This window comes from Ochrovirga pacifica (assembly GCF_000220525.1).
Classification (GTDB): Bacteria; Bacteroidota; Bacteroidia; order Flavobacteriales; family Flavobacteriaceae; genus Ochrovirga; species Ochrovirga pacifica.
Genome location: NZ_AFPK01000016.1, coordinates 1 through 42,046 on the forward strand (window position 1 = coordinate 1; position 42,046 = coordinate 42,046).

A 42,046-nucleotide genomic window follows, 5' to 3' on the forward strand; every position below is an offset into this window, starting at 1 on the left:
AGGTACATATTTATCAAAAATTCGTAACGATGCTAAAATTTTATCTGTGTTTTCTGCATAGATTTGAGACTGAATGTTAGATAACGTAGTAGCAGTTTCAAAAGTTCCTGTTTTAACAGATAAAATTGGTACTACATCCGACAATCCATCAATTAACCTAAGAATAGCTTTTTCAGGTTTAAGCCCCCCAGTAAGAACAATCCCTGCAATTTTAGGATAATTTTTAGAGATATTGGCCTGTAAAGCTCCAAGAATAATATCTGCTCTGTCACCAGGGGTTACCACCAAATAATTATCTACATAGGTTTCTAAATGGTTTCTTAGCTGCATAGCCCCCACACCATACGCACCAATAGGATTGTTTAATGCTGATTCTCCAAACAAAACTTCGGCATCTACTTCTCTTAAAATCTCGGCTACCGTGGGGTTTGATAATTTGTTAGAAAATGGTACAACAGCTTTTACGGTAGATGGAGAAACAATTCTTTCTAAGTGATTCTCTATAAGCTCCACATGGTTTTTATTGGCTTTGTTGATAATAACAGACAATACATTTACATCATTATTGATGAATTTATCGTACATCAACTTTGTATTTTCTACAACATCATTTACCGAAGCTCCTTTTCTTGCTTTGCTAATTAACAGTGCTGGAATTCCTAAATTTTTTGCGATTCTAACATTTAAATCCGATTCGTACGAAGTTGCATCTCCCTCAAAGTCGGTTCCTTCTACCAAAACGAAATCATATTTAGACTCCATCTGTTTGTATCGTTTAATGATGGTATCAATAACTTCTCCTTGTTTTCCTTGATTCATTTTAGCAATCACCTCTTTTCCTGTAAAAATGTAGGCATCATCGTAATGAATGTCTAAATCAAAATGAGAAAGTAGTGTTTCTATATGAAAATCTTTGTGCTTTTTGTCTTTGGTGATAATAGGTTTTAAATACCCAACTTTTGTTGTTTTTCCCAACAAGATTCTCATTAAACCTAGGGTTACAATAGATTTCCCACTATTGGAGTGCGATGCTGCAATGTAGATAGCTTTACTCATATGTTCGTTTAGATTTTAAAAACAAAAATAATTTTTTTATACCGCTAATTAGCTAATATAAATCATAGTTTTGGAGTTTATTTTTCTTGAATACAAATAACCATACAGTATACAAAAAAAAGACTGCCTTAACAAGACAGTCTTTTTTTTGTTTTAGCTGAAAATAGCTTATAATTTCTTTTTAACCTCTACAATTTCGTAAGATTCAATTACATCACCAATAGCAATGTCATTGTAATTTTTAATCTGAACCCCACAATCATATCCTTTTGTTACTTCTTTTACATCGTCTTTAAAACGTTTCAAGGCAGCCAGTTCTCCATCGTGGATTACAATACCATCTCTAATGATACGTACTTTAGAGTTTCTGGTAATTTTTCCTTGTACAACCATACAACCAGCAACATTACCAACTTTAGAAATTTTATAAACCTCTCTAATTTCAACGTTACCTAACAACTCTTCTTTAGTGTCTGGAGATAACATACCTTCCATTGCATCTTTTAAGTCGTTGATGGCATCGTAAATAATAGAGTATGTTCTAATATCAACTTCTTCTGTATCTGCTACTGTTCTTGCGTTTCCGGCTGGTCTTACATTAAATCCAACAATAATTGCATCGGATGCAGAAGCTAATAACACATCGGACTCGGTAATAGCTCCAACCCCTTTGTGTAGAATATTCACTTGAATTTCTTCTGTTGATAATTTTTGGAAAGAATCTGTTAATGCTTCTACAGAACCATCTACATCTCCTTTTAAGATAATATTCAACTCCTTGAAATCTCCTAAAGCAATACGACGACCTATTTCGTCTAATGTTAATGTTTTTTGTGTTCTTACAGATTGTTCACGTTGTAATTGAGAACGTTTAGAAGCAATTTGTTTGGCTTCTCTTTCATCTTCAAACACATTAAATTTATCTCCTGCTTGCGGTGCTCCGTCCAATCCTAAAATAGAAACTGGAGTTGATGGTGGTGCTATATCTACATTTTTACCACGCTCATCAAACATCGCTCTTACTTTACCTGAGTGTTTACCTGCTAAAATATAGTCTCCAATTTTTAACGTTCCTGCTTGTACCATAATGGTAGAAACATATCCACGTCCTTTGTCTAACTGAGCTTCTACAACAGTACCTATGGCCGGTTTGTTAGGATTTGCTTTTAATTCTAAAATTTCAGATTCTAAAATTACTTTTTCTAACAACTCTTCTACTCCCTGACCTGATTTTGCTGAGATTTCTTGACACTGGTATTTTCCTCCCCAATCTTCAACCAGCATGTCCATACTTGCCAACTGTTGTTTTACATTATCTGGATTGGCTGTTGGCTTGTCTATTTTGTTCAACGCAAAAACTATAGGAACTCCTGCTGCTTGTGCGTGACTGATTGCTTCTTTTGTTTGAGGCATTACATCATCATCTGCAGCAATTACAATAATTACCAAATCCGTTACTTGCGCTCCACGAGCACGCATAGCTGTAAAGGCTTCGTGACCTGGTGTATCTAAGAATGCTATTTTTTGACCTGATTCTAAGGTTACACCATATGCTCCAATATGCTGTGTAATTCCTCCTGATTCTCCTGCAATTACATTTGCATTACGAATATAATCCAGTAAAGAAGTTTTACCATGGTCTACGTGCCCCATAATGGTAATGATTGGAGCTCTTTCTTCTAAATCTTCTTCTTTATCTTCCTCTTCAGCAACTGCTTCTTCTACTTCAGCACCTACAAACTCTACTTCATAATTAAATTCTTCTGCTACTATCTTTAAAGTCTCTGCATCCAAACGTTGATTCATCGTTACCATCATTCCTAACATCATACAAGTAGAAATAATATCAGTAACAGCCACCCCCATCATAGTAGCAACCTCACTAACAGTTACAAACTCAGTAACTTTTAGCACTTTGTTTTCTAGCTCTTCTTGTGCTTGTGCATCTTCTGTTTGCTGACGGTGTAAATCTCTCTTTTCTCTACGATATTTAGCACCTTTATTCTTTTTAGATTTTCCTTGTAACCTTTCTAAAGTCTCACGTACTTGTCTTTGTACTTCTTCTTCTGATGGTTCTTCTTTGGTAATAGGTTGTGAATTAAATCTACCTCTTTGCCCTGGTCTTTGGTTTCTATTACCTTGTCCTGGCCTTTGTTGATTTCCCCCTGGTCTATTCTGACCTCCTGGACCTCTATTGTTACCTCCTTGACCTTGGTTTCTGCTATTTCCTTGGTTTTGGTTGTTATTTCCTGTACCAGGTTTAACAATTCTCTTACGTTTCTTTTTAGGATCGTTTGTATTGTTATTGGTTTTAGGATCTGGTTTCTTTTTCTTAGGTCTTTCAAATTGCTTTAAGTCAATTTTAGTTCCTGTAAGTTTTGGTCCTGATAACTTTTTATACTGCGTTTTAATTGCTTCTGGTTCTCCTCCCTCTTCAGGGTTGTTTGCATTTGGTGTTGCAGCTTTAGAAGCCGTTTCTTGTGCAGTATTGGTTTTGGCTGCAGGTTTTGGGTCTATTGGGTGTGGTTTGGCTGTTTCAGCTTTTGGCTGTACTGGCTTTACCTCCTTTTTCTCCTCTTGCTTAGGACTCTCTTTTACTGGTTCTTCCTTTTTTACTGGTTCGGCTTGTTTTACAATTTTTAGCCCTCCCAATTTAGGTGCACTCGCTTTAATGATTCCTGATTCTTCCTTTTTTGGAGCTTCCTCAGTTTTTTCTGTGGTTACTTTTGGCTCTTCTACTTTAGGAGTTTCGGTCTGGGTTGTTTCAGACTTAGATGAAGCAGGTTTTTCTTCTTCTTGTTTGTCAGCAGTAGATGTATTGGTATTTAAATCTATCTTTCCTACTGTTTTTACCTCTAGTCTTTCAGCTTTAGCTTTTAACACTCGATTTCTTTCCTCTTCCTCTTTACGTCTCTTTTCTTCTAATGCCAAGCGTAGCTCTTCTTTCTCTTTTCTTTTTTCCTCTCCTACCTCTTTAGAAACTGCTTTTTTTTGTGCATCGGTTTGGAATCCATCTAAAAGAATTTGATACTCTTCATTAGAGATTTTTGTGGTCGGACGTGCTTCTATCTCAATTCCTTTTGAGGAAAGATGTTCTACCGCTCTATCCAACGATATGTTTAACTCGCGTAAAACTTTGTTAAGCCTTAATATTTTGCTTACAGACATATATAATTTTTACTTTTTTTTGTTTTAAGAAGATATTTTGATTGGTTTGGGTTTATCTATCAAATTCTTCTTTTAAAATTCGTTGAACCTCAATGATGGTTTCTTCTTCCAAATCGGTTCTGCTCACTAATTCAGCAACATTCTTTTCAATCACACTTTTAGCGGTATCCAATCCTATGCTTCTGAACTCGTCAATAATCCAAGATTCTATTTCATCAGAAAACTCTGTCAACTCTACGTCTTCATCATCTTCTGCTCCTTCTCTTAACACATCAATTTCGTAACCTGTTAACTGAGTGGCCAAACGGATGTTTACTCCGTTTCTACCAATTGCTTTTGATACTTCTTCTGGTTTTAGATATACCTCTGCTTTTGGTTTGTTTTCCCCTTCGGCTTCAAAGATATCTATTTTTACCACTTTAGCAGGGCTTAAAGCTCTAGAAATATACAATTGAGGGTTTTTTGTGTAGTTTACTACATCAATATTCTCATTTCCTAACTCACGAACTATTCCGTGAATTCTAGAACCTTTGATTCCTACACATGCTCCAACAGGATCAATTCTATCATCATAAGAGTCTACGGCTATTTTTGCTTTCTCTCCAGGAATTCTTGCTACTCCTTCAATTGTAATCAATCCATCGTAGACTTCTGGAATTTCTTGTTCAAACAATTTAGACAAGAACTCCGGTGCTGTTCTAGACAAGATAATCGCAGGTTTGTTCCCTCTTAACTCTACTGTTTTTATTATTCCTCTTACTGCATCTCCTTTTCTAAAAAAGTCTGAGCGAATTTGTTCGCTTTTTGGCAATACCAATTCGTTTCCATCTTCATCTAACAGAATCACAGCATTGTGTTTAATGTGGTGAACTTCTGCAGAGTACAAATCTCCTTCTAATTGCTTGAACTTTTTATATAAGTTGGTGCTATCGTGCTCATATATCTTGGAAATTAGATTTTGACGTAAGGCTAAAATTGCTCTTCTTCCTAGTTGGTGCAATTTAATCTCTTCTGAAACCTCTTCTCCTACCTCAAAGTCAGGTTCAATTTTTCTAGCTTCAGCCAATTCGATTTCTTCATTATCGTCTTCAGACATTCCATCTTCAACTACCACACGGTTTCTCCATATTTCTAAATCTCCCTTGTCTGGGTTTACAATAATATCAAAGTTATCATCTGATCCGTATTTTCTCTTTAAGGCAGCTCTAAAAACCTCCTCTAAGATAGACATCAACATCACACGATCTATATTCTTATCTTCTTTAAATTCAGAAAACGAATTGATTAAATCTATATTTTCCATTTAACTAAATACTATTTTTACTTTTGCTTCCTTTATATCTTCATAAGGTAGGGTTGCTGTATGACTTACAGTTACTTTTCCTTTTCCAACGGTTTTTTGTTCTCTTGTTTGCCAAGCCAATTCAATTTCATTTTCAGTGGCTTTGATCAGTTCTCCTTCGTACTTTTTTTCTTCAGTACGCACTTTTAATGTTCTCCCTATATTTTTTAAATATTGCCTTTTCATTAACAAGGGTTTGGCAATGTCTGGAGTAGCGACTTCTATGCTATAATCCTCTTCTTCTCTGTCCAAACTGTTTTCTACAAAACGACTGATACGTATGCATTCGTTTAGTGGCACTCCTTGGTCTCCATCAACTGTAACCGAAATTTTATTATCTGAATTGATTTGCAAGTCCACTAAAAACAAAGACGTATTTTCTTCTATAGCTAAATTGACAAGATTTTCGACTTTATTTTTGTCCATATATGTGTATAAAAAGTGGGGCTAAAAGCCCCACTAATTCTCTTTTCAAATATTCCACTGCAAATATACGAGTTTTTTCTTGATATACAAGAATTAACATCTTCTGTATTTTGGTATATTTTTTATCTTTTTTACTTTAACTCTAATTGTTGAATTTTAGAATAGTTTTTTCCTCTTACTTCTTCAAAATCCGCTAACAATTCTTTTACCAATGCTGGCTTATCTTCTGCTACATTTTTAGTCTGGCTTAGATCCTCTTTTAGGTTGTAAAGTTGAATTTCTTTTGCGTTCCCTAATTCAATATTTACTTTTTCATTTACTGCAGGTCCTTTGTATGCTGGAATCATAATCCAGTCTCCTTTTCTTAAAGCAGTTCTACTAGTTGCTTCAATAATTAAAGATTCACGTCCTTCGTTAGATTTTCCTAACAACACATCTAATACGTCTTTACTGTCTGTTCCTTCTACAGTTCCTCCTACTAAATTAGCCATAGAACTCAACAAATCCATTTGACACACCAAAGCATCGGATACTTTTGGTTGAATATGTCCTTTCCAATAAGTAATAAATGGCACTCTTGTTCCTGCTTCAAACAAACTGTACTTTCCTCCTCTTAAGGCTCCTGCTGGTTTGTGGTTCCCTAATTTCTCTACAGCATCGTCGTTATATCCATCGTTTAAAACAGGTCCATTATCACTAGAAAATACAATTAGTGTGTTTTCTAACAATCCTTCTTCTTCTAACGTTTTTACAAATTCTCCTACAACCCAATCTGCTTCTAGAATTACATCTCCTCTAGGTCCTAATCCTGATTTGCCTACAAAACGTGGATGCGGTGTTCTTGGCACGTGCGGTTGTTGCATAGCATAGTATAAAAAGAACGGATTTTGTTTGTGTTCCTTTACATAAGCTTTAGCTTTTGCTAAAAAGTGATCAGCCATGTCTTCATCTTTCCATTTTGCTTTTTCTCCTCCTTTCATGTAACCAATCCTTGGAATACCATTAACAATTGTATTGTTGTGACCGTGATGCCATTTCATTCTCGTTAACTCTGGGTTGTCTTTTCCGGTTGGTTGTCCATCAAAGTTATTTTTATAATCTACTTCAATCGGATCATTAGGATCTAATCCTACAACCGTTCCGTTTTCTATATATACCGTAGGTACTCTATCTTGTGTTGCTGCCATAATATATGCAGAATCAAAACCTACTTCGTTTGGTCCTGGAGAAATATGTTCGTTCCAGTTTACATGTCCTGTTCCCAATCCTAAGTGCCATTTCCCTACTATTCCTGTATCGTAGCCTTGAGCTTTAAACATTTTTGGCAATGTTTGTTGCTCAGTAGTAATTAACAAAGGTGCCGTTCCTGGTAATATTTTCGCATTTTCGTTTCTCCAAGGATATACTCCTGTTAGCAAAGCATATCTACTAGGAGTACAAGTTGCCGATGATGCATAAGCATTGGTAAATTTTACTCCGCCATTGGCCAATTTATCAATATTAGGAGTTTGCAAAGCTGTAGCTCCATAAGAACTTAAATCTCCATAACCTAAGTCATCTAAATAAATAATAACTACATTGGGCTTCGTTGCTTTATGTGTTTCTTGTGGCTTTTCTTTTTGTTTTTCATTTTTACAAGACACCGTTCCCAGCAGAGTAAAAACTGCCAATCCCGACAACATGATTTTTTTTAAGTTCATTTTATAAGTGTTTAATGTTTTATTGTTCACGAATTTATAAAATATCGTTAAGGAGAACTGTTGTTCTTAAGGTTTTTTATAAATTATTTGTTTTATTTTTATCTAAATCTCAACCTAGGTAACAAAGCATCTTTTTCTAAAACTTTTTGAGCCTTTCCTTGGTATTTGTTGTTTTTGAAAAGAACATTCTTAGATGCTTGTACTCTAATCGCTGGGTTTTGCGGGTAAAGCATTGGAAAAGTTCCTGAATTCAAAATAGTATTTCCTGAAAAAATCAATCCATCGGTATTGGTTAATTGTAGTATCAGGTTATCGAATTGGTTAAACGTGTTGTTTTGAATTACTATATTTTTAAATGCGATGTTTTCATTATCATCATCAGTTGCAAAACGAATTACACCTCGGTCAAATCCACTATGTTGACAATCCTGAAACACATTGTTTTCTATTGTAATGTTTGCTCCATTTCCTGATTCATACCAATGACCACTTTCTACAGGAATTAAAATTGCCTCCATTTCGGTGCTAAAAAAATTGTTCCTAACCGTGGTTTTTATAGGGGTAGAAATCAATAGTCCCCTTGCTCTATTGTTGCTAATTATGCAATTTTCTACCAATACTTCTGGATACGCATCCAAATTCTCTATCAAATCTCCTGTTTGCACCTGTTTTGGCAATGGTTCATTAAACTCAATAATTTGATAACGACTGTTGATGTATTGAATTTTTTTAATACTTAATTTGTGATACGGAAAAAATGACGTTGACAATCGAACCAAACCTATGGCATCATTTTCTTTTCCAATAGGAAATCCTTGTTGTTGCGAATGTCCCATTCTTACTCCAATACGATGTGCGTCTAAAACATCTACTATTTTTTGATAAGTACCATGCACATTCATAGCATCGTCTAGCTGATTGCTAAAGGTAGAGTTTCTTAACACAACTTTTCCTCTACACCCTACAAAATGTGTTGCATCTGCTGTGGTAGAAACCATTCTGCCATGTGATGGAATGATATTAAAGTTATCCAGAATAAGTTCCGAAGAGTTTTCTGCAATCAAGCCCATTCCTCCCGCATGATGAATGTTGACATTGGTCCCCTTGAATCCATCCGTAAAAGTAAGCCTAAAAGCAGGAGCCATTCTGTTTGCACTTTGATTACCTTTGCTTGTTAATACAGATCCTACAGGTGGTAATTTTTTTTTGTGATGAAACACACGCACCAAACCTGGCTTTAACTCTTCTACATACAAGTTGTTCTCTCTACCTAAAACTCCAAAAAATTTAGAACGATGATCGTATTCGTACTTGTATTTTATGTGTTCTAAATTTCTTGATATTTTTGTTTTTTTAGACATGCTTAGCCCTGTATAATTTTCAGTATCAAACAAAATTGCTTTTCTTTTAGGATCATATAAAATGGTTTGTCCTAAAGTGTGCTCGTAATATTCTTTAATAAAGTACAACTGTCCATTTCTAATTTCATACGGATAGTCGTTGGTAATAGACATATCAAAAGTTTTGTTTTTTTCATCAATAGCTACAATGGTAGATTCGCTATGGAAAGGAACTTCCCAATCAATGGTTAAATTTTTTACCTCAACATTTTGTGACTGATCTATTAAAAAAGGCACCATTTTTCCATGAAAAATAAACGTAGCTCCCTGTCCATCAATTGTTATGTTCTTAAAATTAAAAATAGGGAAAGCTGTTTTTACCATTACATCATCGTGATTAGAGATATAACAGAATTTTTCTAGCCCTTTTTCCGAATAGAAATGATACGTGCCTTTGTCAAATTTTAATTCACTAGAAACATTTTTATCTAATATCATTATTTGTTTTAGTACTGCCGGAGTTGCATCTTCTGCAATGTTTGTATGAAATTGAATGGTTTGTTTTTGTAAGTTGTTTGCCCATCCATTTATTGAAAACATCCAGCTAAAGCAAATCATTATTTTTACAAGTACCACGTAAAAGTTATTTCTAAAAGTCATTCTTAAAATGTATAATATTGATTAAGTACAAAGATTGTGCATTGATGCTCTTTTTCTATTCTTGATGGTAAATTAAGTGTCTTTGCAAGTAAAAAGGTTCATCTTTTTTGATGAACCTTTGAATAACAATAATTATAAACCAACATTACAGCGAAATACTGTATTTTTTAGAAAACTGAGAAGACTGAACATGAATCTTAATTTTCTTCTTTTTTTCTCCAATTTTTAAAACTCCCGTAGCAATTCCTGCCTCTGCTTTTACAGTCCCTACATTCATCAACTTAGCATCTCCTTCTATCTTAAAAGACACTTTTTCTGAATAATCAGGAACAATGGTTCCATTTTTATCAACAGCTGCTACGTATAAAAACAACACATCGTTTACGCCTGCTTCTGCTTTTCTTCCAGACTCGTCCAACCAAACTTTCAAAGCAACAGGTGCTTGCGGAGTCATCACTTTGGTAGTGGCTGCTTTTTTTCCTTGTTGATATGCTACTGCCTTTAAAGTTCCTGGTGTAAATGATTTCATTTGAAAGGTAAACGGAGGATGCTGTAATCGTGTTGCATTTTTGTCTCTATCTGGTTTTTGTTTTGCAATTAGTTCTCCGTTTAAATACAGAGCTACCTCATCGTAATTTGAATATACTTTTACAGCTAAAGGAGATTTTTCATTCCAATAAGAAGCAATTTTTAAGACTCTACCGTCTTTTACATCTCGCTGACTTTGGTAAAAATCGTATGCAAATTTTGGCAAACGGAACACATCCATCAATCCAGATTTTTCAATGTCTGGATGGTATCCTCTGTTGTAATCGTACATTACCCAATAACTATCAGAATACGCTTTGGTGCCTAAATTATCATGATGTGCTTCTTGTACATTGTACGCTTGTCTTAACATACGTTCTTCTCCGTTGGCTCTAGACTGTCGGCTACTGTATTCATCACGCATTTCGTTAGGCAAATTATCTTGATTTAGTCCTGCGTTTTTAGAATAATATTCCCAGTCTCCGTACTCCGAAACGGAATAAGGCTGTCCTTCTTTTAACGCATGCGGATGTAAAATTCTATGTTGACGAGCTTGCAAGTAAATATCGTATACATCATCCATCCAACCACAAGAGTAAACGTTTTCTCCTGGATATTCTTCGTGCACAATTTTATTTAACTCTTCCATAAAAAAGATAGGCATTTTAGTTTCGTTTAACGACACTTCCCAAGCCAAAACAGAAGGACGATTGCGGTCTCTTCTAATCAATTGTTTTGCTGATGTATAACAATAATTTCTAAAATCATCTGCATCTTTGTAAAATTGCCAACCTAAAATAGCATCTATCACCACAATCCCCAACTCGTCACACGCATCCATAAAGGAAGGAGCATGTGGATAGTGAGACAAACGAATGTAATTAAACCCACCTTCTTTAATTTTTTTTGCATCACGGTACTGTGCGTTATCAGACATTGCATACCCCACAAAAGGATATTCTTGATGTCTATTTACCCCTCTTAGAAATGTCTTTTTTCCATTGATGTACAGTTGCTCGCCTTTAAAAGTAAAAACTCTAATTCCAATACGTTGCTCTTGCATTTCTACCAAAGTTCCATTTTTGTACACCTGAGTTTGTAAAGTATATAAGTTTGGTGTTTCTGGAGACCAAAGTTTTGCATTTTTTACTACTATCTGAGTCGTTTGCTCAGTATCCTTATTTGCTTCTAGGTTGATTTTTTTGCTTTCAGAACCTATTTCTTTTCCTTTAAAAAACAAGGTGTTTTTCACCTCAACAATAGCTTTGTTTTTGCTACTGTTTACCACATGTGTTTTTACCTTTACCAAAGACGCTTCCTCTTTCACTTTTGGATAACTAACAAAAATACCTCCTCCTGCAACTTTGTTTGCAATGGCTGCATGAGAAATATGTACTTCATCTTTTATATACATCCATGCATTCCTATACAAACCTCCAAACATGTTAAAATCCAAACGTTTTAAGGGTTTAGGTCCTGTGGTTAGATTGTCTGTATTGTCTAAGCGTACTGCAATTACATTAGACCTTCCTTTTTCCACAAAATCGGTTACATCTACAACCACAGGCAAATACCCTCCCTGGTGTTTGTTTACTAACATTCCGTTGATCCAGATTTTTGATGCATTCATAGCTGCCTCAAACTCTAACAACACTTTTTTTCCAGCCCCAAGAGCTGGGACTTCTAGTTTTTTTCGATACCAACAGATTCCTTGCCACTGATTGTTTACCACCAAAGGTTCTATATTAGCAGTATGTGGCAATGAAACTTGCTGCCAATGAAGATCATTAAAAGTTGTTTTCTCAAAACCAGCCTCTGACTGGTTCTTTTCCAGTTTGCTAAACTTCCAATCGTTATTAATTTTTATTTTAGAAAACTCCGATTTCTGAGCTAAAACCACTTGTGTGATTGCTAGTAAAAGTATGCTAATACTAGTTCTTAAAAATTTTACCATTTGTTTTTGTTTCTTCTTTTTTTAAATAAGCCTTATGTAACTTTTTAATTCTCCCTATCCCTATTTCTTCTCCTGCTTGCATCCTTGCATATTCTTTTGGTAACTCTTTCTTAATCCACTCTATCAGCTTGTAGCCTGGCACTGCTACAGGATGATATACATTGCTAACAGGAGTCATTTTTTTATCAAACTTTAAGGTTTCTTTTCTCAATTCCTCTATGATTTCTTGATACCTAGGGTCTCCTGCCAAATTGTGTAACTGATAAGGATCTTCTTTTAAATTATACAATTCTTCTACAGGTTTTCTTGGAGCAAAAAAGGGCTGTTGTGCTGCATTTAACTTTCCTTCTGCATACAGTTTACGCATGATATGAACAGCAGGTCTAAAAAACTCTAAATACCCTTGGTGTGCATCGTACGGAATTTCAGGTTTATCATTTCTAATATAAGACCAATCTCCAGACGTAATTGCTCTGGATTTTTCTTCTATTTCATCCCATAAATCACGTGCACCATACGTGTATTTTCTGTTAAACTTCTTACTGAAAATTGGCTGACCAGTCATAAAATTGGGTGTTGTAATTCCTGCATAATCCAATACTGTTGCTGTAATATCGGTAGCAGCAACTACTTGATTGTTTACTCTGCCTTTATTTTTACTTCTTGGATCTTTAATTAACAATGGGATTCTAAGTCCTGGATCTTGCAAATATCCTTTTCCTCTTATGTTGCAACGTCCATTGTCTCCTATAAAAATCACAATGGTGTTGTCTGCCATTCCTTTTTCTTCCAATTCTTTAAAAATCATTCCTACTTCATTATCCATATATTCTATCTGATCTAAATACTTTGCCCAATCTAATCGAATAGCTGGATGATCTGCCATATAAGGAGGCAATGTTAAGGTTGATGGATTTACAGGATGTGTAGATTTTTCTCTAATTTCTGTCCACCAATCTCCTCTATGCGTAACTTTTAATTGAATTTGTGCAAAAAAAGGTTGATCTTCTTTTTCAAATCGATCGTATTTGTCAAACAACCCAAATTTTGTATTTCCATCCCAAGGGCCAATAGCGTTGTGTTTAAAGTTTACATCTATTTTTCTCCCCAAAGTATACACTCCATGATGCCCTAAAATAGTAGTATATCCTGCATCTCTTAACAATTTTGTAAAAGGCGTAAACTGTTTATTTAAAGGCACATCTCTATTGCTTCTATGGTGATGTGTATTGGTTTTTACCTGATGGGTACCCAACATCATTGCAGATCGGCTAGGCGAACAAATAGGATTGGTTACAAATGCATTGTTAAAACGCACTCCTTCTGATGCCATTTTATTTAGGTTGGGGGTTTTTACATCGGGCATTCCGTAACACTCCAAATCAGTACTCATATCTTCTGCCATCAACCAAATTATATTAGGTTTTTCTTGAGCAGACAGCTGCAGAACCATTACAGCCGCAAAAATTGTCATCAGCTTTTTCATCACTTTATTCTTTAAACACACCTCCTGAAAACGGGAAATGTTTATTTTTTTCACTTTCTCTTTTTAAAATCCCTTCGGCTTGTGCTACAATTTCTGGATGTAGTGCTGATACGTCTTTGGTTTCTTGCATATCCGTTTCTAAATTATACAGTTCGGTATGGTAGTTATTTCCATAGCGAACTGCTTTCCATTTTCCTATTCTTGTAGCTTGCCTAAATCCTTTTACAGTAGGGCCTTCTTGTATTTCCCAATACAAAAACTCATGCCCTTTTTGTTTTTTTCCTAACAGTTCTGGCAAAATAGAAATTCCATCTATTTCTTTAGGTGCTGCAACTCCTGCAACCTCAGCAAATGTTGGTAAAATATCGTAAAAAGTAGCTGGAAATTGAGTGGTAGCTCCTGACCTAATTTTCCCTTCCCAATATGCAATCATAGGCACTCTAATTCCTCCTTCATACAAATCTCTTTTGTATCCTTTTAAACCTCCAGAACTATCAAAAAATCGATAACTATGGTGGTTTTCATTCGTAGGTCCATTGTCACTAGAAATCACAATCAAAGTATTTTCCAACTCACCGCTTTGTTTCAACTTATCAAACAATCTTTTTATTTGTGCATCCAACATGGTAATTCTAGCAGCATGTCTTCTTTCAATTTCTGGCCATTCTTCTATTTTATCTACATACAAATCTGTTTTGCTTAAAAAGAATTCGTGTGCGTGTGGAATTCTATAAGACATGTACAAAAAGAAAGGTTTATCGTCCGATTTTTTGTCTAAATATTCCAACGCAAAATTGGTTCTAAACTCATCCAAACATTTGTATTTGTTATAATTGTAAAAAATAGAATCTTGGTCGTTATTAACCCAATGCACACGTTCATCAATTTCATTTCCGTTTTTGTCTTCTCCCCATTGTTCTTGTACTGCATAATCAAAACCTCTTCCGTGAGCCCAAGTAGAAACATCTTCTGGTACACCTAAATGCCATTTCCCAATCATAGCAGTTTGATATCCTGCTGTTTGCAATACTTCAGCTACGGTTGTTTCTGATTTTTTTAACGCAACTCTATCCCATTTTTTTCCTTCCCATTTTCCTTTATTTCCGCGAATACTTAAATGTCCTGTGTGTTTTCCTGTCATCAATACTGCTCTAGAAGGAGAACAAACGGAAGTTCCGGCATAAAAATCAGTGAATTTCAATCCTTTTTTAGCAACCTCGTCCAGAAAAGGAGTTCTGATTGTTTTCTGTCCATAAGACCCTAACTCTCCATACCCTAAATCATCAGCCAAAAGAAAAATAATATTGGGCTTGTCTAACTTTTTCTTAGACTGTACCACTTTTGTTTCTTGCTTTTTGCCGCATGCTATTGCTAAAACAGCAAAGACTCCTAACCAAAACTTATTCATACAATTCATTGATTTCTTTTAATTGATGGGGTCCATAAGCTGGAACCGCTTTCTTTTCCCATTTGTTTAATTTGTTCTTTAACTTTTTTTCCATTCTAAGTCCTTGACCGGTTAAATCATGACTTTCTGTTGGGTCGTGGGCTATATTATACATCTGATATTTACCTGAGTGATACTTTATCATTTTCCAATCTCCTAACATAACCGATGCATATTGGTCTTCATAACTTCTAAATCCGTACAAAGCTCTTTTCTTTAAGGATTTTCCTTTTAACAAAGGCAGTAAACTTACTCCCTGAATCTGTTTGTCTTTACATTCTTTTCCAGAGGCAATTTCTATCAATGTTGGGTATACATCTATGGATTGTACAGGCACATCTGTTTCGGTATAGGCTTTGGTTACTCCTGGATAATGAATCATAAAAGGAACTCTTGCTCCTCCTTCGGCCAAAGTATCTCCTCCAGTTTTTCCTCCTCGCAATGGTGCGTTGGAGTACAATCCTCCTTGATCGGATAGAAGAATCACAACTGTATTGTCTGCAATTCCTTTGTCTTTAAGAGCTTTTCTTACTCTTCCAACCGACTCGTCCATCGCTTCTACCATTGCATGGTGCTCTGCATATTTTCCTGTAAACCCTGCATCTAAATATTTTTGCAGCAAATCTTTTCTTGCAACAGATGGACCGTGAACAGAATAGTACCAAAAGGTTAACATAAACGGATTTTCTCTGTCATAATTACTAATAAAATCTACCGCTCCGTCTGTTAATACATCGGTTAAATAATCTCCTTCCTTATAGTTTTTTAACACTTTATTTGGGTCTTCTTTAACTTTAAAAAACGGATAATAATAACTTTTGGGATGCCCTGCATCTGTGGTTCCAAACTCTGCATCAAACCCTTGATTGGTTGGGTAATGTCCTTTGTGACCTAAATGCCATTTTCCTATAAAATAATTGTAATATCCAAACTCTTTAAGTCTTTCTGCATAGGTAATTTCATCCAAAGGCAAATAATTAATTGAGGGCATTTGAACAGGATCTTTAGGCCATGTTCCATACTTTCCTTTAGGTCTGTCCTCATCTTCTTTTATATGTCTAACCATTTGCCCTCTTACCGCTTCTTTTCCTGTTAATAAAGAATACCTACTTGGACTACAGGTGGGGGTTGGAATGTAAGCTCTTTGAAAGTCTAAACTTTCTTTTTTTAGCTGATCTAAATTAGGAGTCTTAAACTCCTTATTTCTGTATCCCATATCCATCCAACCATAATCGTCTACAAACAACAAAACAATATTGGGTTTTTCTTGTGCGTTTACTGCTAAAGTTAGCATCAACAACAAAGCAAACAATACATTTTTTCTCATTTAATTCTAAGTGTTTTTACATTAATCCACAAACAAATGTAACCAAAACAGCACGCTAGAATGTCTTTTTGAGTTTAGCAATTATACGCAGGAGTACATATTTTTAAAATGCAAGTAAAATCCATCCTTATCTAAACACATCTCAAAACTTTATTGACTTTTATTGATTTCTTAATCTGCCTAAATTTTAGATTTCTTGTTTTTTAATACTTTTAAGCACATCAAAAAACTTAGAAAAAACAAGCAACTATGAAAGAGCAATTACTAGCACAAGTCTACCAACATCCACAATTATCTGCCTCTGATTTGAATAAGATCATAGCTGCTCATCAAAAGCTTTATTTTACTAAAGGAGATTTTATTTTAAAAGAGGGACAAGTTGCTAATAATTATATTATAATTCAACAAGGGTTGATGCGTTCTTTTGTATACGATTACAACGGAGACGATACTACTACCAACTTCTTCTGTGAGCATGAAATTGTAATAGAAGTTGCGTCTCTGTTTCAACGAACTCCGTCCAAAGAATACATACAGGCTCTAACGGATGGGGTGGGGTACCTAATTGATTTTGCTACCTTCCAAGATCTGTTTCATTCTATTGATAATTTTAGAGAATGGGGACGAGGATGGCTTTCTAATAGTTTGTTTGAGTTTAAACAGCGTTCTGTTTCTTTTATTAAAGACAGCGCTACAGACCGGTATCTAACCTTGCTAAAACAAAAGCCTAAAATCATTCAACAAGCTCCTTTAAAGCACATTGCCTCTTTTCTAGGGGTTACAGATACCTCATTAAGCCGCATTAGAAAATCTATCCATTCCTAAGTTTTTTTTATTTCTTGCCCTGTGACAAGTTTTTAACAATTTACCCGTGCTAATTTTGAACGTGTTCATCATTAAAACTTTTAAACTATGGCAGAATTGCAAGAATTTATGTTTCTTTTTAGGTATTCTCCTAACCTAGAACATACTCCTACGAAAGAAGAACTAGCTCAGCAAGAAAAAGACTGGGGAGCTTTTATAGGTAAAATGGCCGCACAGGCCAAATTGGTAAATGTATACCAACTAGATGTCCAAGGGGTAGTTCAACACTCAGACCTTTCAGAACCTGCTCAAATGTACGTTGCAGAAAACATGGCTGTAGGGGGGACTATGGTCGTAAAAGCCACCGACATTGCAGAGGCAGTAACACTTTCTAAGCTTTGCCCTATTTTTAAAATTGGCGGCTCTGTAGAAATTCATCCCATAATACCTATGTAAAACCTAATCTAACACAAAAAAAATGATAGCATACAGCATACTTTTTTTAGGGATTGGTTTTCTTATAGTGGCTTTTTTCAATACACACAAACTACAGTCCATTTGCATTGTTAAAAGTGTAGCCATTCACGGAAATCAAGAAGAAGTTTTTAAAATGGTAAAATACCTAAACAACTTCCCTAAGTGGTCACCTTTTTTAGCACAAGACCCCAAACAACAAATAAAAATTACAGGAACCGACGGAAACATTGGAGCCAAATACCATTGGGTAGGCAATCAAGGCAAAGATGTTGGTTTTCAAGTAATCAAACAAATCAATGAACCCAACACTATTGTTATGGAGTGTAACATTCAAAAACCTTTTAAGGCGAAACCTGTTTTTACCTACACTTTTACACCATTAGAACAAAATGTACAGGTGCAGCAAATGTTTCACTTAAAATCGGGAATGGTTGATGCCTTTTTTATGTGGATATTTGGGGTTAAAAAACAAATGGAAAACACTAACGAACAGGGATTGTCTTTATTAAAAAAAGCTATTGAAGAATAACAACTACTTGCTTTCTTTTCTTAACAAAAAAGCAGCTCTAAAAGCTGCTTTTTGTTCCTGTTTCGTAACTATCCCTATAATGTTTTACTACATAGTCAAAAGTGGTTTCTAAAACTTCTCCCATGCACTGACAGTTTTCAAACATGGGGTTTTTAGTATAAGCATACAAGTCTTTTTTTAATTGTTCTATTTTCTCTGGTGTAGAAATCTGATCTTTAAGCATGCAATTCACCAATTCTCGAATTCTTTTTTTTCCCAATAAAATTCTTTTTGCAATGGTAGATCGTTCTTCTTGTTTGTATTGCTCTATAGATTCTGTTCGTAAATTGTTGTGCACCATTTCTACATAATCTTTGTTTTCTTTTAAAAACTGAGGCATGTAAACTTTTAGCTTTCCTTCATAACATTGCTGATCAAAATCTATGGCTCTTATTCGATATCGTACTTGATCAAAATCGTGAGTAGGAACTACTACATAATTGTAAGATCTCATATCCCCTAACAAACGAACAATACATCGTTCGTTGAATTTTACATATTCTTTGGCTATTTGTTTTTGGGTTCTGATAGAATACGATTCCAAACCGTCTTGTATAAAGGTATCTCCGGGTATTCCCGAAATATGATCTTCTATCAACGTATCTTTGTAGACTAAAAAATTAATCCTGTTGGGCGATAACAAATGCTCTAACTCCAATCCATACACCCTAGAAGCATCTGCTTTTTTTATGTACATGTAGGTATAATTATCATTTAAGATATTCCTAACCTTAATACGAAAGGGTTTAGAGTTCCCAAAGGTACAATAGTCTACGGCATCAATATTTAAAAACGGAACCGAGGTATCCGATCCATCACCATGCAATATAGAATACACCTTTTTTAAATCTTTGTCTATACCTATACGTTCGTGTTCTGGATAATACACTCGCACCCACAAAGTATCGTCTCCGTTTTCATCATACACCTCTATGGCTCCAGAAAAGCGTAACAAATCTTCGTAAAATACAGGAATCAATACATTTCTATTGTAATTAGAAAGGTATTTGCTAAAAAAAGGCTGTATAGGATACGTAGGTTTTTTTTTAGAGATGTTTTCGTAAGGCTGTGTTCCCATATTCCTTATACATTTCTGTTTTTATCGTAGGGAATTCTAGAAAGCAAATATTTAATAGCGTTTACCCTAGCAAATGTTTTCTTATTTGCCTTTATAATTTTCCATGGCGCGTAGTCTGTGTGGGTTTTTTCAAACATTACTGTTTTGTACTTGGTATATTCATCCCACAATTCTTGTGCTTTTTCGTCTACAGGTGTTATTTTCCATTGTTTCAAAGGGTTCGATTTTATCTCTTCAAAGCGTTTGGCTTGTTCTTCTTTGCTAATAGACATATAAATTTTCACCAATTTTATTCCAGAATCGGTAATCATTCGTTCAAAGTCATTTACGTTAGACATAAAGCGGTTGTATTCTGCTTCGGTACAAAACCCATTAACAGGTTCTACCACTGCTCGGTTATACCAGCTTCTGTCAAAAAAAACAATTTCTCCTGCTTGTGGAAATTTATTTATATAACGCTGAAAATACCATTGTGTTCTTTCTTCTTCGGTAGGTTTGGGTAGGGCTACAATTCTAAAATGTCTTGGGTTGATTCGTTCTGTCATCCTTCTTATAGCTCCTCCTTTTCCTGCTGCATCTCTTCCTTCAAAAATTACAATCACTTGTTGATTTTTCTCAATCACTTCTTCGTGCATTTTAATCAACTCTTTTTGCAAACGCTTCAAGTTTTTTATATACGAAACGCTTTTAATCGCTTTTTGTATGCTTACGGATTCATCCGACAAAAGGGCTTGCAATCCTTTTTTACTATTTAGAATCTTAACATCTCTTGGGTTCAATTTTTCCATGGCATTAATCAATTTGGTAAGACGATCTAAAATAATGAGTTACTACGTTCGGGTCTGGAAACAATGCTGTTTTGGCTTCTAGTTTTCCATCATATGCAAATTTAGATAGTACATAACGGATGCTTTCTAGTCTTGCTTCTTGTTTGTCGTTTGTTTTTACAATTACCCATGGACTGTAAGTAGTATGGGTTTTGCTAAACATATTTTCTTTGTAAAAAGTATAGCGATCCCAAAGTTCTTGTCCTTTTTTATCTACTGGACTAAACTTCCATCTTTTTAAAGGATTTTGTTGTCTGGAGTTAAATCTTGCCAACTGTTCTTCTTTAGAGATAGACAACCAAAACTTTATAATAATCAAACCATCTTCATACAACATATGCTCAAATTCAGGTACTTGAGCCATAAATTCACTATACTGGGTTTCGGTACAAAAACCCATTACAGGTTCTACTACCGCACGGTTATACCAACTTCTATCAAAAAAAACAATTTCTCCTGGATTGGGCAATTCTTTAATGTACCTCATAAAGTACCATTGTCCTCTTTCTATATCGGTAGGTTTGTTAAGGGCTACCAAACGGGTAGATCTAGGATTTAAATGTTCCATAAACCTACGGATAGATCCTCCTTTTCCTGCTGCATCTCTTCCTTCAAATATAATAGCAACTCTTTTGTTATTGGCTTTTACCCATTGTTGCAGTTTCACCAATTCAATTTGCAATAATTTTAATTCTTTTTCGTACTTAATTTTATTCAAAATATCGGTTACATCAATTCCTTTTTCTGATAGCTTAGTCATCAATTCATTTCGGTTGCTAATAGAAAGTAAATCTTCTTCAGTCAGAATTTCTTTTTCAATCATGGATCCGTGTTTATCTTAATGGTCAGTAAATATACATATTCCATAATTTACAACATAGTTTCAATACTAGAATATATTGTACTTTTATAGCTTGTAAAATCCATTTTATGAAATTTTCAAGATTCAGCTTTGCTTGTTTCCTTTCTCTATACTGCCTTCAGTTGCAGGCACAAAAAACGGCCTACGAATTTGGTTTTATCTCCGATAACGATTTGTATGTTTCTTTCTTTTTAGACAAATATTACACCAATGGTTTAGAGCTTTTTTTCAACGTTGCTAGTACTTCTAAGCTTCGTAATTTCCCCAAAAGGGTTCGCACGCTAAGGGCGGGTCAAAAAATGTACAATCCGTATTTTTATGATGTCCCCGAAATCTACAAGCAAGATCGTCCTTATGCAGGATACGTGTATGCCAGTTACTTAGAAACTTTTGCCAATCCAAAACAATTAATTTCTTTTGGCTTAGAGGCAGGGTACACAGGTGCAAACACCAAGGCTAGAGAGGCTCAAAAGTTTGTACATCAATTTTACAACATACAAGAGTCTAACGGTTGGGATCATCAAGTAGATCAAACAATTGCCTTGGGAATTAAAGCCAACTTTACCCAAAACTTATACTACCATCCCGAAAAAAACATACAATTAGCGTTTGTCAACAAAGCACTGGTACACAGTATTCTTAGCAATGTTTCTTCGGGGGTGGGACTGAAAATTAATTTAGATGCACAGGCTAGTCTTAGCGGAATAGACAAGTCTTTGTTTTACAATACAGCAACCCATCATGGACAGGAAAGATGGAGCAGAGAGTGCTTTTTAGGAATCAAGTCACTAGCTACATATCAGTTTAAAGACAAAACTGTAACGGGAGATTTGGTGGGAGATTTTACCAACCCTAACTTTCATCTTACTCCATGGGTTTGGCATAACGACATTGGGTTCTATTGGTCTTTAAAGCACTGGAACATTAGTTACCACCAAATTTTCCACACAGCTAACGTCCAAAACTTAAAATCAGACTGGGTGCGTTACGGTAGTATTTACCTGTCTTACAAATTTTAACTCTTGTTTTTTTCTTCTATCCACTTAGACAGGTATTTGTAGCTTTTTAAGGTGTGATGTTGCAGCATACTTCCTACAAAGTTTTGCTGCCTGTAAGTTGATAGTTCCTTCTGCAAAACAGCAAATTGCTCTCGGAACAAAGGGGCTATTTTTTCTTTGCAAAAATTAGCTTGTAACACTTCAAGTCCTTTTTGTTGATACGTTTCCCATAAAGATTTGTTAGCATACAACGCCACCGCTTTTTCCACAAACTCTTCAGGAGCATCTGCAATCACTTGGTTGTAATCAAAAGTACCAAACATCCCTTCTGCTCCTATTGTTGTGGTTACAAAGGGAGTTTGTGCTTGCATTGCATCAATCAACTTTCCTTTTAGGCCTGCTCCAAACCTCAGTGGAGCCAAATTTACTCTTGCTTGTTGCATTACCGTAACTACTGCATCGGCTCGTCCATGCACTAAAAACCGCTCTGCTTCAGAGTGCAATTGAAATACTTTAGACGACGGATATGCTCCGTAAATATGCATACAGGTATCAGGCAATGCTTTTTTTAACAATGGCCACAATTCCTTCTTCAAATACAAAACCGCATCCCAGTTTGGGGCATGAATAAAGTTCCCTACAAACACAAAATCTTTTCTTTCTTCATACAGGGGTTTTATAGCTGTTTCTATAGTTACCATAAAAGGTACGTACCACAGCAAATACAAAGGCACTCCATATACTTCTTGCAAATACGTCATTTCATAAGTAGATATCGTCAACGTGGCATCACATCGGTAAATGCTTGCCAGTTCTCTTTTGGCTTCTTCGGTAAAAAGTACCCCTTTGGGCAATGCTTCTCCTTTTTTTACTGCTTTGGCTCTGGCTTTGCGTAAAAAGTGTAAGTCTTCAGAATCTAACAACCTTATAGCATCTGGACACTGCTCTGCAACTCGCCATCCAAATTGTTCTTCCATCAAAAACCGATCAAACAAAACTACAGAAGGGTTCAATGTTGTTATAAACGTATCAAAACTGGCATCGTTGGGCTGTATGGTTTTTGTTTCTACACCTAACTTTGTTAAGTCTTCTGCACTGGTTATAAAACTGGCAGCACAAGCAAACACAATCTTGTAGTTTTCTTGCAAAAACAAGTCTATCAACTGCAACATTCTACTCCCTGCAGCCGTTGCTGTAGGTTCTGGCCAAACATATCCTATAATTAAAAGTGATTGCATATCGCAAAAATATACAATCAACACTAGCTTTTTAGCTTTCCATATCTTAATTTTATGCAAGTTATGGAACCACTTAAAAACGCATACAATTCTTCTTTTTTCAATGCTTTTTTACAAGCTTTTAAAGAAATACAACCCCAAATAGATACTCCTGCTTTTTTACAGGCCATATTTACAGAGGCTTGGGAACAGATGGAATTAAAACAACGCATGCACCATATTACAGTGGTGCTACATTCGTTTTTATCGCAAGATTTTAGAGAGGCCATCCAACAAATCAAACAATTAATCCCTATTCTTAAAAAACACAAAATTGTAGGAGGGTTTGAATACCTTTTTCTACCAGATTACATTGCCACATACGGTACTCAATTTTTAGTAGAAAGTATGGCTAGCTTCGAAACAATTACTCCTTTTGTTAGTTGCGAGTTTGCCATCAGACCCTTTATCATGCAGCATCCTAAATATGTAATGGCAAAAATCAACGAGTGGACGTTTCATCCAAATCTACACATCCGAAGATTGGCTAGCGAAGGGTGTAGACCCAGACTGCCTTGGGCAATGGCTTTGCCAGAGTTTAAAAAAGACCCTGCTGTACTTTTGCCTATTTTAGAAAAACTACTCAACGACGACAGTCCTTACGTTCGCAAAAGTGTAGCCAACAACTTAAACGATATTTCTAAAGACCACCCTCTTATACTTATAGAATTTACCGAAAAACATTATGGCGAAACCGAAAAAACCGACTGGATTCTAAAACATGCCAACCGCAACTTACTAAAACAAGCAGAACCTAGAATTCTAAAAGTTTTTGGCTTTGGAAATACCACCCAAATCGATGTTCAAAATTTTAAACTCAGCACCCAAAAGGTAGCCTTAGGAGAGCATCTTTATTTTTCTTTTGATTTGGTCAACAACGCCAAAAAAACGCTTTTAGTCCGTTTGGAATATGCAGTATATTACCTTAAAAACAACGGAACATTGTCTAAAAAAATATTTCAAATAGGGCAAAAAGAGTTCCCACCATACAGCATAAATAAAATCAGAAAAAAACAACATTTCAAACCTATTTCTACCAGAAAATACCATTTCGGAACGCATCAAATTTCTGTCATTGCCAACGGTAAAGAGTTTGATATAATCCCTTTTCAATTGCATGAAACCTCTTAATTTAGATAGCATTTTAGACAAACGGCTAGACAAAGATTTTTTAATTCAACTTTTTCAAGAACAAACAGAAGTTCATAGTGCAGCCATACAACTTTCCCTAAGCAACCAACAACCGCAAGCTTGGAGGGCTACGTGGATTTTGGGGCATTGTACCACTAAAAACGATCAAAGAATCAGGCCTTTTATCAACAATTACCTTCAAATACTTAACAAACAAAAGGACGGTCACCAAAGGGAACTACTAAAAATTCTAGACAAAATGGATCTGGACGATGAGCAAGAAGGAAAACTTTTTGATGCCTGTATGTCTATTTGGGAAAACACCAACAAAGCTCCAGCAGTAAGGTATGTGGCTTATAAATTTATTCACAAAACCTGCGAAAAGTATCCTGAGCTACAAGAAGAGCTTTCTTTTATTTCACAACCTCATTATCTAGAAAATTTATCTCCAGGTATTAAAAAAATCATACAAAAACTTATCGGATAAAATCCCAACACCATCATGTCTACCACTATTTTTTATATAGGTACTTACACCCAAATGTTATCTCCCAACCTAGGGGGCAACGGACCAGGAATTTACACCATAGCACTAAACAACTACACAGGTGCCTTAACCATTTTACACACCACCTCTATAACCAATGCAGGATATTTGGTTAGAAACCAACAATACCTATACAGTGTGGTAGAAGTGCTCCCTGAACAAAATCCCAAAGTAGTCGCTTTTCAAATTCATCCCAAAGGGCGTTTACAAAAAATCAATCAACAGTCTATTAACGGTAGTTTGCCTTGTCATATCAACTATGCTCATCAAAGTATATTGGTAGCTTGTTATGGTTCAGGATCGGTACATCGGTTTCCTGTAAACTCTAGTGGGTGTATTTTGCCCCAAAGCCAACAATTCAATCACCAAGGTAGCAGTAGCAATAAAGAAAGACAAGAAGCTCCGCATGCACATCAAATAGCAATACACCCTAACCAACAAGATGTCTTAGTGCCCGATTTAGGAATAGATACGCTAAAGTCTTATCATATCCAAAAAGACCAATTGCTCTCCAACCCTACCAAAGATATCGCCATCCCTAACGGATACGGTCCAAGACATCTTGTGTTTCATCCTAACGGAACCAAAGCCTATCTAATCAACGAGCTAACAGCACAGGTTACCACACTTAGCCAAGAAAAGCATCAGTTTGTGGCCAAGCACCACCAACCCAGTTTACCCAAAACATTCAAACAAACTCCTAGTGCTTCTGCCATTCGTCACCACCCAACGCTTCCTTTTTTGTACGTGGCCAACAGAACACTAGAGGCCATTACTATTTACTACACTCAGCAAGACCAATTGGTCTTTGTAGACCATCTACTACTCAACGGAAAAACAGTCAGAGAGTTCAACATCACTCCCAACGGCAGCTGGCTCATAGCTTGTTTGCACGATTCTAATGATGTTTATGTATTTAGAATTTTAGCCAACGGTATGTTACAGCAAACATATCACACCAACCAAATACTAGCTCCTGTATGTGTTTGCTTCTAAACGCTACAGCAAAAGCTAAAAAAGCTGTATCAAAAAGTCATAATAGTAATTCAACAGACTAATACCTACCAAAATTGCAACAGAAATTAACAAAGGACTCCACACTGCTTTAGCTTCATACATCTGTTCCTTGCCTATGTGTTTGTTCCAGAAATAAGAAATCAACACCATACTCCCCAAAACATTCCAAATCAAATCAAACCAAACAGACAGGTTCAACAAATTATCAACTACAATACAAATAAGCACATACAAAAACCCAAACAACAACACTCTTTTGGCCATTTTGGGTTGATGAAGTTTCCTAAAGTTAGAAGCCATTAAAAAAGAACCATGAATAGAACTAAAAAAGAAAGAAAAACCTACAATAGCACTTACAGAATACAAGGTAGGAGCATCCAATTCTTCAAACACAGACACCTCATCTTCTGAGTCCTGTAAACCTACACTATTTGCAACAAGCACTGGGTTTTGTTTTGCTGCTTTTTGTTGATGAGCTAACAACTCCTCGGCAGCTTGCTTTCGTTCTTCTAACAGCGCAACAGCCACCTGCCTTGCTTTTTCTACATAGGTTTTAGAATCGGCAACAATAAGCTCCAATTCCTCCGTTGTTTTCTCTCTATATGTTTTCTCTAACTTAGCATTCATAAGCAATGTTTTGCAACACCTAAATCTACCTAATTTACCTTACACCCCCAATCTTCTATTGCATTTTTAGTATATTCGTTTTACGGATTCATTACAAAACATACCATGATCAAATTCAAATTCGTTTTTTTTCTTTTTTGTTTAGCCTTTGGCTTTAGCAAAGCACAAAACAAACTCAACCCCTACCCTGCTGTACTTATTCCAGAACGTTTTTCTTTTCAAGACGAACCTAATGAGTACAACATCAATCAAATCCTAAAATCTAGCTTAAGCAAATACGGATTTCAAGCGTTTATCAACGGAGAAGACATTCCAGATGACTTAGATCCTTGTGAAATCCTCCGTTTAGAAATGGAAAAAAAGGGACTGCTAACCAATAAAATCAAACTTATTTTTAGCAACTGCTACGGGCAAACCGTTTACACCAGTATTGTAGGACAAAGCAGAATCAAAGAGTTTCAGCCTAGCTACTACGAAGCCATTGGCCTAGCACTTAAAGATCCCAACATTACCCAACACAAATACGTGGCCGGAAGTGTGCCTACAAAACCTAAAAAACCAACCGCAACCCAACCTAAAAAACCGGAGCCTGTAGCTTTACCTACACCCAATACCGATGCTATTGTGCTAGAGCTCAGAGGGCAAAAATACAAGCTGTCTGCAACGTCTGCTACCTCATACAACATCTATAAAGACAACCAACACATAGGAACTCTAAAAAAACAACAAGGCACCAACTACAAAGTAAATGCAGGAGCTTTAACAGGGGCTGGCCATTTCGACGATTTTGGAAATTTTGTCCTAACCAGAGTCAATCCTGCCAACCAAGCCATCATCAAAGACACCTTGGTCAGAGTCTATTAATCCCAATACCAAAACATCAATTCTTTTCACAGCTCAACCTTTGGTTGGGCTGTTTGTTTTTAGTTAATACATCAACACAATAAGCGTTTTATTGTATATAAAAACAAAAACACGTATACTTCACAAACAATTCAGACCAATTCAATAAAACCATGATAAACAACAACGCTATTCAACCTAAAAACAAGCAACAAAACCCCAAAAAACCCAACATCAAACACCTACAAAACACAAAAACTAACATTTAATAATAAAATCGTATATTTATTGCTATTAATTCAAAAAAAATAGCATATGAGCCATCAGTATGAAACAGGAAACGCAAAAAATGTAGCAAATTTTCAAAAACTCATCAAACAAATTACCTTGTTCACAGACTACAACCCCTCTATTTCTAGCTTAACACTCGAAAACTTAAACACACTCTACACAACCGGACACACAAGCATTACAGAGTTGTTAACAGCAAGAAATGCCAACAAAGTAGCCAAACACAAAAGACAGCAAGACTACGAAAACCTAAAACCGCTTTGCACAAAAGTCATCAACCTACTAGAAATTCTAGGGCTTAACAAAGGAGATTTAGACCAAGCCAAGTCTTTAAACAACAGCATTCAAGGCTACAGAAAAAAGAAAACCACCACCGACAGCAATCAAGAAGAAGAACACAAATCCATTTCTACTTCTAGACAGTCTTACACTCAAAAAGCAGAAAATTTTACCAAACTCATACAACTGCTTACCACCATTCCTAGCTACAACCCAAATCCCGAAGATTTAAAACTAGCCAGTCTAACAGCATACAGAGATATTTTGGTAAGCAACACCCTAACGGTAGACCAAACAGAAGCTGCACAAAACGTAAAGCTTATAAACAGAAACAACATTCTTTATACCGAAGGTACCGGACTATACACCATTGCCCAAAACGTAAAAAAATACATCAAAAGTATTTACGGAGCAAACTCTGCCGAATACAGCAAAATAGCCAAAATCAAATTCACAACCCCATAAGTTCTTCACGTACTTATCAAAAAACAAACACCAAAAACAGGAGTCCAAAACGGACTCCTGTTTTAATAATATACCATCCCGTTACAACATATAACTATACTGTTTTAATATAATCCCGTCCTGCTACAACATATTGCTGTCCTGTTCTAGCATAATGCCATCCCGCTACAACATACTGCTATCCTGTTCTAACACAATCCCATCCCGCTATAACATATTGCTATCCTGTTATAACATAATGCCATCCCGCTACAACATATTGCTGTCCTGTTCTAACATAATACCATCCCGCTACAACATATTGATATCCTGTTCTAACACAATCCCATCCTATAACAATAACACTGTCCCAACCAACAAACAAAAAGGATTCAACCCTAAAGTCAAATCCTTTTGCATATACATTATAAAGTCCTACAGTATTATTTCTATTTCTCTGCAGTCTATCCTTATTGGATAAATAAAAATTCTTGTATTAAAATTCTCTCACCACACCTTCTTTTATTCAACTGCTACCTCCGAAAAGAAAATTTGTCTTCCTTTTTCTAAAACCAAAGCATCTCCCTTAAAAGTTACAGTACCTTGTTCTTTAAGATCTGTGCTAGAAGCCCCAATTTTAAAAGTATAGTCTCCTGGTGCAACCACCCATTGTTGCTGTTTGTACTGCACCAATTGTGTTGGCGATACCCTAAAAACAATTTGCTTCTTCTCTCCTTTCTTTAAAAACACTCTTTTAAAACCTTTTAATTGTATGGGTTTAATTTCCAAATTTTGGCTAGCAGGAGACACGTACAACTGTACAATTTCAGTTCCATCTCTCTTCCCTGTGTTTTCTACAGTAACTGCCACCTCAAAACGTTCTTCTGTAAGGGCTATCTTGCTAGGCAATTTTAAATCTTTATACGCAAAAGACGTGTAAGACAATCCATACCCAAAAGGATACAAGGGCAAATCCTCTTCCGCATAGCCATTTTGATAATTCACTTCTTTACGTTCCTCAGAATTTGGATAGGTAACGCATAGTTTCCCAGACGGATTCTTGTTTCCTAACAAAATATCGGCCAATGCATTCCCTCCTTCTTCTCCAAGAAACCAAGCATTTACAATTGCAGCACACCTTCCTTCTAGCTTAGCAATCACTTGCTGACGTCCACCAAACAATACCAAAATTACAGGTTTTCCTGTAGCCAATAGTTTTTCTACAAAAGCTTCCTGATCTCCTGGCAAACCTATTCCTTTTCTGCTTCTTCCTTCTCCGTTCAGCGATATGTTTTCTCCCATAGCAGCAATCACAACGTCACTTTCTTGGGCAATGGCAAGGGCTCTTTTTAGGTTGGGTTGTGGCAAACCTGTTACGGTCAATAGTTTCAACTTTTCCAAACGGCTGTCTCCAAACCCACTTTTATCAATCTTAGCTTCCAAATCGGCACTCCAATCGCATCCTCTTTCGTGCAACAGGGTTACTTTTTTAGGCAAACGGTTTTCCAAACCTTGCTTTAAGGTAATCAGTTTAGGGTTATTTGGGTCATAAGCTTCATTTTTCCAAAAAGCTCGCATCGCTTGGTAGGTATAATCTCCCAATAGTCCTTGCGTAGTGGCTGCATTGGGGCCTACCAATGCAATTTTTTTCACTTTTTTGGTCAAAGGCAATACTCCATTATTCTTAAGCAAAACAATAGACTGCACTGCCGATTCATAAGCCAACTTTCTTCCTTCTTTTCCATCAAAGTCTAAGTCTCCATCTACACCAATGGCAGGAGCTTTATCCAACAAGCCCAAACGTGCTTTCATTAACAAAGACCTTCTTACCGATTTGTTGATAACTGCTTCGGTTACCAACCCTTTTTCCAACGCTTTTTTTAGCAAAGGGTATGTTTTTGGTGAGGATAGTTCCAAATCTACTCCTGCATGAATAGCCATCGCTCCTGCTGTCATAAAATCGGGAGCTTGTTTGTATTTTTTATACACCATATTGATAGCTCCATAATCACTAACCACCAAACCGTCAAAACCAATTTCTCTTCGCAACATCCTTTTCAACATGGTTGGGTTTACAGAAATCGGTAACGATTGATAAACTCCATAAGAAGGCATTACACTTTTTGCTCCTGCTACCTTAATACATGCTTCATGCGGCATTAAGTATTCTTCGTACAAAACTTTTTCATCATCGTTTTTAGTTCCGTAACCTGCAAAGTGCTTTACCGTAGCAGCCACACCTGTTTTTAGGTCATCGCCTTGCAAACCTTGCACAAAAGCTACTCCTAATCTAGAGGTCAAATATGCATCTTCTCCATAACTTTCCTGATGCCTATTCCAGTGTGCCGTTCTGCTTAAATCTAACATAGGCGACAATGCAAAGGTTGCTCCAACAGCCCTCATGTTTTTTGCGGTGTTCTGTGTATTCTTTTCAATCAACTCTGGGTTCCAAGTACATCCCATTCCTATTTGTTGCGGAAACGTAGTGGCTCCTTGCGTAGCAAAACCTGTAATAGCTTCTTCATGAAAAATAGCTGGAATTTTCAATCGAGTCTTTGTCATCAAATAGTGCTGTACCTCTCGTACCAAATCTCGTAAAGCTTCGGGCTCTAGGGCTTGCCCAGTAGAAAACTGACAAAAATGTCCTATTCCATAAGGGATATGTTCTTCAAATTTAGAGGGAGAAAATTTTCCATCTTCCATAATTTCTCGCAACCTTGTTCCCGTAATTTGTGCCAACTTCTCATCCAAAGTCATTTCAGACAGCAAAGCCTCTACTTTTGCTATAGCTTGGGGGGTAGCCAATGGCAAAACTTCTTTCTTTTGTGCAAAAAAAGCACTGTTGATAAACAGTGCTCCTAAAATGATTATTTTTTTCATCTTACTTTTTTATGTTTGAATAATGAGTTCCTCTAATAGCTTCAAACTTTTTCAACAATTTTTTAACCGTACGTGGGTTTGCTTTGGCAACGTTATTTTGTTCTCCAGTATCTTTTGTTACATTATACAATTGCATTTCTTCTAAAATACCCGTTTCTACCAAAGAGTGCCAACTTAAACTTGCTCCTTTATAAGGAGGAATCAAAGCCCAATTTCCTGTTCTATACCAAGTTTTTCCTCCTGCTTCTAATACCAATTCTTTACGTGCTTTGTTAGATTTTCCTAGCAAAGCAGGCAAAACGTTTTCACTATCTGTAGCAGCAGCTTTTTCACCCACCAATGCAGCCATAGAAGCCAACAAATCCATTTGACAAACCAAAGCATCCGATACCTTTGGGGCAATAGTTCCTTTCCAATACACCATAAAAGGAACTCGGGTTCCCCCATCAAACAAACTATACTTACCTCCTCTTAGCTTTCCTGCTGGTGTGTGGTCTCCTAGTTTCTGAATGGCATCATCGTAATAACCATCTTGTAATACAGGACCATTATCACTAGAAAAAACAATCAATGTGTTTTCTAAAACACCTTCTTCTTCTAAGGTTTTCATAAATTGACCAATCACCCAGTCTGCTTCTAAAATTACATCTCCTCTAGGTCCCATCCCAGACTTTCCTACAAATCTTGGATGCGGAGTTCTTGGTACATGGGGTTGTTGCAAAGCATAATACAAAAAGAAAGGTTCTTTTTTGTTGTTCTTTACGTATGCCTGTGCTTTTTTCAAGAAATGATCGGCCATGTCTGTGTCTGTCCACTTTGCTGCTGCTCCACCTTTCATGTAACCAATTCTAGGAATTCCATTCACAATGCTGTTGTTGTGCCCATGATGCCACTTCATGGTAGTCAATTCAGGATTGTCTTCTCCTGTAGGCTCTCCTTCAAAATTTTTACGGTAGCTTACCTCAATAGGATCTTTAGGATCCAACCCATCTACCTTGTCATTATCTATATATACCGTAGGCACACGATCCTGAGTTGCTGCTAAAATGTAAGAATAGTCAAACCCAACTTGCCTTGGGCCTGGAGTAATGTCTGCATTCCAATCCAAATTACCATCTCCCAAACCTAAATGCCATTTACCTACAATCCCTGTAGTATATCCCGCTCTTTTCAACATCTTAGGCAAAGTCTCTTGACTTGTAGAAATAATCAAGGGTGCCGATCCTGGTAATATTTTTGCTTTTTTGTTTCTCCAAGGATAAACTCCCGTTAGCAATCCGTAACGACTAGGGGTACAAGTTGCAGAAGTTGCATACCCATTGGTAAACTTTATTCCCTCATTGGCCAACACGTCCATGTTTGGGGTGTTTAGCTCAGTTGCTCCATAAGCACTTAAATCTCCATAACCCAAATCATCTAAATAAATAACCACTATATTGGGCTTTACAGGATTTTTTCCTACTGCTGCAGCATTCATCACCACAAGGATGGCTGCCATTAAAAATGAAATACTATTTTTTAATTTCATCTACTTAATTTTAAAATTACAAATACACATTTTACGTTCCTTTTTATACAGACAAGCCACTGTAAAGTTTGAACACCCTAAAACTAAGTTTAATCTCGAAACTTAGTTACATGTTATGTTCTTTTTTTGATTACAAATGTTTTCACAGGTAGCATTTTGCAACAAATCAGTAGCAAATCGAGTTTTTTTCTATGATTTGTAAGGTTATTAATCATATGTGCTTCAAAAAAAACTAGTACAACTTGTTATCTTGCGTCCGCATCTTAATTTTGAGTTTGTATTGTAGCGTTCTGTTCTAAACAAACTCGATGCAAGTAAAAATCAAATTATATAGAAAACGCAATTATGAAAAAAATTCAGCTATTTCTCGTTGTGGCAGCAGCCATTTTTAGTGCATGTACACCCGCTAAAGAAGAAAAAATTGAACACCCAAATATTGTTTGGATTACTTCGGAAGACAACTCCAAACATTATTTAAAACTATTTAACGACAATGGTATCGAAACTCCCAACATAGAGGCTTTGGCTTCTCAAGGGGTTATTTTCGACAACGCTTTTTCTAACGCAGCCGTTTGTAGTGCTGCGCGTTCTACTCTTATTTCGGGGGTATATGGACCTAAAGCGGCTTCGCATTATCACAGACGATTGCAAAAAGTACCTATGCCCAACGGTGTAGAAATGTACCCTGCCTACTTAAAACAAGCGGGATATTATACCACCAACTGTTTTAAAGAGGATTACAACATTATCAAATCAGACACCGTATGGGACGATTCTTCCAAAAAAGCAACGTGGAGAAATCGCCAACCCGGACAGCCATTTTTTCATGTGTTCAATATCAATACAACTCACGAAAGCAGAATTCATTTTACCGAAGAGGACTATAAGACTAAAAAAACCAAAGCCAACCCAGACGATTACCGTGTGCAACCCAATCATCCGCAAACCAATTTATTTAAGTTCACCAATGCTTGGTATCGCGACAAAATAACCCAAATGGATAGTGAATTAGGTGCTGTAGTAGAAGAACTTAAAAAAGATGGATTGATGGAAGATACATTTATCTTCTACTTTTCTGATCATGGAGGGGTGTTGCCAGGTAGTAAAGGGTACATTAACGAAACTGGATTAGAAATTCCACTAGTGGTTTACATTCCCGAAAAATACAAACATTTGGTCAACCTAGAAGCAGGAACCCGCAACGATGGTTTTGTAAGCTTTGTTGATTTTGGTGCCACCTTGATGAGCTTAGCTGGTATTGAAATTCCTAAAGGAATAGACGGAAAACCTTTTTTAGGGAAACAAGTAAAAGCTGAAGAATTGTCTAGCAGAAACGAAGTCTTTAGCTACACAGATCGTATGGACGAAAAATACGACATGGTGCGTGGATACAGAATTGGAAAATACAAGTACCTTAGAAACTTTATGCCTATGAATTTTGATGGCTTAATGAACAATTATCGTTACAAACAACTAGCTTATCAAGAGTGGAGCGACTTAAATGCCAGCAACGAATTGACTTCTGTACAGTCTCAGTTCTTTAAACCAAAAGCAGTTGAAGCCTTGTACGATATTGAAAAAGATCCTTTTGAAACCAACAACTTAGCCAAAGACCCAGCATATCATAACAAACTGGTAGAAATGCGCAAAGCATTAGAAAATAAAATGAATGCTATCAACGATCTAGCTTTGTATCCTGAGTTTCACCTAATTCAAAAAGCGTTTGACAACCCTGTAGCCTACGGAAAAAAACACAGCAAAGACATCAAACATTATTTAGAAGTTGCCAACCTAGCGTTATACAACTTTAAAGATGTAAAAAACAAAATTGCCACTTATTTAGACTCTCAAGACCCTTGGGATCGTTATTGGGCAATTAACACCTGTTCTAGTTTTGGATTGACTGCCAAAGAGTTTCAAAATAAGTTAACTACTCTTGCACAAGAAGATCCACAAGCCATAAACAGAGCCAAAGCTGCAGAATTTCTAGGAATTACCGGATTAAAAAATCCTGTTAACTATATATCTCAAGCTCTATACGACACCCAAGACCCTAACGAAGCTTTGTTAATCTTAAATTCTATTGTAGTATTGCAAGATGGTGCACATCATTACAAATTTAATTTAGACAAAAACAAACTAGTTACGGCATCAAAAGAACCTCAAGTAGTAAGAAGATTAGAGTATTTAGGAGTTATAAAATAACATATCAACTTTTTGTTGCCAAAACATCTCATCACTGCCAGTGGTGAGATGTTTTTTTTTAAGACTACATCAAAGGATATACAAGAATATTTACCTAAATTTCATCATCAAAAATAAACAATAGTATGCCCTTACTTTTTTCTTACGGAACCTTACAATTAAAAAAAGTTCAACTTGCTTCTTTTGGAAGAATACTAACTGGCACTAAAGATTCTTTAAAAGGTTATGTATTAAATCAACTTCAAATTACTGATGCTGATGTACTTGCAAAAAGCGAACAAGTTTTTCATCCCATAGCTGAAATTTCTGACAATAAAAACGACCAAATTGATGGAATGCTTTTTGAGGTTACAGATAAAGAATTGGCTCAGGCCGATGCTTACGAAGTAGCAGATTACAAAAGGATAGAAACCCTTTTTGTTTCAGGCAAAAAAGGTTGGATATATATCAAATCATAAATTAAAAATTGAAAAAAATGAGCACATTAAGATTAGGTGACACTGCACCAGACTTTACAGCACAAACTACCGAAGGAGAAATCAACTTTCATGAATGGCTAGGAAATAGTTGGGGAATTTTATTCTCTCATCCATCTGATTACACCCCTGTTTGTACAACAGAATTAGGAACCGTAGCCAAATATACAGAAGAATTTACCAAAAGAAATGTAAAAGTAGCTGCATTGAGTGTTGATGGGGTAGAATCTCATCATGGATGGATTAAAGACATTAACGAAACCCAAAACACCACCGTTAATTTTCCTATTATTGCCGATGAAGACAAAAAAGTTTCGGATTTATACGATATGATTCATCCAAACGCAGACAGTACTTTAACTGTACGTTCGGTTTTTATTATAGACCCAAACAAAAAAGTAAAACTAATAATTGTATACCCAGCATCTACAGGAAGAAATTTTGATGAATTGATTCGTGTAATTGACTCTTTACAATTAACTGCTTATCACAAAGTAGCAACACCTGCTAACTGGAAACACGGAGAAGATGTAGTTATTACTCCTGCAGTAAGCAACGAAGAAATTCCTGACTTATTTCCAAAAGGACACAAAGAGGTAAAACCTTATTTAAGAATAACACCTCAACCTAATATTTAAAATAAGTTTTAGATGATAAAATCTCCATACTTTATAGGTATGGAGATTTTTTATTGTAGTTACACCCCATGAAGGAATCAGAAAACATAGTAATTGTAGGAGCAGGATTGGCTGGACTTACTTTAGGATATTATTTAAGCCAACATAACGTTCCCTACACAATAATTGAAAGCAATAACCGTATAGGTGGTAGAATTTACACAGATGAATCTTATGGTGAAGCCCCTGTTGAACTTGGTGCTACATGGTTTGGGAAACAACACACAGAGCTTCAAAAACTACTTAAAGAACTCCATTTGCCTTGGTTTGAACAAATTTTAGGAGACAAAGCCATCTACGAACCTATATCTACTAGCCCACCTATGATGGTTGACTTGCCCAAAAACAACGATCCAAGTTTTAGAATTCAGGGAGGAACGCAACAACTTATTAAAGCATTGCTAAATTTTATTCCCAAAAACGCACTTGTAACAAACTGCCAAGTAACAGCTATAAGCTTTGAGCAAGACAATGTTCAAATAAAAACTAACAAAGGCCATATTTCTGCAAAAAAAGTAGTGAGTACCTTACCTCCAAATTTAATGGCAAATACTATTACAATCACCCCTCCTCTTAATAAAAACTTACTTGAAAAAGCAAGAAATACACAAACCTGGATGGGAGAATCTATTAAAATTGCATTGACTTACAATCAACCCTTTTGGAGAAAAGAAAACTTAAGCGGTACGCTGTTTAGCAATGTTGGCCCCATCTCTGAGCTTTATGATCATGCAAACGCTAAAGACAATTTATACGCTCTAAAAGGTTTTTTAAACGGTGTTTATTATAACAAGACCAAAGCAGAAAGACAAATCATTGTATTGAATCAACTAGAACGTTATTACGGCCTGCAAATACACAACTATGTAAACTATAAAGAAAAAGTCTGGAGAAACGATACACATACCTTTGTACCACACAAAGAATTGGTTTGGCCACATCAGCATCATGGAGATGAGAGTTATCAAAAAAGTTATTATCAACAAAAATTCTGGATGATTGGCACAGAAACCTCTCCACAATTCGGAGGTTATATGGAAGGAGCTGTTCGTAGTGCACAACGTTGTTTTGGTGAAATTAGCCTTTAATTATCACCAACTAGCTTATTAAATTTACAATCTTGTACTTTTATTTAATCTGTTATATGTTGCCATAATAGGTAACAGGTTGATTAAAAACACACTACTGAATACACGACAAATGATAACCTTTTTTTAACACATCACAAAAAACAACATACAACTCATAATCAAACAGTTAAGTCTAAATGTTTTTTTAATTAGTTATCCATACTACTAAAGTATTACTATTACTTTTTTAACATAAATTATTTTTGATTCGAAACAAATGTTATTTATAATCTAAAAAAAAATTGATCATGTTAAAAAATTACTTCTTTAATTTATTACGTAAAAAAAATATATTTTTTGTAATAATTACAATGATTTACTTCAAATCATTTGCTGCTCCTGTTGTTCATATAGCACCAACTCTTACAGGAATATCAAATGATTCAGGTATTAACACCACAGACTTTATAACAAATGACACAACCCCAGTATTATTTGGAAAAGCCGAACCTTTAAGTGTTATTACAATAGAAATTAACGGATTATCTACATCGTTATTCAATGGAAGCGTTGTAACAAATTCGGACGGTGACTTTTCTTTTGACTTTGAAGAAGTAGGATTTGCAGAGCTATCTGATGGGACTTTTAATATTATAGTTGAATCTACACATAATGGAAATACTACAAAATCTGATTCTCAAACCATTACACTAGACACAAAATCTCCCGAGATTGAATCTTGTGTTCTTATAGGCTCTCCTAGCTTTAGACAAAGCTCAATTAGTTTTTTGGTTAGTTTTAATGAATCGTCTAGAAATATATCAACTGATGATTTTGAGTTAATCACTACTAATACTGTAAGAGCAAATATTGCTTCGGTGTCACCAAACTTAGGAGTAGGGAATAGTATTGTAGTAAATGTAGATATTACGAACCCAAATGATGATGAAGGGACGATTAAACTAAAATTAAAAGAAAACACGAATATACAAGATACAGCTGGTAATGGTAATGGTACAAATGGTTATGTTTTATCTTCATCTTCTAGCGACACCTATTATTTATCAGAAACAACTTTAAGCTCTTCAGAAAATTTAAATGAGTCTTTTAAAATAACTCACGATTATGATACATTAACCATTAGCAGTAATGACGATATTGATATGGTTTTAATTTATGATGTTTTTGGTAAGCTCATCATTCAAACCAAAAAAACAACAATCAATACCTCCTTCCTTACAAGCGGAATTTACATTATTAGCATAAAGAAACACAAACAAATAATTAATAAAAAAATGTTTATTTAAAAAATAGCTATAAAACTCTTTTTAATTCAAACTCTATGATTAGATTCATAGAGTTTTTTTTTAACCTTAAATTTGAATTTAGTTAATTATGCTAACCTTAAAAAAAGTACACCACATAGCCATTATCTGTTCCAATTATCATAAATCTAAAGCGTTTTACACAGAGCTTTTGGGTTTAGAAATTATTCAAGAAATATATCGGAAAGAAAGAGACTCCTATAAACTAGATTTAAGCCTAAACGGAACTTATATTATTGAATTGTTTTCTTTTCCTAATCCACCCAAACGAGCCTCTAGACCAGAATCCACAGGTTTAAGACATTTGGCATTTCAGGTAAATGACATCGAAACAAACGTTGCTGTGTTACAACAACAGGGGGTTGTTGTTGAAGCTATACGAATTGATCCACATACCGGTAAAAAATTCACTTTTTTTGCAGATCCAGATGGACTACCCTTGGAGCTATACGAACAATAAACACTTTATTGCACAATAACTCTTGTTAAAATTCTTAATAGTTAATACAGTTCAAATATCTATCAAATAGAGTGTAGCAATATTGGGGAATAAATGATAGAATTGTATCTTTTAAAAAAACAATTTATACAAATGGACTATCCGTTTGTTTTCCTCTTAACAAATCATGAAAAACAACGAAGATTTACAAATTAAGGAGCAAGCAAATTATGCAGCTGGGATTAAAGCGGTGTACATTTCTCTACAACAGATTTTAAGCCGTATGTCGGTTAAAAATTCGTTTAACGTGTTACAAAAACTCAACCAAAAAAAGGGAGTAGATTGCCCTGGATGTGCTTGGCCAGACCCAGATCATCGTTCTAAACTGGGTGAATTTTGTGAAAATGGTGTTAAAGCCATTGCCGAAGAAGCAATGGAAAGACAAGCAAACCCTGAATTCTTTGCTAAATATACCATTGATGAACTTAAAGCTAAAAGCGATTATTGGTTAGGACAACAAGGGAGACTGACACATCCAATGGTGCTAAGACCAGGAGCTAAAAACTACACTCCTATTTCGTGGAGTGAAGCCAATCAAATTATAGCCAAAGAACTAAACGCATTAGATGATCCAGATCAAGCTGCTTTTTACACTTCGGGAAGAACCAGTAATGAAGCTGCTTTTTTATATCAGTTGTTTGTACGAATGTATGGAACCAACAATTTACCCGATTGTTCAAATATGTGTCATGAATCTAGCGGAGTAGCCTTGTCTAAAACTGTAGGAATAGGAAAAGGGTCGGTAACGTTAAATGACTTTTACAAAGCTGAATTGATTTTAATTTTTGGTCAAAATCCCGCTACAAATCATCCTAGAATGTTAGCCGCTTTAGAAAAAGCAAAAAAGAATGGAGCAAAAGTAGTCGCTATCAATCCATTAAAAGAGGCTGGTCTTATTAATTTTAAAAACCCTCAAGATCCAATAAAAGCTTTTACAGGAGTAGATATTGCCGATTTGTACTTGCAAATAAAGATAAACGAAGATGTTGCTTTACTAAAAGCTGTCATGTTTAAATTATTTCAAAAAGCTGAACATCAACCTGAAATTTTAAATCAAGATTTCATCAACCAAAAAACAGAAGGATTTGTAGCTTTTAAGAATGAGATTTTAACACATAATTTAGCTTCCCTTATTCAACGTACAGGCCTTTTAGAAGACGATATTGACCTATTGGTAGATTTGATTGCTAAAAGAGAACGAATTATTGCTTGTTGGGGAATGGGTTTGACACAACATGTAAATGGTGTAGACAATATTCAAGAAGTAGTGAATTTACTATTGATGAAAGGAAGTATTGCCAAAGATGGAGCAGGAACTTGTCCGGTACGTGGTCACAGCAACGTTCAGGGAGACAGAACCATGGGAATTGCTGAAAAACCTAGCAAAGAACTTTTAGATAAAATCAGTGAAAATTTCGGATTTACTCCACCTAAGAAACACGGATATTCTGTAGTAGATGCTATAGAAGCCATGTACAAAGGAGAAGCCAAAGTATTTGTTGGAATGGGAGGAAACTTCTTATCGGCTGCTCCTGACACCAATTACACCACACAAGCTTTAAATAATTGTAATTTAACAGCACATATATCTACCAAACTTAATCGTTCGCATTTAACTCCAGGTAAAACTGCCTTAATTTTACCTTCGATGGGAAGAACAGATAAATTTGTAAAAAACGGAAAAGAACAATTTATAACTGTAGAAAACTCTATGGGAGTGGTGCATTCTAGCAAAGGAATGCTAACACCTCCTTCTGAATTTGTTGAGAGCGAGCCCGTAATTGTAGCCAACATTGCTAAAGCAACTCTAAAACAAAACAAGGTTGATTGGGATCATTTAACTGAAGACTATAACAACATCCGAGATTTGATTGAAAAAACCATTGCAGGATTTGAAAACTACAACAAACGTGTAGAGCAACCTATTGGGTTTGAATTGCCAAATGGTTCTAGATCTGGTAATTTTACCACTCCTAACAAAAAAGCCAATTTTACGGTAAACAAACTCAATCAAATTAAGATAGAACCCAATGAATTTTTGATGATGACCACACGAAGTCACGATCAGTTTAATACAACCATTTATGGTTTGGACGATCGATACAGAGGTGTTTACAATGGTAGAATGGTTGTTTTTATGAACGAAGATGATATGAAAAAAAATAAGCTTACGAAGGGAGACTTGATAAGCTTGTATAATAATTATGATGGTGTTTTAAGACAAGTAGACAATTTTGCTGTAGTTCCTTATCAGATTCCTAAGGGATGCCTAGCTACATATTATCCAGAATCAAATCCTTTGGTTCCTATCAACTTAACAGCACATTTAAGTCACACACCTTCATCAAAATCAGTAAAAGTGAAAATAAAAACTACGGAAAGACACAGTGCGTGATTTCGGAAAAAAGAATAACAATTCCCTACCTTTGTTGTAGGTTTAGTTTACCGCACTTTTAGTTTTATTTTATACCCCACTAAAAACCCCTCATCCCATGAGAGGTTTTTTTTTGCTCTACATTTTTTTTCTTTTTTAAAAAACTACTAAAAAACACAGTGTGTGATTACTCAAAAGAAAGAAAATACAGTCTATCTTTACTGATGTTTAGTTTTAAAGTATTTTAAATTGCACTCTACCCCTTGTAAAACCTCTTATAAATCTTGTAAGAGGTTTTATTATGCAAAAAAATAGGAAAACTACGTAAAGACACAGGTAAGTTTTTTAGTAAAAATTAAACATCCTTTTTATATTTACAATAGCTACCCCATTTTGTATACCCCTAATAAAAAAACTCATTATTTAATAATAGAGTTTTTTGTTGAAACTTAATCAAAAACAGCAAAAAATACCGACAAACATATGTTATCGGATTTCTATTTTAAGT

33 protein-coding genes are annotated in these 42,046 nt (G+C 35.6%); 16 read left to right on the top strand and 17 right to left on the bottom strand.

Going from position 1 to position 42,046, the window contains the following annotated elements; genetic code table 11:
- The 10 genes from FS85_RS0102585 to FS85_RS0102630 all read right to left on the bottom strand — a co-directional run.
- A partial coding sequence (locus tag FS85_RS0102585) for a phosphotransacetylase family protein (RefSeq protein WP_010134443.1) occupies positions 1–1,056 on the bottom strand: 1,056 nt, incomplete at its 3' end.
- A gap of 168 nt (positions 1,057–1,224) precedes the next feature.
- The gene (infB, locus tag FS85_RS0102590; RefSeq protein WP_010134444.1) at positions 1,225–4,224 is read right to left on the bottom strand and encodes a translation initiation factor IF-2; all 3,000 of its coding nucleotides are present in this window, start codon (positions 4,222–4,224) and stop codon (positions 1,225–1,227) included.
- Positions 4,225–4,276: 52 nt separating this feature from the next.
- Positions 4,277–5,527 carry a transcription termination factor NusA gene (nusA, locus tag FS85_RS0102595; RefSeq protein ID WP_010134446.1) on the bottom strand — a complete coding sequence of 417 codons (1,251 nt, stop codon included), beginning with the start codon at positions 5,525–5,527 and terminating at the stop codon, positions 4,277–4,279.
- Positions 5,528–5,992: a ribosome assembly cofactor RimP gene (rimP, locus tag FS85_RS0102600; protein WP_010134447.1), complete on the bottom strand. Its 465-nt coding sequence runs from the start codon at positions 5,990–5,992 to the stop codon at positions 5,528–5,530.
- Positions 5,993–6,123: 131 nt separating this feature from the next.
- A complete protein-coding gene (locus FS85_RS0102605; RefSeq protein WP_010134448.1) occupies positions 6,124–7,692 on the bottom strand; it encodes a sulfatase family protein in 1,569 nt (522 codons plus the stop codon).
- A gap of 98 nt (positions 7,693–7,790) precedes the next feature.
- Positions 7,791–9,650, bottom strand: a complete 1,860-nt coding sequence (locus FS85_RS0102610) for a right-handed parallel beta-helix repeat-containing protein (protein WP_010134449.1) — start codon at positions 9,648–9,650, stop codon at positions 7,791–7,793.
- Between the two features lie 187 nt (positions 9,651–9,837).
- Positions 9,838–12,174, bottom strand: coding sequence for a glycoside hydrolase family 2 protein (locus FS85_RS0102615; protein WP_010134450.1), 2,337 nt, complete (start codon positions 12,172–12,174; stop codon positions 9,838–9,840).
- Positions 12,152–13,660 (bottom strand): sulfatase family protein, encoded by a 1,509-nt coding sequence (locus FS85_RS0102620; RefSeq protein ID WP_237706932.1) that lies wholly within the window; start codon positions 13,658–13,660, stop codon positions 12,152–12,154. The genes FS85_RS0102615 and FS85_RS0102620 overlap by 23 nt, the downstream gene beginning before the upstream one ends.
- Positions 13,661–13,664: 4 nt before the next feature.
- Positions 13,665–15,068, bottom strand: coding sequence for a sulfatase-like hydrolase/transferase (locus tag FS85_RS0102625; protein WP_010134452.1), 1,404 nt, complete (start codon positions 15,066–15,068; stop codon positions 13,665–13,667).
- On the bottom strand, positions 15,061–16,434 hold the full coding sequence (locus FS85_RS0102630; protein ID WP_010134454.1) for a sulfatase: 1,374 nt from the start codon (positions 16,432–16,434) through the stop codon (positions 15,061–15,063). Before FS85_RS0102630 ends, FS85_RS0102625 begins: the two co-directional genes overlap by 8 nt.
- Before the next feature lie 249 nt (positions 16,435–16,683).
- Here FS85_RS0102630 and FS85_RS0102635 point away from each other — a divergent pair, with 249 nt between their 5' ends.
- The 3 genes from FS85_RS0102635 to FS85_RS0102645 all read left to right on the top strand — a co-directional run bounded on the left by FS85_RS0102635 (position 16,684) and on the right by FS85_RS0102645 (position 18,244).
- Complete coding sequence (locus FS85_RS0102635) at positions 16,684–17,259, top strand: Crp/Fnr family transcriptional regulator (protein ID WP_010134455.1); 576 nt, start codon at positions 16,684–16,686, stop codon at positions 17,257–17,259.
- An 87-nt stretch (positions 17,260–17,346) separates the two neighbouring features.
- Positions 17,347–17,694, top strand: a complete 348-nt coding sequence (locus FS85_RS14990; protein WP_010134456.1) for a YciI family protein — start codon at positions 17,347–17,349, stop codon at positions 17,692–17,694.
- A 22-nt stretch (positions 17,695–17,716) separates the two neighbouring features.
- Positions 17,717–18,244, top strand: a complete 528-nt coding sequence (locus tag FS85_RS0102645; protein WP_010134457.1) for an SRPBCC family protein — start codon at positions 17,717–17,719, stop codon at positions 18,242–18,244.
- A 37-nt stretch (positions 18,245–18,281) separates the two neighbouring features.
- Here the strand turns inward: FS85_RS0102645 and FS85_RS0102650 are convergent, their stop codons facing one another.
- From FS85_RS0102650 to ppk2 (FS85_RS0102660), 3 genes are read right to left on the bottom strand one after another with little or no spacing between them, the layout of a single operon-like run.
- Positions 18,282–19,361, bottom strand: coding sequence for a hypothetical protein (locus FS85_RS0102650; protein WP_010134458.1), 1,080 nt, complete (start codon positions 19,359–19,361; stop codon positions 18,282–18,284).
- A gap of 5 nt (positions 19,362–19,366) precedes the next feature.
- Positions 19,367–20,149, bottom strand: coding sequence for a polyphosphate kinase 2 (ppk2, locus tag FS85_RS0102655; protein WP_010134459.1), 783 nt, complete (start codon positions 20,147–20,149; stop codon positions 19,367–19,369).
- 4 nt (positions 20,150–20,153) lie between these two features.
- Positions 20,154–20,948, bottom strand: coding sequence for a polyphosphate kinase 2 (gene ppk2 / locus FS85_RS0102660; protein ID WP_237706933.1), 795 nt, complete (start codon positions 20,946–20,948; stop codon positions 20,154–20,156).
- 170 nt (positions 20,949–21,118) lie between these two features.
- On the opposite strand from ppk2 (FS85_RS0102660), the gene FS85_RS0102665 reads away from it, so the two are divergent.
- Positions 21,119–22,069 (top strand): lipid A-modifier LpxR family protein, encoded by a 951-nt coding sequence (locus FS85_RS0102665; protein ID WP_010134461.1) that lies wholly within the window; start codon positions 21,119–21,121, stop codon positions 22,067–22,069.
- Here the strand turns inward: FS85_RS0102665 and FS85_RS0102670 are convergent.
- Complete coding sequence (locus FS85_RS0102670; protein ID WP_033194531.1) at positions 22,066–23,286, bottom strand: glycosyltransferase; 1,221 nt, start codon at positions 23,284–23,286, stop codon at positions 22,066–22,068. The two genes, FS85_RS0102665 and FS85_RS0102670, sit on opposite strands and share 4 nt — an antisense overlap.
- 63 nt (positions 23,287–23,349) lie before the next feature.
- On the opposite strand from FS85_RS0102670, the gene FS85_RS0102675 reads away from it, so the two are divergent.
- The 3 genes from FS85_RS0102675 to FS85_RS0102685 are packed head-to-tail and all read left to right on the top strand — an operon-like array spanning position 23,350 to position 25,999.
- Complete coding sequence (locus FS85_RS0102675) at positions 23,350–24,456, top strand: DNA alkylation repair protein (protein ID WP_029489216.1); 1,107 nt, start codon at positions 23,350–23,352, stop codon at positions 24,454–24,456.
- On the top strand, positions 24,443–24,943 hold the full coding sequence (locus FS85_RS14995) for a hypothetical protein (protein WP_010134465.1): 501 nt from the start codon (positions 24,443–24,445) through the stop codon (positions 24,941–24,943). The genes FS85_RS0102675 and FS85_RS14995 overlap by 14 nt, the downstream gene beginning before the upstream one ends.
- A 15-nt stretch (positions 24,944–24,958) precedes the next feature.
- A complete protein-coding gene (locus FS85_RS0102685) occupies positions 24,959–25,999 on the top strand; it encodes a lactonase family protein (protein WP_010134466.1) in 1,041 nt (346 codons plus the stop codon).
- Between the two features lie 15 nt (positions 26,000–26,014).
- Here the strand turns inward: FS85_RS0102685 and FS85_RS0102690 are convergent, their stop codons facing one another.
- Positions 26,015–26,647: a hypothetical protein gene (locus FS85_RS0102690; protein WP_010134467.1), complete on the bottom strand. Its 633-nt coding sequence runs from the start codon at positions 26,645–26,647 to the stop codon at positions 26,015–26,017.
- A 105-nt stretch (positions 26,648–26,752) separates the two neighbouring features.
- Between FS85_RS0102690 and FS85_RS0102695 the strand changes: the two genes are divergently transcribed.
- Both FS85_RS0102695 and FS85_RS0102705 read left to right on the top strand, forming a co-directional pair.
- Entirely contained in the window at positions 26,753–27,511 is a 759-nt protein-coding gene (locus tag FS85_RS0102695) for a hypothetical protein (RefSeq protein ID WP_010134468.1), read from the top strand.
- A 294-nt stretch (positions 27,512–27,805) separates the two neighbouring features.
- Positions 27,806–28,525, top strand: coding sequence for a hypothetical protein (locus tag FS85_RS0102705; protein WP_010134469.1), 720 nt, complete (start codon positions 27,806–27,808; stop codon positions 28,523–28,525).
- A gap of 501 nt (positions 28,526–29,026) precedes the next feature.
- On the opposite strand, the gene FS85_RS15000 is transcribed toward FS85_RS0102705, so the two are convergent.
- Positions 29,027–31,384: a glycoside hydrolase family 3 N-terminal domain-containing protein gene (locus FS85_RS15000; RefSeq protein WP_010134470.1), complete on the bottom strand. Its 2,358-nt coding sequence runs from the start codon at positions 31,382–31,384 to the stop codon at positions 29,027–29,029.
- A gap of 1 nt (position 31,385) precedes the next feature.
- On the bottom strand, positions 31,386–32,882 hold the full coding sequence (locus FS85_RS0102720) for a sulfatase family protein (protein ID WP_010134471.1): 1,497 nt from the start codon (positions 32,880–32,882) through the stop codon (positions 31,386–31,388).
- 375 nt (positions 32,883–33,257) lie between these two features.
- Between FS85_RS0102720 and FS85_RS0102725 the strand changes: the two genes are divergently transcribed.
- The 7 genes from FS85_RS0102725 to FS85_RS0102755 all read left to right on the top strand — a co-directional run bounded on the left by FS85_RS0102725 (position 33,258) and on the right by FS85_RS0102755 (position 41,559).
- Complete coding sequence (locus tag FS85_RS0102725; RefSeq protein WP_010134472.1) at positions 33,258–35,117, top strand: sulfatase family protein; 1,860 nt, start codon at positions 33,258–33,260, stop codon at positions 35,115–35,117.
- Between the two features lie 125 nt (positions 35,118–35,242).
- Complete coding sequence (locus FS85_RS0102730) at positions 35,243–35,575, top strand: gamma-glutamylcyclotransferase family protein (protein WP_010134473.1); 333 nt, start codon at positions 35,243–35,245, stop codon at positions 35,573–35,575.
- Between the two features lie 17 nt (positions 35,576–35,592).
- Entirely contained in the window at positions 35,593–36,231 is a 639-nt protein-coding gene (locus tag FS85_RS0102735; RefSeq protein ID WP_010134474.1) for a peroxiredoxin, read from the top strand.
- Positions 36,232–36,299: 68 nt separating this feature from the next.
- Positions 36,300–37,358 (top strand): flavin monoamine oxidase family protein, encoded by a 1,059-nt coding sequence (locus FS85_RS0102740; RefSeq protein ID WP_010134475.1) that lies wholly within the window; start codon positions 36,300–36,302, stop codon positions 37,356–37,358.
- Positions 37,359–37,711: 353 nt separating this feature from the next.
- Positions 37,712–38,647, top strand: a complete 936-nt coding sequence (locus tag FS85_RS0102745) for an Ig-like domain-containing protein (RefSeq protein WP_029489219.1) — start codon at positions 37,712–37,714, stop codon at positions 38,645–38,647.
- A gap of 88 nt (positions 38,648–38,735) precedes the next feature.
- On the top strand, positions 38,736–39,125 hold the full coding sequence (gene gloA2, locus FS85_RS0102750) for an SMU1112c/YaeR family gloxylase I-like metalloprotein (RefSeq protein WP_010134477.1): 390 nt from the start codon (positions 38,736–38,738) through the stop codon (positions 39,123–39,125).
- A 166-nt stretch (positions 39,126–39,291) separates the two neighbouring features.
- Positions 39,292–41,559, top strand: coding sequence for an FdhF/YdeP family oxidoreductase (locus FS85_RS0102755; protein WP_010134478.1), 2,268 nt, complete (start codon positions 39,292–39,294; stop codon positions 41,557–41,559).
- The last annotated feature ends 487 nt before the right edge of the window (positions 41,560–42,046 follow it).

Bases quoted from the DNA above. Each gene is read 5' to 3' on its own strand.
- infB (WP_010134444.1), bottom strand. From the start codon at position 4,224: ATGTCTGTAAGCAAAATATTAAGGCTTAACAAAGTTTTACGCGAGTTA.
- nusA (WP_010134446.1), bottom strand. From the start codon at position 5,527: ATGGAAAATATAGATTTAATCAATTCGTTTTCTGAATTTAAAGAAGAT.
- rimP (WP_010134447.1), bottom strand. From the start codon at position 5,992: ATGGACAAAAATAAAGTCGAAAATCTTGTCAATTTAGCTATAGAAGAA.
- FS85_RS0102605 (WP_010134448.1), bottom strand. From the start codon at position 7,692: ATGAACTTAAAAAAAATCATGTTGTCGGGATTGGCAGTTTTTACTCTG.
- FS85_RS0102610 (WP_010134449.1), bottom strand. From the start codon at position 9,650: ATGATTTGCTTTAGCTGGATGTTTTCAATAAATGGATGGGCAAACAAC.
- FS85_RS0102615 (WP_010134450.1), bottom strand. From the start codon at position 12,174: ATGGTAAAATTTTTAAGAACTAGTATTAGCATACTTTTACTAGCAATC.
- FS85_RS0102620 (WP_237706932.1), bottom strand. From the start codon at position 13,660: ATGAAAAAGCTGATGACAATTTTTGCGGCTGTAATGGTTCTGCAGCTG.
- FS85_RS0102625 (WP_010134452.1), bottom strand. From the start codon at position 15,068: ATGAATAAGTTTTGGTTAGGAGTCTTTGCTGTTTTAGCAATAGCATGC.
- FS85_RS0102630 (WP_010134454.1), bottom strand. From the start codon at position 16,434: ATGAGAAAAAATGTATTGTTTGCTTTGTTGTTGATGCTAACTTTAGCA.
- FS85_RS0102635 (WP_010134455.1), top strand. From the start codon at position 16,684: ATGAAAGAGCAATTACTAGCACAAGTCTACCAACATCCACAATTATCT.
- FS85_RS14990 (WP_010134456.1), top strand. From the start codon at position 17,347: ATGGCAGAATTGCAAGAATTTATGTTTCTTTTTAGGTATTCTCCTAAC.
- FS85_RS0102645 (WP_010134457.1), top strand. From the start codon at position 17,717: ATGATAGCATACAGCATACTTTTTTTAGGGATTGGTTTTCTTATAGTG.
- FS85_RS0102650 (WP_010134458.1), bottom strand. From the start codon at position 19,361: ATGGGAACACAGCCTTACGAAAACATCTCTAAAAAAAAACCTACGTAT.
- ppk2 (WP_010134459.1), bottom strand. From the start codon at position 20,149: ATGGAAAAATTGAACCCAAGAGATGTTAAGATTCTAAATAGTAAAAAA.
- ppk2 (WP_237706933.1), bottom strand. From the start codon at position 20,948: ATGACTAAGCTATCAGAAAAAGGAATTGATGTAACCGATATTTTGAAT.
- FS85_RS0102665 (WP_010134461.1), top strand. From the start codon at position 21,119: ATGAAATTTTCAAGATTCAGCTTTGCTTGTTTCCTTTCTCTATACTGC.
- FS85_RS0102670 (WP_033194531.1), bottom strand. From the start codon at position 23,286: ATGCAATCACTTTTAATTATAGGATATGTTTGGCCAGAACCTACAGCA.
- FS85_RS0102675 (WP_029489216.1), top strand. From the start codon at position 23,350: ATGGAACCACTTAAAAACGCATACAATTCTTCTTTTTTCAATGCTTTT.
- FS85_RS14995 (WP_010134465.1), top strand. From the start codon at position 24,443: ATGAAACCTCTTAATTTAGATAGCATTTTAGACAAACGGCTAGACAAA.
- FS85_RS0102685 (WP_010134466.1), top strand. From the start codon at position 24,959: ATGTCTACCACTATTTTTTATATAGGTACTTACACCCAAATGTTATCT.
- FS85_RS0102690 (WP_010134467.1), bottom strand. From the start codon at position 26,647: ATGAATGCTAAGTTAGAGAAAACATATAGAGAGAAAACAACGGAGGAA.
- FS85_RS0102695 (WP_010134468.1), top strand. From the start codon at position 26,753: ATGATCAAATTCAAATTCGTTTTTTTTCTTTTTTGTTTAGCCTTTGGC.
- FS85_RS0102705 (WP_010134469.1), top strand. From the start codon at position 27,806: ATGAGCCATCAGTATGAAACAGGAAACGCAAAAAATGTAGCAAATTTT.
- FS85_RS15000 (WP_010134470.1), bottom strand. From the start codon at position 31,384: ATGAAAAAAATAATCATTTTAGGAGCACTGTTTATCAACAGTGCTTTT.
- FS85_RS0102720 (WP_010134471.1), bottom strand. From the start codon at position 32,882: ATGGCAGCCATCCTTGTGGTGATGAATGCTGCAGCAGTAGGAAAAAAT.
- FS85_RS0102725 (WP_010134472.1), top strand. From the start codon at position 33,258: ATGAAAAAAATTCAGCTATTTCTCGTTGTGGCAGCAGCCATTTTTAGT.
- FS85_RS0102730 (WP_010134473.1), top strand. From the start codon at position 35,243: ATGCCCTTACTTTTTTCTTACGGAACCTTACAATTAAAAAAAGTTCAA.
- FS85_RS0102735 (WP_010134474.1), top strand. From the start codon at position 35,593: ATGAGCACATTAAGATTAGGTGACACTGCACCAGACTTTACAGCACAA.
- FS85_RS0102740 (WP_010134475.1), top strand. From the start codon at position 36,300: ATGAAGGAATCAGAAAACATAGTAATTGTAGGAGCAGGATTGGCTGGA.
- FS85_RS0102745 (WP_029489219.1), top strand. From the start codon at position 37,712: ATGATTTACTTCAAATCATTTGCTGCTCCTGTTGTTCATATAGCACCA.
- gloA2 (WP_010134477.1), top strand. From the start codon at position 38,736: ATGCTAACCTTAAAAAAAGTACACCACATAGCCATTATCTGTTCCAAT.
- FS85_RS0102755 (WP_010134478.1), top strand. From the start codon at position 39,292: ATGAAAAACAACGAAGATTTACAAATTAAGGAGCAAGCAAATTATGCA.